This window comes from Streptomyces sp. NPDC049813 (genome assembly GCF_044465085.1).
GTDB lineage: Bacteria > Actinomycetota > Actinomycetes > Streptomycetales > Streptomycetaceae > Streptomyces.
The window spans coordinates 1-44,073 of the sequence record NZ_JBITLI010000027.1 but is presented as its reverse complement, the minus strand read 5'-3'; the positions used below and the strand labels follow the sequence as shown (position 1 = coordinate 44,073).

Annotated in this window: 38 protein-coding genes; 14 read left to right on the top strand and 24 right to left on the bottom strand. The window is 73.8% G+C overall.

The annotated features are described in order from the left end of the window. Positions 1–38 precede the first annotated feature (38 nt). Positions 39–3,158 carry an endo-alpha-N-acetylgalactosaminidase family protein gene (locus tag ACIBW6_RS34380; protein ID WP_399066775.1) on the bottom strand — a complete coding sequence of 1,040 codons (3,120 nt, stop codon included), beginning with the start codon at positions 3,156–3,158 and terminating at the stop codon, positions 39–41. Positions 3,159–3,449: 291 nt separating this feature from the next. Here ACIBW6_RS34380 and ACIBW6_RS34375 point away from each other — a divergent pair, with 291 nt between their 5' ends. After that, positions 3,450–4,355 (top strand): hypothetical protein, encoded by a 906-nt coding sequence (locus ACIBW6_RS34375; protein ID WP_399066773.1) that lies wholly within the window; start codon positions 3,450–3,452, stop codon positions 4,353–4,355. A gap of 194 nt (positions 4,356–4,549) precedes the next feature. Here ACIBW6_RS34375 and ACIBW6_RS34370 read toward each other — a convergent pair whose 3' ends face one another. The 6 genes from ACIBW6_RS34370 to ACIBW6_RS34345 form a co-directional block, all read right to left on the bottom strand. Further along, the gene (locus tag ACIBW6_RS34370) at positions 4,550–5,494 is read right to left on the bottom strand and encodes an SDR family oxidoreductase (protein ID WP_399066771.1); all 945 of its coding nucleotides are present in this window, start codon (positions 5,492–5,494) and stop codon (positions 4,550–4,552) included. A 1-nt stretch (position 5,495) separates the two neighbouring features. After that, positions 5,496–6,230 carry an SDR family oxidoreductase gene (locus tag ACIBW6_RS34365; RefSeq protein ID WP_399066779.1) on the bottom strand — a complete coding sequence of 245 codons (735 nt, stop codon included), beginning with the start codon at positions 6,228–6,230 and terminating at the stop codon, positions 5,496–5,498. Positions 6,231–6,550: 320 nt separating this feature from the next. Next, a complete protein-coding gene (locus ACIBW6_RS34360) occupies positions 6,551–8,164 on the bottom strand; it encodes a DEAD/DEAH box helicase (protein ID WP_399066769.1) in 1,614 nt (537 codons plus the stop codon). A gap of 92 nt (positions 8,165–8,256) precedes the next feature. After that, positions 8,257–8,460, bottom strand: coding sequence for a cold-shock protein (locus tag ACIBW6_RS34355; protein ID WP_005318814.1), 204 nt, complete (start codon positions 8,458–8,460; stop codon positions 8,257–8,259). A gap of 142 nt (positions 8,461–8,602) precedes the next feature. Further along, positions 8,603–9,208, bottom strand: a complete 606-nt coding sequence (locus tag ACIBW6_RS34350) for a TetR/AcrR family transcriptional regulator (RefSeq protein ID WP_399066767.1) — start codon at positions 9,206–9,208, stop codon at positions 8,603–8,605. A gap of 26 nt (positions 9,209–9,234) precedes the next feature. Further along, positions 9,235–9,825 carry a HutD family protein gene (locus ACIBW6_RS34345; protein WP_399066765.1) on the bottom strand — a complete coding sequence of 197 codons (591 nt, stop codon included), beginning with the start codon at positions 9,823–9,825 and terminating at the stop codon, positions 9,235–9,237. Between the two features lie 122 nt (positions 9,826–9,947). Between ACIBW6_RS34345 and ACIBW6_RS34340 the strand changes: the two genes are divergently transcribed. Further along, on the top strand, positions 9,948–10,793 hold the full coding sequence (locus ACIBW6_RS34340) for a chitosanase (protein ID WP_399066763.1): 846 nt from the start codon (positions 9,948–9,950) through the stop codon (positions 10,791–10,793). A gap of 135 nt (positions 10,794–10,928) precedes the next feature. Here ACIBW6_RS34340 and ACIBW6_RS34335 read toward each other — a convergent pair whose 3' ends face one another. Then, positions 10,929–12,389 (bottom strand): glutamate synthase subunit beta, encoded by a 1,461-nt coding sequence (locus ACIBW6_RS34335; protein WP_399066760.1) that lies wholly within the window; start codon positions 12,387–12,389, stop codon positions 10,929–10,931. Continuing rightward, positions 12,382–17,010: a glutamate synthase large subunit gene (gene gltB, locus ACIBW6_RS34330; RefSeq protein WP_399066758.1), complete on the bottom strand. Its 4,629-nt coding sequence runs from the start codon at positions 17,008–17,010 to the stop codon at positions 12,382–12,384. Before gltB ends, ACIBW6_RS34335 begins: the two co-directional genes overlap by 8 nt. Here gltB and ACIBW6_RS34325 point away from each other — a divergent pair. Further along, a complete protein-coding gene (locus ACIBW6_RS34325) occupies positions 16,943–17,092 on the top strand; it encodes a hypothetical protein (protein ID WP_399066781.1) in 150 nt (49 codons plus the stop codon). The two genes, gltB and ACIBW6_RS34325, sit on opposite strands and share 68 nt — an antisense overlap. A 312-nt stretch (positions 17,093–17,404) precedes the next feature. On the opposite strand, the gene ACIBW6_RS34320 is transcribed toward ACIBW6_RS34325, so the two are convergent. Then, complete coding sequence (locus ACIBW6_RS34320; protein ID WP_399066755.1) at positions 17,405–18,136, bottom strand: VIT1/CCC1 transporter family protein; 732 nt, start codon at positions 18,134–18,136, stop codon at positions 17,405–17,407. Between the two features lie 302 nt (positions 18,137–18,438). Between ACIBW6_RS34320 and ACIBW6_RS34315 the strand changes: the two genes are divergently transcribed. The 10 genes from ACIBW6_RS34315 to ACIBW6_RS34270 all read left to right on the top strand — a co-directional run bounded on the left by ACIBW6_RS34315 (position 18,439) and on the right by ACIBW6_RS34270 (position 29,673). Next, positions 18,439–19,494 carry a LacI family DNA-binding transcriptional regulator gene (locus tag ACIBW6_RS34315; protein ID WP_399066753.1) on the top strand — a complete coding sequence of 352 codons (1,056 nt, stop codon included), beginning with the start codon at positions 18,439–18,441 and terminating at the stop codon, positions 19,492–19,494. 19 nt (positions 19,495–19,513) lie between these two features. Then, positions 19,514–20,473, top strand: coding sequence for a carbohydrate ABC transporter permease (locus ACIBW6_RS34310; protein WP_399066751.1), 960 nt, complete (start codon positions 19,514–19,516; stop codon positions 20,471–20,473). Further along, on the top strand, positions 20,470–21,318 hold the full coding sequence (locus tag ACIBW6_RS34305; protein WP_399066750.1) for a carbohydrate ABC transporter permease: 849 nt from the start codon (positions 20,470–20,472) through the stop codon (positions 21,316–21,318). The genes ACIBW6_RS34310 and ACIBW6_RS34305 overlap by 4 nt, the downstream gene beginning before the upstream one ends. Continuing rightward, positions 21,318–22,628, top strand: a complete 1,311-nt coding sequence (locus ACIBW6_RS34300; RefSeq protein WP_399066749.1) for an ABC transporter substrate-binding protein — start codon at positions 21,318–21,320, stop codon at positions 22,626–22,628. The genes ACIBW6_RS34305 and ACIBW6_RS34300 overlap by 1 nt, the downstream gene beginning before the upstream one ends. A gap of 34 nt (positions 22,629–22,662) precedes the next feature. Next, positions 22,663–23,757 (top strand): ADP-ribosylglycohydrolase family protein, encoded by a 1,095-nt coding sequence (locus ACIBW6_RS34295; RefSeq protein WP_399066748.1) that lies wholly within the window; start codon positions 22,663–22,665, stop codon positions 23,755–23,757. A gap of 112 nt (positions 23,758–23,869) precedes the next feature. Further along, complete coding sequence (locus tag ACIBW6_RS34290; RefSeq protein WP_399066747.1) at positions 23,870–25,063, top strand: ADP-ribosylglycohydrolase family protein; 1,194 nt, start codon at positions 23,870–23,872, stop codon at positions 25,061–25,063. Beyond that, on the top strand, positions 25,060–26,220 hold the full coding sequence (locus ACIBW6_RS34285) for an ADP-ribosylglycohydrolase family protein (RefSeq protein WP_399066746.1): 1,161 nt from the start codon (positions 25,060–25,062) through the stop codon (positions 26,218–26,220). Before ACIBW6_RS34290 ends, ACIBW6_RS34285 begins: the two co-directional genes overlap by 4 nt. Before the next feature lie 8 nt (positions 26,221–26,228). Beyond that, complete coding sequence (locus ACIBW6_RS34280) at positions 26,229–27,587, top strand: ADP-ribosylglycohydrolase family protein (RefSeq protein WP_399066744.1); 1,359 nt, start codon at positions 26,229–26,231, stop codon at positions 27,585–27,587. Beyond that, complete coding sequence (locus tag ACIBW6_RS34275) at positions 27,584–28,819, top strand: CaiB/BaiF CoA transferase family protein (protein WP_399066741.1); 1,236 nt, start codon at positions 27,584–27,586, stop codon at positions 28,817–28,819. Before ACIBW6_RS34280 ends, ACIBW6_RS34275 begins: the two co-directional genes overlap by 4 nt. After that, positions 28,816–29,673: an HpcH/HpaI aldolase/citrate lyase family protein gene (locus tag ACIBW6_RS34270; protein WP_399066739.1), complete on the top strand. Its 858-nt coding sequence runs from the start codon at positions 28,816–28,818 to the stop codon at positions 29,671–29,673. Before ACIBW6_RS34275 ends, ACIBW6_RS34270 begins: the two co-directional genes overlap by 4 nt. Before the next feature lie 99 nt (positions 29,674–29,772). On the opposite strand, the gene lgt is transcribed toward ACIBW6_RS34270, so the two are convergent. From lgt to hisI, 11 genes are all read right to left on the bottom strand, one after another. Beyond that, complete coding sequence (gene lgt / locus ACIBW6_RS34265) at positions 29,773–30,807, bottom strand: prolipoprotein diacylglyceryl transferase (RefSeq protein WP_399066737.1); 1,035 nt, start codon at positions 30,805–30,807, stop codon at positions 29,773–29,775. A gap of 85 nt (positions 30,808–30,892) precedes the next feature. Beyond that, positions 30,893–31,660, bottom strand: coding sequence for a DsbA family protein (locus tag ACIBW6_RS34260; protein ID WP_399066736.1), 768 nt, complete (start codon positions 31,658–31,660; stop codon positions 30,893–30,895). Positions 31,661–31,745: 85 nt separating this feature from the next. Next, positions 31,746–32,561 carry a tryptophan synthase subunit alpha gene (gene trpA, locus ACIBW6_RS34255; RefSeq protein WP_399066734.1) on the bottom strand — a complete coding sequence of 272 codons (816 nt, stop codon included), beginning with the start codon at positions 32,559–32,561 and terminating at the stop codon, positions 31,746–31,748. Continuing rightward, complete coding sequence (gene trpB, locus ACIBW6_RS34250; protein ID WP_399066731.1) at positions 32,558–33,847, bottom strand: tryptophan synthase subunit beta; 1,290 nt, start codon at positions 33,845–33,847, stop codon at positions 32,558–32,560. Before trpB ends, trpA begins: the two co-directional genes overlap by 4 nt. Before the next feature lie 176 nt (positions 33,848–34,023). Beyond that, positions 34,024–34,170, bottom strand: a complete 147-nt coding sequence (gene trpM, locus ACIBW6_RS34245; protein WP_399066729.1) for a tryptophan biosynthesis modulator TrpM — start codon at positions 34,168–34,170, stop codon at positions 34,024–34,026. Between the two features lie 8 nt (positions 34,171–34,178). Continuing rightward, entirely contained in the window at positions 34,179–34,988 is an 810-nt protein-coding gene (gene trpC / locus ACIBW6_RS34240; RefSeq protein ID WP_399066727.1) for an indole-3-glycerol phosphate synthase TrpC, read from the bottom strand. 130 nt (positions 34,989–35,118) lie between these two features. Next, positions 35,119–35,547 (bottom strand): DUF2752 domain-containing protein, encoded by a 429-nt coding sequence (locus tag ACIBW6_RS34235; RefSeq protein WP_399066724.1) that lies wholly within the window; start codon positions 35,545–35,547, stop codon positions 35,119–35,121. A 162-nt stretch (positions 35,548–35,709) separates the two neighbouring features. Then, positions 35,710–35,958: an HGxxPAAW family protein gene (locus ACIBW6_RS34230; RefSeq protein ID WP_399066722.1), complete on the bottom strand. Its 249-nt coding sequence runs from the start codon at positions 35,956–35,958 to the stop codon at positions 35,710–35,712. A 127-nt stretch (positions 35,959–36,085) separates the two neighbouring features. Then, positions 36,086–36,736 carry a TIGR02234 family membrane protein gene (locus tag ACIBW6_RS34225; protein ID WP_399066720.1) on the bottom strand — a complete coding sequence of 217 codons (651 nt, stop codon included), beginning with the start codon at positions 36,734–36,736 and terminating at the stop codon, positions 36,086–36,088. Between the two features lie 49 nt (positions 36,737–36,785). Next, positions 36,786–38,282 carry an anthranilate synthase component I gene (locus ACIBW6_RS34220; RefSeq protein WP_399066718.1) on the bottom strand — a complete coding sequence of 499 codons (1,497 nt, stop codon included), beginning with the start codon at positions 38,280–38,282 and terminating at the stop codon, positions 36,786–36,788. Positions 38,283–38,298: 16 nt separating this feature from the next. Further along, positions 38,299–38,673 (bottom strand): phosphoribosyl-AMP cyclohydrolase, encoded by a 375-nt coding sequence (gene hisI, locus ACIBW6_RS34215; protein ID WP_399066716.1) that lies wholly within the window; start codon positions 38,671–38,673, stop codon positions 38,299–38,301. Positions 38,674–38,755: 82 nt separating this feature from the next. Between hisI and ACIBW6_RS34210 the strand changes: the two genes are divergently transcribed. Then, positions 38,756–39,391 carry a TIGR03085 family metal-binding protein gene (locus ACIBW6_RS34210; RefSeq protein WP_399066714.1) on the top strand — a complete coding sequence of 212 codons (636 nt, stop codon included), beginning with the start codon at positions 38,756–38,758 and terminating at the stop codon, positions 39,389–39,391. 33 nt (positions 39,392–39,424) lie between these two features. Here ACIBW6_RS34210 and ACIBW6_RS34205 read toward each other — a convergent pair whose 3' ends face one another. The 3 genes from ACIBW6_RS34205 to ACIBW6_RS34195 all read right to left on the bottom strand — a co-directional run bounded on the left by ACIBW6_RS34205 (position 39,425) and on the right by ACIBW6_RS34195 (position 43,814). After that, positions 39,425–40,654: a PucR family transcriptional regulator gene (locus tag ACIBW6_RS34205; protein ID WP_399066777.1), complete on the bottom strand. Its 1,230-nt coding sequence runs from the start codon at positions 40,652–40,654 to the stop codon at positions 39,425–39,427. 183 nt (positions 40,655–40,837) lie between these two features. Beyond that, the gene (locus ACIBW6_RS34200) at positions 40,838–42,802 is read right to left on the bottom strand and encodes a LuxR C-terminal-related transcriptional regulator (RefSeq protein ID WP_399066712.1); all 1,965 of its coding nucleotides are present in this window, start codon (positions 42,800–42,802) and stop codon (positions 40,838–40,840) included. 136 nt (positions 42,803–42,938) lie between these two features. Then, positions 42,939–43,814: an alpha/beta hydrolase family protein gene (locus tag ACIBW6_RS34195; RefSeq protein ID WP_399066710.1), complete on the bottom strand. Its 876-nt coding sequence runs from the start codon at positions 43,812–43,814 to the stop codon at positions 42,939–42,941. Positions 43,815–44,073: the final 259 nt, after the last annotated feature.

Genomic DNA, 44,073 nt, shown 5'->3' with positions numbered 1-44,073 from the left:
GAAGCCCCACCGGCGGGCAGCCGAACGACCCGCCGATGTCACGTCACATCGACCTCCGTCACTACGAACGCGTCCAGTACGAACTCGGCCGTACCGTCATCCCCCACCTTCCGCAGACCGACCCACGCCTCCCCCTCCCCCGGCGCCTCGAACTCGTAGCTCAGCTCGGTGGGTGCGACGGCGACGGGCAGGGGGACCCGGTCCAGCTCCGCGGGGGCGGGCGCGTCGACCCCGGTGATCCAGGCGTACTGGCCCGCCAGCTCACACTCGTACCGCAGACGGATGCGGTACCGCCGCCCTGGCACGAGGCGGAGCGTGTGCGGGACGGTGCGGTAGACCAGGCCGGTGTTCTCGCCGCGTGACTTCAGGGACTGGGTGCCGTCGATGACGTCGTCGACCGTCTTGCCGTTCCAGCCGCGCTGGGTGAAGGGCGCGTGCCGCTGCGCGATGTGGGTGCGCGGGTCGGTGGCGCCGCCCGCGTCACCCTTCACGAAGGGCCCCCAGCCTTGTGGCACGTGCTCGAAGTCCTCGTGCGCGAGGGTCCCGGAGGGCAGCGCGGGCCGGGTGGCGCGGACGACGCGTACGTTGTCGAAGCGGACGCGGGCCTGCCCGGCGGCGGCACGCAGCGTGAGGGTGGTGGGCCCGCCGCCCTGCGGGACGGTGAAGTACGTGAACATCCGCTGGAAGCGGGTGCCGTGCTTGCGGTCGGCGGCGACCTGGTTGACCGCGGTCGAGGTGTCCGTCCAGTTGGTGGCGGTCACGCCGTCCGGGGTGCGGACCTCCAGGGCGGCCCGGCGGCGCTCGCCGGCCGTGGCACCGACCTCGACCTGGACGGACGCGGCGTAGCTGCCGGGGGCGAGCCGGGCAAGGCGCTGGGTGACGCCGGCGGCGGCGCCGGAGGCGATGACCAGTTCGTGGTCGCCGAGGTCGCTGCGGCGCACGGCGGCCGGCCCGGTGACGGTCCAGGCCGTCAGGGTGCCGGAGTGGAAGCCGGGGTCGCGCAGCGGGGTGCCCTGGCCCCAGGCGGGGTCGCGGTCCAGGTCGGCGCGGCGCCGGTAGAGGACGTAGGGCTGGTCGGCGGCGGCGTCGAGGGTGACCGAGCCGGCGGTGACGGGGACGTGGTCGACGAAGACGCGGCCCTGGTCGGTGAGCCGGTACAGGGCGACGCGGGACAGGCCCGCCCAGCCGCGCGGCAGCCGCCAACTGCTCTGCCCGCCCGCGGGGTTGTAGTGGTAGAGCTTGGCCGGGTCGGTGGCCTTGCGGGGTTCCCAGGGCAGCAGGTAGGTGCCGTCGTCGTAGACGAGCCGGTCGTCGGTGGTGATGCGGCGGGTGCCGGTGGCGTCGCTGACGCTGGTGCGGGTGGCACCGGCGAAGGTGATCTCGTGTTCGTGCCAGGCGGCGACGGGGTGCGCCTGGAGGTACTTGGCGGGCAGCGAGTGGGTCCAGATGAGCCGGTAGAAGGCGGCCCAGTCGGTCTTGCCGGTCCAGCCCTCGTAGTTGCCCATGCGGGCGACGCCGAGGAGGGTGGGCCATTTGTCGGCGAAGACGTCCTTCTGGTGGTGGCGGACGAAGCGGATCAGGCGGGAGTTGATGCCGCGGGAGGTGTCGGGGCCGTAGTCCGTCTCGGTGGCCCAGTGCGACCACAGCGACGACCGTTCGAAGCCGTGGGCCCATTCGGAGGTGACGTTCCAGCCCTGTTCCCGGAAGGTGCGCTGGAGCCGGTCGGAGGTCCAGCCGGACTCGCGGAACACGTCGATGTAGAGGGTGTCGAGGGCCGGGTCGGCGTCCCGGCGCAGCGCGGCGAAGCGGCGGACGATGTCGCCGGAGACGAGGTCGCGGCGCTGGTCGATCCGGTAGCTCTGGTCGAGCCAGTCCCACTGTTCGTCGGTCTTGTCGACGAGGGTCTCGGAGAAGGCGTGGGCGACGGGGTAGGACTCGGTGGCGTTGACGTGCACGGCGAAGTCGCTGTTCCAGCGGGCGCCCTCGCGGACCAGGGTGTTGAGGTCGCCGAGGCCGCCCGCGCGCTCGTTGTAGTTGCCCGCGTAGTCGGGGTGCGCGGAGTCGTGGCCCTCGGACTGGTAGCCCTTGAGCAGGGTGTACTGGCGCAGCCCGTCGGTGGCCAGGTGGATGCGTTTGACCTCGTCGAGCGTGGCCAGGAACGGGTTGGTGGCCTGGGAGGCGAAGTTGAACGGGATGTGCGGGACGACCCGCAGGTGCTGCTCGTCGGCGCCGCGCGGGGTGACGGCGATGGACCGGAAGGCGATCGCGGCGTCCTGCCAGTCGACGGTCCCGTCGCCGTTGCGGTCGCCGGTGACGATGACGGTGGCGTACGGGAGGGGTTCGGTGGCGTCGACGGGGGCGGTGGCGGCGCGGTGCGTCCACTGGCCGGGGGCGAGGCGGACGGCGGTGTGGCCGTCGCCGCGGACGGTCTCGTACCAGAGGCGGCCGTTCTCCCAGCTGCTGGCGGCGTCTGGCTTGTCGTAGACGGTGTTGGTCTCGACGGCGCCGCCGAGACGGTCGTGGGCGACGACGGCGTAGGCGCAGCCGGCGGGCGGTGCGGCGGGGCTGTCGGCCTGCGGGGTGAGGAGGGTGTCGCCGCTCTTGGCCTTGTCGAGCTGCACCTTCGCGGCGAGCAGCGCGGCGCCGGGCTGGTCGCTGCGGACGGACAGCAGGGCGAGGCCGGGGATCTGGAGGGTGCCGACGCGCAGGGCGGGGGTGTCGCGGATGCGGGTGACGCGCCAGTCGACGCGGTCGCCCGCCACGGTGACGCGGACGTCGATGGTGGTCGCGCCCGCCAGGGTGAGCCGGTAGTCGGCGCGGGCGGCGCCGATCCTCGCGCTCACCTCGGGGGTGTGGCTGACGCCGTCGACGAGCAGGGTCGTGACGGGGTCGGGCTGGGCGTGCAGGACGGCGCCGGTGGCGCGGTCGGTGTAGGAGATCACGGTCGGGAAGCCGGTGGCGACGCGGACGTCGAGGTCCGCGGAGCGCAGGACTGCGCTGTCGGCGCCGGCCGGGGCGGCGGCGGTGGCGGGGGCGGCGAGGCCGAGCGTCAGGCTCGTGCCCGCGGCGGCGCCGGCGGCGACGACGGCCCTGCGGCTGGGGCCGGTGGACTGGCTCGGCTGGCCTGTGGTCGGCTTCGGCTGGCCTGTGGGGGGCACGGGGCACTCCTTCTCACGGCGGGTTCGGGGTGTCGATCACGATGCGCCGCGCGGGGTCGCAGAGCCCATGGACAAAGCGGGGACAGGTGTTGGACTAACGGAGGCGCCCCCGGCACCGCTCGCGCACACCGGGCCCCGGATGCGGGCCTCCCCGGCCGCCTCCGCCAGGAGGGTCCGGGCCGGCCCGGCGGACCCTGGCGCCCGGGGTGGGCGGCGGCCTTACTCTGGGAGTGCCGGGCCCGGGGGCGGACCCCGGGGGCAGGCGACCCGGCGGCCCCAGGGGGGTGCGCGGTGGCGAACGGCGGACCGGTGGTGCACGGCTATCCGCATCTGGAGACCGTGCGGTCGGCGGTCACCGCGCTCTACAAGCGCCTCTCGTACGACACGGTGCGCACCTTCGCGACGAGCGTCGCCCCGGCCGACGTGGCCTTCGCCGACCAGGACGACCTGCACCTGGGCGCGCAGCGGGTGGCGCGGGAGCTGGTGCGGCACTACCACCTGCCGGACGCCCGCATGATCGTCGGCTTCCGGGAGATGGAGCACGCGGCGAGCGTCGAACTGGCCGCGGGGCCGGAGTACTTCATCGAGCTGAACGACCGGTTCCGGACGCACCGCAGGGACATCGGCGCCGCGCTGGCCCACGAGATCATGCACGTGTACCTGCACCGGCTGGGCCTGGCGTACCCGGGGACGCGGGACAACGAGATCCTCACCGACACCGCGGCCACCTATCTCGGCGCGGGCTGGCTGCTCCTGGACGCGTACCGGGAGGACGGGGCGTCGTCGCAGAAGCTGGGGTATCTGACGCCGGAGGAGTTCGGGTACGTCCTGGCGAAGCGGTCGCTGGTGTTCGGGGAGGCGCCGGAGACGTGGTTCACCAGCGCGCAGGCGTACACGGCGTACACCAAGGGGCTGGCGCAGGCGCGCCGCGACGAGCAGCAGCCGCCGCTCACCGCGGCGGGCTGGACCGGGCGGCGCCGGTACGCCAAGGACCGCCGGTACGCCCAGGATCACGGCCCGCACGGTCCGGCGCCCGCGGGCCCGTACGCGTTCTCCGGGGAGGGACCGCAGGGGCGGTCCGCGCTGCGGGTGTCGTTCCCCTGTCCGACGTGCCACCAGCGGATCCGGGTGCCGGTGCGCGGGCGGGTGCGGGCGCGGTGCGGGTTGTGCCGCACGGTGCTGGAGTGCGACACGTAGGTCCTGCCGGGGTCGTCGCGGGCCCCGGACACCCCGGACACCCAGGCCGCACCCGGCCCCGGCCGGTCCCGGACACCCGGCCGCACCCTGCCCCGGCCGGTCCCGGACACCCGGCCGCACCCTGCCCCGGTCGGTCCCGGACACCCGGCCACACCCAGCCCCGGCCGGCCCCGGACACCCGGCCCCGGCCGGCCCTACGCCCCGTACACCGGCCGGGACGGCTCCGTCCGGGTCAGTAGGTCGTGGACCGCTCCGCCCACCGCCGCCGGTGTCCAGCGGCCGGCCTTGTCGACGCTCGGGCCGGGCCGCCAGCCCTCCATCACCGTGATGCGGCCACCCTCTGCTTCGAAGACCCGGCCGGTCACACCGGCGCCGGCCGCGCCGGATCCCAGCCAGACCACCAGCGGCGACACGTTCTCCGGCGCCATCGCGTCGAAGCCGCCGGGCGGGGCGGCCATCGTCGCCGCGAACGTGGCCTCGGTCATCCGGGTCCGCGCGGCCGGGGCGACGGCGTTGACCTGCACTCCGTACCGGGCGAGTTCGGCGGCGGCGACCAGGGTGAGGCCGAGGATGCCCGCCTTGGCCGCGCTGTAGTTGCCCTGCCCGACGGAGCCCGCGAGGCCCGCCCCGGACGAGGTGTTGACGACCCGGGCGCTCACCGTGCGGCCCGCTTTCGCCTCCGCCCGCCAGTACGCGGCGGCCTGCCGCAGCGGCAGGAAGTGGCCGGTGAGATGGACCCGCAGGACGGCGTCCCAGTCGTCGTCGGCGAGGTTCACCAGCATGCGGTCGCGCAGGAACCCCGCGTTGTTCACCAGGGTGTCGAGCCGCCCGAAGGCGTCGAGGGCCGTGTCCACGAGCGAGGCCGCGCCCGCCCCGGTGGCGATGTCGCCGCCGTGGGCGACGGCGGTGCCGCCCGCCGCCTCGATCTCCCGTACGACCTGCGCGGCGGGGCTGTCCGCCGCGGGGGAACCGTCGAGGCCCACCCCGAGGTCGTTCACGACGACCCGCGCCCCTTCGGCGGCGTAGGCGAGGGCGTGCGCGCGGCCCAGCCCCCGGCCCGCCCCGGTGACGGCCACCACCCGCCCCGCGCAGAGTCCACCGTCCGGACCGCCGCCGCGCGCTCGTGCCGTCCGCTCCATCTCAGGCCTCCTTGTGGGCCGTCGCCGCGTCCAGGAACGCGGGGCGCTCGCCGCCGCCGTGCACGAGCAGGCTGGCCCCGGTGATGTACGACGCCGCGTCCGAGGCCAGGAACACGGCGGCTTCGCCGGCCTCGCGGGGTTCGGCGAGCCGCCCCAGCGGCACCGTCGCGCCGACCGCCGCGACGCCGGCGGCGTCTCCGTAGTGCCGTGCGGTCAGCTCGGTGCGCACCATGCCGAGCACGAGGGTGTTGACGCGGATGTCCGGCGCCCATTCCACGGCCATGGAGCGGGCCAGGTTCTCCAGGCCTGCCTTGGCGGCGCCGTAGGCGGCCGAGCCCGGTGAGGGCCGGGTCCCGCTGACGCTGCCGATCATCACGATGGAGCCGCGGGCGGCGGCGAGGTGGGCGCGGGCGGCGAGCGAGGCGGTCAGCGGTGCGGTCAAATTCAGTTCGATGACGCGGGCGTGCCGCTCGGCGTCCGTGTCACCGAGCAGCCGGTACGGGGTGCCGCCGGCGTTGTTCACCAGGACGTCCACCCGGTCGAGCCCGGCGAACAGCGCGCGTACGGCTGCCGGGTCGCGGAGGTCGACGGGGACGAACTCGCAGCCGGGCGCGGGCACTTCGGGTGGCCGCCGGGCGCACACCAGGACCCGCGCACCGGCCCGCACGAAGGCGGCCGCGATCCCCGCGCCCACTCCCCTGGTCCCACCCGTGACGACGACGACCCGCCCACGCACCCCGCGCACCCCCTCCCTCTCCACCAAACAAACGTTAGGTGGAAAGGTAGCCGACGACGCCCCGCCTGGCCACAGTCCGGGTCCAATGGGCAGCGACGAAGCCGCGAACCCCTCAGGGGCGCGGGGAACTGCGCGCCCAGCCCCCACCGACGGTCCCCCGGCGACGAGACCCCCACTCCCACGGCCGGGCACCGCACCCGCACCCGCACCCGCACCCGCACCCGCACCACGAAAAAACGGGCCCCGCGCCGGTGACTACCGACGCGGGGCCTGCTGTTCAACTCCGCCCGCTAGGGGACGCCATCCATCCGTGGGGCCGACTAGGCCGCAGCCTGGCGGGGTCCACGCGGCCCCCCGTGACCACGCCGGTTGCCGCCGCCCGCGGCACCGTTCGCCGCACCGGCACCCGAGCGCCGCCGCCCGCCGCCCGTGCCCTGAGCGGCCCGCTGACCACCCTGAGCCGAGCGCTGGCCGCCCTGCGCGGACCGCTGGCCCTCGCCGCCCGCGGAGCGCCCCGCACCACCACTGCCCGAGCCGCTGCCGCGCGAGCGGCGCGAACGCCGCGGCTTCGCGGCGGCGGCCGGAGCGGCCTGCTCGGGCACGGCGATGGTGACGGCCACCCCGGAGGGCTCGCGCGCCCCGGTGATCGTCACCAGTTCCTCGTCGGTGGAGCGGACCTGGGTCGTACGGGGCTGCACCTTGGCGTCCCGCATCAGCCGCTGCACGTCCCGCTTCTGCTCCGGCAGGACGAGCGTGACGACGCTGCCGGACTCGCCGGCGCGGGCGGTGCGGCCGCCGCGGTGCAGGTAGTCCTTGTGCTCGGTGGGCGGGTCGACGTTGACGACCAGGTCGAGGTCGTCGACGTGGATGCCGCGCGCGGCGACGTTCGTCGCGACGAGCGCGGTGACCCGGCCGTCCTTGAACTGTTCCAGGGTGCGGTTGCGCTGCGGCTGGCTGCGGCCGCCGTGCAGGGGCGCGGCGAGCACGCCGCTGGCCAGCAGCCGCTTGGCGAGCCGGTCGGCGGAGCGCTTGGTGTCGACGAAGAGGATGACGCGGCCTTCGCGGGCGGCGATGCGCGCGGTGACGGCCTTCTTGTCGGTCTCGTCGAGGACGTGCAGGACGTGGTGCTCCATCGTGGTGACGGCGCCCGCGGACGGGTCGACGGAGTGCACGACGGGGTCGGTGAGGAACTGCTTGACGAGCCGGTCCACGTTCCGGTCGAGCGTCGCCGAGAAGAGCATGGTCTGACCGCCCGGCGCGACCTGCTTGAGCAGCGCGGTCACCTGCGGCATGAAGCCCATGTCGGCCATCTGGTCGGCCTCGTCGAGGACGGTGATCCGGACCTGGCCGAGGGCGCAGTCGCCGCGCTCGATGAGGTCCTTGAGGCGGCCTGGGGTGGCGACGACGACCTCGGCGCCGCGGCGCAGCTGGCCGGCCTGGCGGGAGATCGACATGCCGCCGACGACGGTGGCCATGCGCAGGTGGAGCGAGGTGGCGTACGGGGTGAGGGCGTCGGTGACCTGCTGGGCGAGCTCGCGCGTGGGGACGAGGACGAGCGCCAGCGGGGTCTTCGGCTCGGCCTTGGCACCGGCGGTGCGGGCGAGCAGCGACAGACCGAACGCGAGGGTCTTGCCGGAGCCGGTGCGGCCGCGGCCGAGCAGGTCGCGTCCGGCGAGCGAGTTGGGCAGCGTCGCGGCCTGGATCGGGAACGGCGCGGTGACGCCCTGTGCGGCCAGGGTCTTCAAGAGGGCCGCGGGCATGTCGAGTTCGTCGAAGGCGTCGACCGGGGGCAGCGCGGGAGTGGTGTTCTCCGGCATGGTGAACTCGCGGGGCGGCGTGGGCTGTTGCCGGCGCTGCTGCTCGGGGGCGCGCCGCGCTCCTGCTGCTGCGGGGCGGGGACTGCGACGGCGGGACGGGCGGGCTGAGCTGGCCATGCGGCATGCCTTCCGGGGACTCCGGGGGGTGGGGACAGCATGAGCCGGGGCCCGCACCGTGAAGGTGCGGACCCCGGCCCGGTGATGCTGGATCAGGCGGGGAGGATGTTCTCCGCCTGGGGGCCCTTCTGGCCCTGCGTGACGTCGAAGGTCACCTTCTGGCCTTCCTGGAGCTCGCGGAAGCCCGAGGTGGCGATGTTCGAGTAGTGGGCGAAGACGTCAGCGCCGCCGCCGTCCTGCTCGATGAAGCCGAAGCCCTTTTCCGAGTTGAACCACTTAACGGTACCGGTGGCCATGTCATTCTCCTTGAACAGGTAGCAGCCCCCCATTCCGAGAACGCCCCGGCAAAACAATAATGCGCCTGAGGATCATTCCCGTCAGGCGCACATAAAGTCTATGGGTACCAAAACTGCAACACGGTGACCTTAGCACGCCTCGTCAGCGGGCCGCGAGTCCGTCCAGGACCATGGTCAGGTACTGGCGCGCGATCTCCTCGGGGCTGTGCTGTCCGCCGGGCCGGTACCAGGAGGCGGCGACCCAGACGGTGTCCCGGACGAAGCGGTAGGCGAGCCGCAGATCGAGGTCGGCGCGGAACGCGTGGTCCGCGACGCCGCGCTCCAGGGTCGTGAGCCATGTCACCTCGAAGCGGCGCTGGGAGTCGGCGAGGAACGCGAACCGCTGCTGCCCGGCGAGACGGCGGGCCTCCCGCTGGTAGATCGCGACGGCGCTGCGGTGCCGGTCGATCTCCCGGAAGGACTCGGTGACGAGGGCCTCCAGGGTCTGCCGGGGGCCGAGTCCGGCGGCGAGCACGGTGTCGTAGCCGGTCCACAGCTCGTCGAGGAAGGTCCGCAGGATCTCCTCCAGCATCGATTCCTTGGAGTCGAAGTGGTAGTAGAGGCTGCCGGCGAGCATGCCCGCCGCGTCGGCGATCGTGCGGACGGTGGTGGCGTCGTACCCCTGGGCGGCGAAGACCTCGGCGGCGGTCGCCAGGATCTCGCGGCGCCGGCCGTCCGGGGCCGCCTGGGGCTTCTTCTTCGTAGGCACGCGCCTATTGTGGTCCGCCCGCTCGCTCACCGGGTGCCCGCCGGTGCGGTGGTGCCGGCGGCCGGCAGTCCGGTGACGACGGCGACGGGGCCGGGGGCGTGCAGGGTGCGGGCCCCGGCCACGAGGGCGGCGTCGTGCCGGCCGAGGGTCAGGCCCGGCAGGCTCGCGCCGTCCGCGGTGAGGGCGACGACGAGGGTGGTGCACGGGGCGAGGGGCAGCCGGCCGCGGACGACGGCGACGGCCGGGGGCGTGGGAAGGGCGTCGCGGCGCCACATCACGTTGAGGTTGACGACGGGGCCACCGAGCAGCCGGCAGCCGGTGGTGACGTCACCGGGGAGGTCCTGGGGCACGTACGGGGCGTCGACGAGGGTGCCGCCCGCGCCGACGGTCAGTTCCATGCCCGCACCCTCGATCATGGTGAGCGTCCGGTCGACGCCGGGGAACGCGGAGAAGGGTCCGTCCGCCGCCACGTCGGCGATGCTGACCCGCCACAGGAAGCCGGCCATGTCGGCGTCCGGCGGCGCGGCGGCGATCTCGCGGGTGACGCCGCCCCCGTTCTTCCAGGCGACGGCGGCGCGGTCGGCGGCGGGCAGGGCGCGGGCGACGGGGTCGATCATGAACGCTGAGCGTACGCGGGCCGGTTCCGCCGCGACCGGGCGGTCCCGCGGGTGGCCGGGGCGACCGGGCGGGGTGGTGCCGTGCCGGGGCGCCGGACGGGGCGCCGCTTACGCTGGCGGGCATGAAACGCGCGGGCTGGCTGGTGCTCTCCTTCGTCGCTGTGGCCTCCCTCGTCCTGGGGGTGGTCCTCGTGCTGTCCCCGGACGGGGAGGGCGACGAGGCGCGGGCCCGCACCGGTGCCCCGGCGGGCGGGCGGCCGCCCGCGCTGGACGACCCGGAGAAGAAGGAGCTGGCGCAGCAGCTCGTCGCCAGCGCGGAGAACTCCACCCTGGACTGGCGCGGCCAGTACGGCTACGTCGAGGACATCGGCGACGGGCAGGGCTACACGGCGGGCATCATCGGCTTCTGCACCGGCACCCACGACCTGCTGGCGCTGGTCGAGCGGTACACGCGGGCCCACCCGGACAACGCCCTGGCCCGCTACCTGCCCGCGCTGCGCCGGGTCGACGGCAGCGACGCGCACACCGGGCTCGACCCGGGGTTCCGGGCGGCCTGGAAGGCGGAGGCGAAGGTGGCCGCCTTCCGTGCGGCGCAGGACGAGGAGCGCGACCGGATCTACTTCGATCCGGCGGTGCGCCTCGCGCAGCGCGACGGGCTCGGCGCCCTCGGCCAGTTCGTCTACTACGACGCGATGGTCATGCACGGCCCCGGCACCGGCCCGAACGGCTTCTACGGCCTGCGCACCCGCGCCCTGAAGGAGGCCGACACCCCGGCCGAGGGCGGCGACGAGAAGGCGTACCTGGACATCTTCCTGGACGGGCGGCGCGCGCTGATGAAGTCCCAGAAGGCCCACCGCGACACGAGCCGCGTCGACACCGCGCAGCGCCGCTTCCTGTACGACGGGAACCTGACGCTGCGGACACCGCTGACGTGGCAGGTGTACGGGGAGACGTACCACGTCGGCTGAGGCGGTCCGCGGCGGCGCGGGCGCCGGGCCCGGACGCACCGCGACGCCCGCCCGGTCGTCCGGTCGGGGACAGTGGGGCAGGCGTCGCGCTCAGTTCCGTACGCCGTTGTACGGGACGTTCTGGGGGTGGGGCGTTCAGACCGTGAGGGAGCGGTCCGTGGGGCGGATCGGGGCCGGCAGTTCGGAGACGCCGGTCAGGAAGCGGTCCACGCCGCGGGCGGCCGAGCGGCCCTCCGCGATGGCCCACACGATCAGGGACTGGCCGCGGCCCGCGTCACCGGCGACGAAGACGCCGGGGACGTTGGTCTGGAAGTCGGCGTCGCGCTCGATGTTGCCGCGGGCGTCGAGGTCCAGGCCGAACTGGGCGACGAGGCCGTTCTCCTGGTCGGTGCCGGTGAAGCCCATGGCCAGGGTGACCAGCTGCGCCGGGATCGTGCGCTCGGTGCCGGGCTTCGGGGTGAGCTTGCCGTCGATGAACTCGACCTCGGTGAGGTGCAGCGCCTGCACGTTGCCGTCCTCGTCGCCCTCGAAGTGGGTGGTGGAGACGGAGTAGACCCGCTCGCCGCCCTCCTCGTGCGCGGAGGTGACCTTGTAGAGCATGGGGAAGGTCGGCCACGGCTGGTTGGGGTTCCGCTCCTCGCCGGGGCGCGGCATGATCTCCAGCTGCGTGACGGAGGCGGCGCCCTGTCGGTGGGCGGTGCCCACGCAGTCGGCGCCGGTGTCGCCGCCGCCGATGACGACGACGTGCTTGCCCTCGGCGGTGATGGGGGGCTGCACGAAGTCGCCCTCCTGCACCTTGTTGGAGAGGGGCAGGTACTCCATGGCGAAGTGCACGCCGTTCAGCTCGCGGCCCGGGACCGGCAGGTCGCGGGAGACGGTGGCGCCGGCGGCGATGACGACGGCGTCGTAGCGCTTGCGGAGCTTGGCGGCGTCGAGGTCGCGGCCGATCTCCACGCCGGTGCGGAACTTGGTGCCCTCCGCGCGCATCTGCTCGATGCGGCGGTTGATGTGCCGCTTCTCCATCTTGAACTCGGGGATGCCGTAGCGGAGCAGGCCGCCGATGCGGTCGGCGCGCTCGTAGACGGCGACCGTGTGGCCGGCCCGGGTCAGCTGCTGGGCGGCGGCGAGACCGGCCGGGCCCGAGCCGATGACCGCGACGGTTTTGCCGGAGAGCCGCTCCGGGGCCTGGGGCGCGACGTCGCCGCGGTCCCACGCCTGGTCGATGATGGAGACCTCGACGTTCTTGATGGTGACGGGCGGCTGGTTGATGCCGAGCACGCACGCCGACTCGCACGGAGCGGGGCACAGGCGGCCGGTGAACTCCGGGAAGTTGTTCGTGGCGTGCAGCCGCTCCTGCGCCGCCGACCAGTCCTCGCGGTAGGCGAAGTCGTTCCACTCGGGGATCAGGTTCCCCAGCGGACAGCCGTTGTGGCAGAAGGGGATGCCGCAGTCCATGCAGCGCGAGGCCTGCTTGCTGATGATCGGCAGCAGGGAACCGGGGACGTAGACCTCGTTCCAGTCCTTGACGCGCTCGCCGACGGGGCGGGTCTCGGCGACCTCGCGCCCGTGGTTGAGAAAGCCCTTGGGATCAGCCATTGGTCGCCGCCTCCATCATCTTCTCGGTGATCGCGGTCTCGGAGAGACCCGCTCGCTCGGCGGCGTCCTTGGCGGCGAGCACTGCCTTGTACGTACTGGGGATGATCTTGCTGAACCGGGCCACGGACGCGTCCCAGTCGGCGAGCAGCTTCCCGGCGACCGTCGAGCCGGTCTCCTCCGCGTGGCGGCGCACGACGTCGTGCAGCCACTGCTTGTCGTCCTCGTCCAGGACGTCGACCGCGGCGACGCTCGTGGCGTTCACGTTGTCGGTGTCCAGGTCGATGACGTACGCGACGCCGCCGGACATGCCGGCCGCGAAGTTGCGGCCCGTCTCGCCGAGGACCACCGCGTGGCCGCCGGTCATGTACTCGCAGCCGTGGTCGCCGACGCCTTCCGAGACGACCGTGGCACCGGAGTTGCGGACGCAGAAGCGTTCGCCGGTGCGGCCGCGCAGGAACAGCTCGCCGCCGGTCGCGCCGTACGCGATCGTGTTGCCGGCGATGGTGGAGAACTCGGCGAGGTGGTCGGCGCCGCGGTCCGGGCGGACGACGATGCGGCCGCCCGAGAGGCCCTTGCCGACGTAGTCGTTGGCGTCGCCCTCCAGGCGCAGGGTCACGCCGCGCGGCACGAACGCGCCGAACGACTGGCCCGCCGAGCCGGTGAAGGTGATGTCGATGGTGTCGTCGGGCAGCCCGGCGCCGCCGAACTTCTTCGTCACCTCGTGGCCGAGCATCGTGCCGACCGTGCGGTTGATGTTGCGGATGGCGACCTGGGCGCGGACCGGCTGGGCCTCGGTCTGGTCGTTCGCGGCGAGGGCGTCGGCGGCGAGCTTGATCAGCTCGTTGTCGAGCGCCTTCTCCAGGCCGTGGTCCTGGGTGGTCAGCTGGTGGCGGACGGCGCCCTCGGGCAGGTCGGGGACGTGGAAGAGGGGGGCCAGGTCCAGGCCCTGCGCCTTCCAGTGGTCCACGGCCCGCTCGGTGTCGAGGAGTTCGGCGTGGCCGACGGCCTCTTCGAGGGTGCGGAAGCCCATCTCGGCGAGGAGTTCGCGGACCTCCTCGGCGATGAACTCGAAGAAGTTGACGATGTACTCGGCCTTGCCGGAGAACCGCTCGCGCAGCGTCGGGTTCTGCGTGGCGATGCCGACCGGGCAGGTGTCCAGGTGGCAGACGCGCATCATGACGCAGCCGGAGACGACGAGCGGCGCGGTCGCGAAACCGAACTCCTCGGCGCCGAGCAGCGCGGCGATGAGCACGTCGCGGCCGGTCTTGAGCTGGCCGTCGGTCTGCACGACGATCCGGTCGCGCAGGCCGTTGAGGAGCAGCGTCTGCTGGGTCTCGGCGAGGCCGAGCTCCCAGGGGCCGCCCGCGTGCTTGAGCGAGGTCAGCGGGGAGGCGCCGGTGCCGCCGTCGTGGCCGGAGATGAGGACGACGTCCGCGTGCGCCTTGGAGACGCCCGCGGCGACCGTGCCGACGCCGACCTCGGAGACCAGCTTCACGTGGATCCGCGCCTGCGGGTTCGCGTTCTTCAGGTCGTGGATCAGCTGGGCCAGGTCTTCGATGGAGTAGATGTCGTGGTGCGGCGGCGGCGAGATGAGGCCGACGCCCGGCGTCGAGTGCCGCGTCTTGGCGACCCACGGGTAGACCTTGTGGCCGGGCAGCTGGCCGCCCTCGCCGGGCTTGGCGCCCTGCGCCATCTTGATCTGGATGTCGTCGGCGTTGACCAGGTACTCGCTGGTCACACCGAAGCGGCCGGAGGCGACCTGCTTGATGGAGGAGCGGCGCGCCGGGTCGTACAGGCGCTCCGGGTCCTCGCCGCCCTCACCGGTGTTGGACTTGCCGCCCAGCTGGTTCATGGCGATGGCGAGGGTCTCGTGGGCCTCGCGCGAGATGGAGCCGTAGGACATGGCGCCGGTCGAGAACCGCTTGACGATCTCGGAGACCGGCTCGACCTCGTCGATGGAGATCGGCTGCCGCTCGCCCGACTTGAAGCCGAACAGGCCGCGCAGCGTCATCAGGCGCTCGGACTGCTCGTTCACCCGGCCCGTGTACTTCTTGAAGATGTCGTAGCGGCGCGAGCGCGTCGCGTGCTGGAGCCGGAAGACGGTGTCGGGGTCAAACAGGTGCGGCTCGCCCTCGCGGCGCCACTGGTACTCGCCGCCGATCTCCAGGGCACGGTGCGCGGGCGCGATGCCGCTGGCCGGGTAGGCCTTGGCGTGCCGGGCGGCGACCTCGTCGGCGATGACGTCGAGGCCGGCGCCGCCGATCTTGGTGGCGGTGCCGTTGAAGTACTTCTCGACGAAGGCCTCGTCGAGGCCGACGGCCTCGAAGACCTGCGCGCCGCGGTAGGAGGCGACGGTGGAGATGCCCATCTTGGACATGACCTTCAGGACGCCCTTGCCGAGCGCGTAGATCAGGTTCCGGATGGCCTCCTCGGGCTCGCCGTTCTCGTCGCCCGCGAGGAAGGTGCCGGCGCGGACCAGGTCCTCGACCGACTCCATCGCCAGGTACGGGTTGACGGCGGCGGCGCCGAAGCCGATGAGCAGCGCGACGTGGTGGACCTCGCGGACGTCGCCCGCCTCGACGAGCAGCCCCACCTGGGTGCGCTGCTTCGTGCGGATGAGGTGGTGGTGGACGGCGGCGGTGAGCAGCAGCGAGGGGATCGGCGCGTGCTCGGCGTCGGAGTGCCGGTCGGAGAGGACGATCAGGCGGGCGCCGGCCTCGATGGCGGCGTCGGCCTCGGTACAGATCTCGTCGATGCGGGCGGCGAGCGCGTCGCCGCCGCCGGAGACCCGGTACAGGCCGGAGAGCGTCGCGGCCTTCATGCCGGGCATGTCGCCGTCGGCGTTGATGTGGATGAGCTTGGCCAGCTCGTCGTTGTCGATCACCGGGAAGGGCAGGGTGACCGAGCGGCAGGAGGCGGCCGTGGGCTCCAGGAGGTTGCCCGCGGGGCCCAGCGAGGAGCGCAGCGAGGTGACGAGCTCCTCGCGGATCGCGTCCAGCGGCGGGTTGGTGACCTGCGCGAAGAGCTGGGTGAAGTAGTCGAAGAGCAGCCGCGGGCGCGCCGAGAGGGCGGCGATCGGGGTGTCGGTGCCCATGGAGCCGATCGGCTCGGCGGCGGTCCTGGCCATCGGCGCGACGAGGACGCGCAGCTCTTCCTCGGTGTAGCCGAAGGTCTGCTGGCGGCGCGTGACGGAGGCGTGCGTGTGCACGATGTGCTCGCGCTCGGGCAGGTCGGAGAGCTCGATCTCGCCGGCTTCCAGCCAGTCCCCGTACGGGTTCTCGGCGGCGAGGCCGGCCTTGATCTCGTCGTCCTCGATGATGCGGTGCTCGGCGGTGTCGACGAGGAACATCCGGCCCGGCTGGAGCCGGCCCTTCTTGACGACCTTGGCCGGGTCGATGTCGAGGACGCCGACCTCGGAGCCGAGGACGACGAGGCCCTCGTCGGTGACCCAGTAGCGGCCGGGGCGCAGACCGTTGCGGTCGAGAACGGCGCCGACCTGGGTGCCGTCGGTGAAGGTGACGCAGGCCGGGCCGTCCCAGGGCTCCATCATCGTGGAGTGGTACTGGTAGAAGGCGCGCCGGTCGGCGTCCATGGAGGCGTGGTTCTCCCAGGCCTCCGGGATCATCATGAGGACGCTGTGCGGCAGCGAACGGCCGCCGAGGTGGAGCAGTTCGAGCACCTCGTCGAAGGACGCGGAGTCGGAGGCGTCCGGCGTACAGACGGGGAAGACGCGCTCCAGCTTCTGCGCGCCGCGGGCGTCGGTGCCGAACAGCTCGGAGGCGAGCTGCGACTCGCGGGCCCGCATCCAGTTGCGGTTGCCCTTGACGGTGTTGATCTCACCGTTGTGGGCGACGAAGCGGTAGGGGTGCGCGAGCGGCCACGACGGGAAGGTGTTCGTGGAGAAGCGCGAGTGGACGAGCGCGATGGCCGAGGCGAAGCGGCGGTCGGACAGGTCCGGGAAGAAGGGCTCCAGCTGGCCGGTGGTCAGCATGCCCTTGTAGACGATGGTGCGGGCGGAGAGCGACGGGAAGTACACGTCGGCCTCGCGCTCGGCGCGCTTGCGCAGCAGGAAGGCCTTGCGGTCGAGCGCCACGTCCTTGTTGACCCCGTCCGCGACGAAGATCTGCCGGAAGGCGGGCATCGTCGAGCGGGCGGTGGCGCCGAGCAGCTGCGGGGCGACGGGCACCTCGCGCCAGCCGAGGACGGTCAGGCCCTCCTCGGCGGCGATCGTCTCGATGTGCGAGACGTACTCCTGGGTGCCCTGCTCGGGCAGGAAGGCGATACCGACGGCGTACGAACCGGCGGCGGGCAGGTCGAAGCCGACCGACTCGCGCAGGAATGCGTCCGGGACCTGGGAGAGGATGCCCGCGCCGTCGCCCGAGTCGGGCTCGGAGCCGGTGGCACCGCGGTGCTCCAGGTTGCGCAGAACCGTGAGCGCCTGTTCGACCAGCGTGTGGCTCGCCTCGCCGGTGAGGGTGGCCACGAAGCCGACGCCGCAGGCGTCGTGCTCGTTGCGCGGGTCGTACATGCCCTGGGCGGCAGGGCGAGCATCCATGTGCGACCAGTTCGTGGTGTCCTGGCCGCTGGTGGAATGCTGGGACGGCTGGCGCGGCGTACGCATCGGCTCTCCCGTCGTCGTCGTGGCATTGGGGTGCCGAGGGACGACGCTGGCCCTCTGCGGGGTACTGCTGAAGTACTGCTGAAAGCGCTGCCCGCAGTACCTCTGACGTACTGCTGGGGTTCAAGCTGCTGCAAAATTTCGTGCAGATTACATGATGGGGTCAATCTCGGAAACTGGATACTTCGTTCCATCATGCGGACACCGCGGTGGCGGTGGGAGGAGACACCGGCGGGCAGATCGATGTCCCGGGGGCCGGTACGCCGTGCGCGTCGCGGGCCTCATTGCCCACAGCGCTTACGGCTCATGCCCCGTGGTCAAGGAGTCGAAACCGTCCGGTAACGACTACTTATGCAAGGCCCTGTATAGCCATCTTCCGGTCGTGACCGGCGAGCCGTCAACCTATTGCAGTACCGAAGAGACTGCCCAGGAGATACGTCACACCCGCCGCGGCACCGCCCAGGACCAGCTGGCGCACCCCGCTGAACCACCACGAACGGGCGGTCACCTTCGCCACCACGGCCCCGCAGGCGAAGAGCCCGATCAGCGCGAGCACCACGGCCGGCCACAGCGCGCTCGCCCCCAGCAGGTACGGCAGCACGGGCAGCAGGGCGCCGAGGGCGAACGAGCCGAACGAGGAGACCGCGGCCACCGCCGGCGAGGGCAGGTCGCCGGGGTCGATGCCCAGCTCCTCGCGCGCGTGGATCTCCAGGGCCTGCTCGGGGTCCTTCGACAGCTGCCGCGCGACCTCGGCGGCCAGGGCGGGCTCGACGCCCCGGGAGACGTACAGCTCGGCGAGCTCGCGCTCCTCGTCGGCCGGGTGCTTGCGCAGCTCCCGCCGCTCGACGGCCAGCTCCGCCTCGACCAGCTCGCGCTGGGAGGCGACGGAGGTGTACTCACCGGCCGCCATGGAGAAGGCGCCGGCGGCGAGCCCGGAGAGACCGGTGATGATCACGGTCTGCTGCGAGACGGCGCCGCCCGCCACGCCCGCCATCAGCGCGAAGTTCGAGACGAGTCCGTCCATCGCACCGAACACCGCCGGGCGCAGCCAGCCGCCGTTGACGTCGCGGTGGGTGTGGTTGTCCCGGTGCGCGTCGTGCAGCGCCGCCTCGGTCTCGATGATGGCCATGCCGTGATCCCCACTCCCCTGAAGTCGTCCTACGCCCCAGAAGCTACGCGCGAAGCCAGGCGACCGCTAGCAAGGAAGGCCGTACTTACCTGCGGTTTTGCACCCTGCGCAACGCGACGCGCACGCGTTGACCGCGCCCTTCCCGCGGCCGTCCGTGAGATGGATCACCCATCGCCTCCGTTGACGGAGAGGGAATGTCGGCCCGAACATCTGTAAACGTTTCCAGCTGCGGGAAACGTTTACAGAGACGTCTCGGAGACGTACACAGAAACCACCCGTCCACGGGCCGAAGGAGACAGAAGATGCCGAGGGCAGCGGCCTCCGTCCAGCGGGGCCAGCCGACGATCGTCTCCATCGCCGAGCGCGCGGGCGTCTCCATCGCCTCCGTCTCCCGCGTCCTGAACGGTCTCGGCGCCCGCCGCGACACCGTCGAGCGGGTGGAGCGGGCCGCCGCCGAGCTCGGGTACGTGCCGAACGCGGTGGCCCGCTCCCTCAAGGACGGCCGCACCCGGCAGCTCACCTTCGCGATGCCCGACATCGGCAACCCGGTCTACGTCGCCATGGTCCGCGCCATCCAGTCGGTGGCGAAGGCGGCCGGCCACCGCCTGCTGCTGCACTCCACGGACGCCGTCGTCGACGACGAGCTGGCCGTCCTGCGCAGCCTCGGCGACCGCACCAGCGACGGTCTGATCATCTGCCCCATCCGCATCACCGACGCCCACATCGAGGCGCTGCGCGCCGCGGCGGGCCCGGTCGTGGTCATCGGCTCCCTGCCCGACGGCGTGCCGGTGGACAGCGTGCGCGCCGACTCCGTCGCGGGCGCCGCGCTCGCCGTGCGCCACCTGTACGACACCGGGCGGCGCCGCATCGCCTTCGTCAACGGCCCCGCCGACACGGTCCCCGGCCGCAACCGGCACGCGGGCTACCGCGCCGCCCTCGCCGAAGTCGGCCTGGCCCACGACCCCGCGCTCGTCGTCCACACCGACTTCGGCATCGAGTCGGGCGCCGAGGCCGCCGCCGCGCTGCTGCACCAGGCACCCGACGCGGTCTTCTGCGCCAACGACCAGCTGGCGCTCGGCGCGGCCCGCGCCCTGCACGCCCGCGGCCTGCGCATACCCGAGGACGTGGCGGTGGCGGGGATGGACGACAGCGTCCTCGCGCAGGCCGGGTGGCCCCCGCTGACCAGCGTCGACCTCGGCTCCACCGAGCGCGGCCGGCGCGCCGCCGAACTGCTCCTGGAGCGCCTGGCCGCTCCCGGATCTCCCGGCTCCCCCAGCTCCCCCGCTCCCCACACCACCACCGCCCCTCCCCGCCTCGTCGTCCGCGCCTCCACGGGCCCGGCGACGCCCGACGCTTGAGAGTCACGAGGTTCGAGCCATGAGTCTCTCCGCCTCCCGGGACAGTGCCGTCCCGGGCAGCCGCGGCACCCCGCCGCCGCGCACCCCCGACCAGCGCAGAAAGGCGCTCGGCCTGGACCGGGGCGCCTGGTTCCTGCTGCTGCCCGCGCTCGTCCCGATCCTGCTGCTCAGCGTCGGTCCCCTGCTGTACGGCCTCTCGCTGGCCTTCACCGACTCCCAGGCGGGCCGCACGTCACCCACCCAGTTCGTCGGCCTGGACAACCTCCTGGACCTGCGCCACGACGGCCTCTTCTGGGAGTCGTTCCGCATCGGGCTGATCTGGGCGGTGTGCGTCACGGCGCTGCAGTTCGTCCTCGCCCTCGGACTTGCGCTGCTGCTCAACCAGAACCTGCGCTTCCGCTGGCTGGCCCGCACCCTCGCACTGGTCCCGTGGGCGATGCCGGAGGTCGTCGTCGGCATCATGTGGCGCCTCGTCTACCACGCGGACGCGGGCATCCTGAACAAGACGCTCACCCAGCTCGGCGTGGTCCACGAGAACGTCGACTGGCTCTCCGACCTCTCCTACGCGCTGCCCGCGGTGATCGTCGTCGGCGTCTGGGCGGGCATGCCGCAAACGACGGTCGTCCTCCTCGCGGGCCTGCAGAACGTGCCGCACGAACTGCGCGAGGCGGCCCAGCTGGACGGCGCGGGACTCTGGCGCCGCTTCACCACCGTGACCTGGCCGGCCCTCAGGCCGGTGGTCCTCTCCATCACCGCCCTGAACTTCATCTGGAACTTCAACTCCTTCGGCCTGGTGTACGTGCTGACGCAGGGCGGCCCGGGCGGCAAGACCCGGCTGCCGATGCTGTTCGCCTACGAAGAGGCCTTCAAGTACGGGCAGTTCGGCTACGCGGCCGCGATGGGCCTCGTCATGATCGCGGTGATCGCGGTCCTGCTCACCCTGTTCCTGCGCAAGCGGCTGAAGGAGGACGCGGCATGAGCGCGCACCGCACACTGACCCGCGCGGCGGGCCGGACGGGCCAGTACGCGTCCCTCCTGTGCTACCTCGTCTTCCTGGCCTTCCCGCTGCTGTGGCTGCTGTCGACATCGTTCAAGTCCCCGCGCGAGCTGGGCTCGATCGACCCGACGTGGCTCCCGCAGCACCCGAGCCTGGACAACTACCGGGCCGCGTTCGACGCGCAGCCCCTACTGCACTCCGCGCTGAACAGCCTGATCGTCGCGGTCAGCGCGTCCCTGATCTCGGTGGCGATCGCCGTCCCGGCCGCGTACGTGATGGTCCGGTACCGGTCGCGCGTCAGCCAGGCGGGCACCGCGTGGATCCTGGTCAGCCAGATGTTCCCGTTCGTCCTGGTGATCATCCCGCTGTTCCTCGTGCTGAAGAACCTGCACATGATCGACAGCATCGCGGGCCTGATCATCGTCTACGTCGTCTGGAACCTGCCCTTCTCGCTCTGGATGCTCCAGGGCTACGTGAAGGCGGTGCCGACCTCGCTGGAGGAGGCGGCGGCGGTGGACGGCGCGAGCCGGCTGCGCACGCTCGTCAGCGTGGTGCTGCCGCTGCTGGCCCCCGGCCTGGTGGCCACGCTGATGTTCAGCTTCGTGACCGCCTGGAACGAGTTCTTCTTCGCCCTCGTGCTCCTCAAGTCCCCGGAGAACCAGACCATGTCGGTCATCCTCACCCGCTTCCTCGGCGCCGAGGGCGTCGCGGACCTCGGCCCGCTGGCGGCGGCCTCGGTCCTCGCCACCATCCCCAGCCTCGTCTTCTTCGCCCTGCTCCAGCGCCGCCTGGTGGGCGGCATGCTCAGCGGGGCGGTGAAGGGCTGATGCGCACCCGGCGGATCGCCGCGCCGGCCGCGGCGGCGCTGTGCCTGTCCCTCCTCGCCGGCTGCGGCGGCGGCGACGACTCGGCGGACGGCACGGTCACCCTCGAATTCCTCAGCCTGGCCTGGCAGAAGGAGTCCGTCGACGCCAACAAGGCCCTCGTGAAGCAGTGGAACGACACCCACGCCCACGTCAAGGTCAAGTACGTGCAGGGCAGTTGGGACAACGTCCACGACCAGCTCCTCACCTCCTTCGAGGGCGGCGAGGCGCCGGACATCTTCCACGACGACGCCTCCGACCTCACGGACTTCGCCAACGGCGGCTACCTGGCCGACCTGACCCCGTACCTGCCCGCGTCCCTGCGCAAGGACATCCCGCGGGCGTCCTGGGACACGACCACCTACCAGCACGCCACGTACGGCGTCCCCTTCCTCCAGGAACCCCGCGTCCTCATCGCCAACACCAAGCTGCTGAAGCAGTCCGGGGTCCGGGTCCCCACGGCCGCGCACCCCTGGAGCTGGGACGAGTTCGAGGCCGCGTCGCGCAGGCTCACCCGCGACACGGACCACGACGGCACGCCCGAGCGCTACGGCGTCGCCTGGTCCATGAAGGAGCCGGTCAGCCAGTCGGTCAACCTCTCCCTGTCCACCGGCGGCCAGATCTTCTACAAGGACGAGGACGGCAAGAACGAGATCCGCTACGACGCCGCGGACTCGGCCGTGGCCCAGCTCATCAACCGGCAGGTCAACAAGGACCGCACAGCGCCCAAGACGGGCCTGGGCATGTCGGGTTCGGACACCCTGCCCGGCTTCTTCGCGGGCCGCTACGCCATGCTCCCGCTCAACTTCTCCTACCGCCAGCAGGTCCAGCAGCAGGCTCCCAAGGGCTTCGACTGGACGGTGCTGCCCATGCCCTCCGACGCCGGCGGCCTGGCGCAGGGCACCGCCCCGCAGACCCTCTCCGTCTCTCAGGACAGCCGGCACAAGCAGGCGGCGACCGACTTCATCGCCTTCCTCACCCAGGCCCGCAACCAGGTCCGCCTCGCCCGCGGGGACTGGCTGCTGCCGACGAGCACCCAGGCGCTCAAGGACCCGGCCCTCACCACGGACACGTACGGCTGGCGGACCGGCGCCGACATCGCCACCGCCCTGCGCCCCTCCCCGGTCCTCGGGGTGCGCGGCTACGCGGAGTGGAAGGACAAGGTCGCCACCCCCGCCTACCAGGAGTACTACAACGGCGCGTTCGGCATCGACGAGCTGCGCTCGCGCCTGGCCACCGACGGCAACCGCATCCTCGACCGCTACCAGCGCTGAACCGAGCACGACCCCAGAAAAGAGCACGAACACCATGAGCGTCAGCGTCGACCCGGACCCTCCCGCGGACGGCACCGCGCGCGCCCGCCGGCTGCGCACCGTCCCGCACCCCCCGCCGCCGGGCGCGATCCTCCCCCGGGACCGGGCCAGGGGCGCGCTCCTCGGCCTCGCCGTCGGCGACGCGCTCGGGGCGCCCGCGGAGAACATGAAGCCCTCCCAGATCCGCGAACGCTGGGGCCGCATCGAGGGCTTCGTCGCCGAGAACCCGGCCGGGACGGACGACACGGAGTACGCGATCTTCTCCGGGCTGCTCCTCGCCGAGCACGGGGCGGCCCTGACCATCGCGGACGTCGAAGCGGCCTGGCACACGTGGATCGCGGACCGGGACGAGGGCCCCTTCAAGGGCGCCGGTTTCAGCGAACGCGGCACCCTGGAGAACCTGCGCCGGGGCCTCGCGGCACCCATCTCGGCGCAGCACCGGCACGCCTGGAGCGACGGCCTGGCGATGCGGGCCGCCCCCTTCGGCGTCTACGCGGCGGGCCGGCCCGCCGAGGCGGCCCGGCTCGTCTCCATCGACGGCACGGTGTCGCACGACGGCGAGGGCATCCTCGGCGGCCGGGCCGTCGCCGCGGGGGTGGCCGCCGCCATGGTCAGCCACAACCCGGACGCCGTGGTCCAGGCGGCGCTCTCCGTGGTCCCCGAGGACTCCTGGACGGCGCGCTCCCTGCACCGCGCGGTGCAGGCGGCGCGCCGGGCCCGCCGCGACCCGGACGCCACGCAGCTGTCGATGGAGCGGGCCGTGCGCAAGGCCGTCGTCATCGGCGGCTATCCGTGGACGGACCTGGCGCCGGAGGCGGTCGGCCTGGCGTTCGGGGCGTTCGCGGTGGCCCGCGGGGAGTTCCGCGAGTCCGTCCTGACGGCCGTCAACATGGGCCGGGACGCGGACACCACGGCGGCGGTGGCCGGGGCGCTCGCCGGGGCGCTGCGCGGGGAGGTCTCGATCCCGCCGCCCTGGTCGACGGCGATCGGCCCGGTCCGCGGCAGCTGCCTGCCCTCCATGGCGGGCCGCCACATCCTGGACGTGGCGGACCGCCTGACCCCGCCCCCGCCGGAAGGAGCGGCGGCGTGACCAGGGCCGGGCACGGGGCGTCTCCCGCCGAGCCCGAGCGCGGCCCCCTGACCGCCTCAGACGCCACCCGCATCACCGCACCACCCGCACCACCGAAAGGCCAGGCCCCCTCATGACCCCAGCCCCGGCGGACACCACGTCTCGGATCGAGGGCCTGCTCCTGGGCATCGCCGCGGGAGACGCGGCCGGCTGGCCCTCCGGGCGCCACCGCGCGGCCCGGCTCCCCGACTGGACCCGGCGCCTGACCCGCGAACTCGACACGTTCGCGGAGCAGAACGCCACGACCACCCTCCCCGTCCCGATCGCCCTGAACCAGCCTCCCGAGCCGCTGCGCCTCGGCCCGTCGGACGACGCCGAGTGGGCGGCCTTCACCGCGCTCGCCGTCCTCGACGCCTACGCGGACGGGCTCGGCGACCTCCCCGCCGACCACCGGGTGCGCTCCGCGCTCGGCCTGGCCTGGAACACGCTCGCCGACGAGATCGCCGCGGCGGCGGCCCGGGCCGACGAGATCGAGTCGGCGCAGATCCCGCTGCGGGCCCGGATCTCCGTCCGGGCGGGCCTCGGCAACCTCGCGGCCGGGCTCCGCCCGCCCGCCACCGGCCACGACAACCCGCACTACTTCGACGACGCCGCCTGCGTCCGCGCGACCGTCCTCGCCGTCGTCCACCCGGGCGATCCCGAACGCGCCGCGGACCTCGCGGAGTTCGACGCCCGGTACACCCAGGACGGCGACGGCGTGCACGGCGCCCGCGCCATGGCGGCGGCCGTCGCGGCGGCCCTCGGCGGCGCGTCGGTGGAGGTGTGCGTGGCGGCGGCGCTCGCCCAGCTGCCCGAGGGCACCGAGATCCACCGCAACGCGCACCGGGCGGTGGAGCTGGGCCGCACCACGGCCGCCGCCCGCCCGGGCCTGCCCGGCAACGCGTTCGCCCTCGTCCCCGTCCTGGAGCACGAGATCGTCGACCACGTCTACAGCTACGGGATCGCGGCGGCGGAGACCGTCCCCGTCGCACTGGCCGTCGCCACCGCCGCGGCGGGCGCCGTCATCGAGGCGGTGCCGACCACCGCCTGCCTGTCCCGGGTCGCGGACTCGGCCCCCGCCCTGGTGGGCGCCCTGACCGGGGCGCTCGGCGGCGCGGAGGCGCTGCCCGGGACGTGGCGCGACGCCTGCCGCACCCTGGCCGGCTGCGCCCTGCCGCGCCTGGCCGGCACCGACCTCACCGAACTGGCGGCGCGCCTGGCCGCGACCCGCACGAGCCCCGCCACCGGTCACCCCGACCCCGCCACCCCGGAAGGAACTTCGGCATGAGCAGCACCCCCACTCCCCCGTCCCTCGAGGACCGCACCACCGGCGCCCTGGTGGGTGCCGCGGTGGGCGACGCGCTCGGCGGCCCGGTCGAGGGCTGGACCCCGCAGGCCATCGCGGAGCGGCACGGCGGCCGGGTGCGCGGCATCGTGGAGCCGTTCTACAAGGACGACTGGAAGACGGCCCGTCCCATCGCCCCGTACCACAAGGGCGACGGCCACGTCACCGACGACACCTTGATGACGCACGCGCTGATCCGCGTCTACGAGAAGGTCCGCGACCACCTGGACGCCTACGCCGTCGCCGACCACCTGGTCCCGGACCTGATCACCACCCCCCGCTGGATCCCGGAGCTGGAGGCGGAGGCGCTGCCCCTGCAGCGCATCTTCCTCGCGGAGAAGTGGATCGTGGCCCGCATCCACTACGGCCACGTCGACCCGCGCGAGGCGGGCGTCGGCAACATCGTCAACTGCGGTGCGGCGATGTACATGGCGCCGGTGGGCGCGGTCAACGCGGGCGACCCGCTGCGCGCCTACCACGAGGCGCTGGACGTCGCGGGCGCCCACCAGAGTTCGTACGGCCGGGAGGCGGCCGGCGTCTTCGCCGCGGCGGTGGCGGCCGCGTACAAGCCCGGCGCGACCCCCCGGTCCGTGGTCGAGGACGCGCTCGCCCTGGCCAAGGACGGCACCCGCGCCGCGATCGAGGCGGTCTGCGAGGTGGCGGCCCGCCACGACGACTTCGAGGCGGCGCTCGCCCCGCTCCGGGAGGCCGTCGCCCCCTTCGACACGGTCGGCCCGGACTACCGCAAGCCCTCGCTCGGCGCCCGCCGCCCCTCCCGGCTGCACGCGATCGAGGAACTCCCGGTGGCGCTCGGCATGCTGCTGGTCGGCGGCGGCGACTTCCGGCACACGGTGCTGGGCTCGGTCAACTACGGCCGGGACTGCGACTCGATCGCCACGATGAGTGGCGCGATCGTCGGCGCCCTGTACGGGGAGAGCGCGGTGCCCGCGGAGTGGAGCGCCGAGATCGCGCGGGCCAGCAGGCTGGACCTGCACGCCCCGGCCGCCGCCCTGTCCCGGGTCACCCGCGAGGTGCACGCGCGGGACCTGGAGCGGCGCCGCGCCCACGAGTCCGCGTTCGCGGCGATCGCGGGCCGGTGAGGGCCGCGATGCTGCGCCTGACGTGGGTCCAGCCCGAGGACCTGGTCGGCCACGAGCTGCGCCAGGCGGAGCAGGACGGCCGGGACGCGGCGGGGGTCGCCCGGCGCTGGGCGGCGGCGGGCGGTCACCCGGCGCCCGAGCGGGCGGGAGCGTCACCGCTCACCGGCGGCCCGGAGCTGCGCGGCCTGGCCGGCGAGCTGCTGGACGAGCTCGCCGCCCTGCCCGCGCCGCGTGCGGCGCAGGAGCCGACCGGGCTGGACGCGATCAGGTCCCGCTGCCCGGACTGGCCGGCGCGGGCCACCCCTGCCCGGCCCGCCGCGCACCGGGCCCTGCACGCCGCCTGGCTGGGCCGGGCCGCCGGATGCCTGCTGGGCAAGCCGGTGGAGAAGCTGCCGCTGGCCGGCATCCGTGCCCTCGCCCGGTCCACCGGCAACTGGCCCCTGGCCGGCTGGTTCACCGAGGTGGGCCTGGACCCGGCGGTCGCCGCGGCCCACCCGTGGAACCGGCGCAGCGCGCCGACCTCGCTCGCCGAGAACATCGACGGCATGCCGGAGGACGACGACCTCAACTACCCGCTGCTGAACCTGCTGCTGCTCCAGCGCCACGGGACCGGGTTCACCACCGGGGACGTGGCGCGGCTCTGGCTGGACGAGCTGCCCGCGGGCCGCACCTTCACCGCCGAGCGGATCGCGTACCGCAACCTGCTGGACGGCATCGAGCCGCCCGCCACCGCCGCGTACCGCAACCCGTTCCGGGAGTGGATCGGCGCGCAGATCCGCGCGGACGTCTTCGGCTGGACCCAGCCGGGCGACCCGGGGCGCGCCGCGGAGCTGGCGCACCGGGACGCGGTGCTCACGCACACCGCGAACGGCGTGTACGGGGCGATGTTCACCGCCGCGCTCCTCGCGGCGGCGGCCGCCGGCCCGACCGACGTCCACCAGGCCCTCCGGACGGGCCTCACCGTCGTGCCCCCGGGCTCGCGCTATGCGGAAGCGGTCCGCCTGGGCATCGAACTGGCCCGCGCCCACCGGGACTTCGACACGGTCGTGGACGAGCTGCACCGTGTCTACGCCGCCACCCACCACTGGGTGCACGTCCTGCCGAACGCGGCGCTGCTGGCGGCCGCGCTCACCCACGCGGACGGTGACTTCGAGGGCTCCGTCTGCCGCGCCGTGGCGGGCGGCTGGGACACGGACTCCAACGGGGCGACGGCCGGTTCGGTCGCCGGCCTGCTCGCGGGGGAGCCCGGCGCGCTCGGCGCGAAGTGGACGGCGCCGCTGAAGAACCGGCTGGCCACGACGGTCGCGGGCTTCGACGGCAGCGGTTTCGACGAACTGGCCGCACTCACGCTGGAGGCGAGCGCATGACGACCCCGCACGACCCGACCCCCCACCCGGCGTCCGAACCGGCCCCCGCCGGGCCGCTCACCGGCCTGCGCGTCCTGGACCTGGCCACGCTCTTCGCGGGCCCGCTCTGCGCCACCATGCTCGGCGACTTCGGCGCCGAGGTGGTCAAGATCGAGCACCCGCGCAGGCCGGACCCGTCGCGGGGCCACGGCCCGGCGAAGGACGGCGTCGGCCTGTGGTGGAAGCACCTGGGGCGCAACAAGAAGAACCTCACTCTCGACCTCTCCTCCCCCGGCGGCCGCAGCGTCCTGCTCAAGCTGGTCGCCGAGTCCGACGTGGTCATCGAGAACTTCCGCCCCGGCACCCTGGAGAAGTGGCACCTCGGCTGGGACGAGCTGAGCGCCGCCAACCCCCGGCTCGTGCTGGCCCGCGTCACCGGCTTCGGCCAGTTCGGCCCCTACGCGCGCCGCCCCGGGTTCGGCACGCTCGCGGAGGCCATGAGCGGCTTCGCGGCGATCACCGGCCAGCCGGACGGGCCGCCCACCCTGCCGCCGTTCGGCCTCGCCGACTCCATCGCCGCGCTCGCCACCTCGTACGCGGTGATGGCGGCGCTGCGCGGCCGGGACTCCACGGGCCGCGGCCAGGTCGTCGACATGGCGATCATCGAGCCGATGCTGGCGATCCTCGGCCCGCAGGCCACCTGGTACGACCAGCTCGGTTACGTCCAGCCACGCACCGGCAACCGCTCCTCGAACAACGCGCCGCGCAACACCTACCGCACCAGCGACGGCAGCTGGGTCGCCGTGTCGACCTCCGCGCAGTCCGTCGCGGAGCGCGTGATGCGGCTGGTGGGCCGGGCGGAGCTGATCGACGAGGAGTGGTTCGCGACGGGTTCCGGCCGGGCCGGGCACGCCGACGAACTCGACGAGGCGGTCGGCGGCTGGATCGCGGCCCACACGCGCGCCGAGGTGGTGGCCGCCTTCGAGCGGGCCGAGGCGGCGATCGCCCCGGTCTACGACGTCCGCGACGTGCTGGCGGACCCGCAGTACGAGGCGCTCGGCACCATCACCGAGCTCCCCGACCCGGAGCTGGGCACGGTCAAGATGCAGAACGTCCTCTTCCGCCTCTCCGAGACGCCGGGCGCCGTCCGGTGGCCGGGCCGCCCGCACGGCGCCGACACCGACGAACTGCTCGGCGGCCTCGGCCTGTCGCAGGCGCAGATCGCCGCGTTGCGCGAGGCTGGTGCGGTATGAGCGGCATGAGCGGGACGCGCCCCGGCGCGGTGTACCTGACCTGGCTGTACGTACCCGGGGACCGGCCCGACGTGGTCGCGAAGGCGCTCGGCTGCGGCGCCGACGTGGTCCTGGTCGACCTGGAGGACGCCGTCGCCCCCGACCGCAAGGCGTACGCCCTGGACGCGACGGCGGAGCTGCTCGCCGACCGGCACCGGGTGCCGGTGCACGTCCGGGTGAACGCGCTGGACGGGCCGCTCGCCGAGCGGGAGGTCCGGCGCCTGGCCCCGCTGCCCGGCCTGGACGCGCTGCGCCTGCCGAAGGTGCGCGCCGCCGCGGAGCTGGACCGGGTCGCCGACTGGGCCCCCGACGTCCCGCCGCTGTACGCCCTGCTGGAGTCCGCGCTCGGCGTCGAGCACGCCTACGGCATCGCCGCCCATCCCGCGGTGCGGGGCATCGCGCTCGGCGAGGCGGACCTGCGGGCCGAGCTGGGCATCACGGACGCGGCGGGTCTTTCGTGGGTGCGCGGCCGGGCGGTGGTGGCGGCCCGCGCCGCCCGTCTGCCGCCCCCGCCGCAGTCCGTCCACCCGGACGTCCGCGACCTGGAGGGGCTGGCCCGCTCGTGCGCCGAGGGCCGGGCGCTCGGCTTCTTCGGGCGCACCGCGATCCACCCGCGCCAGCTGCCGGTGATCGAGGAGGCGTTCCGGCCGACGGCGGAGGAGGTCGCGGCGGCCGAGGAGATCGTCCGGGCGGCGGCCACCGACGCCGGGGCCCTCGCCCTGCCGGACGGGCGGTTCGTGGACGCGGCGGTGGTGGCGGGGGCGCAGCGCACCCTGGCCCTGGCGGGCCGCGGGACGAGCCGGTCCGGCGTGTGAGGACGGGCCCCCTCGGACCTCGTCCGGCGCGGCCCCGCACGCCGGAGGGCGCCGGACCTCGTGGTCCGGCGCCCTCGTTGACGAACCCGCCGCGTCCGCTCAGGCCTTCTTGACCTCGGCGTCGGTGTCGGCGTCCGCGGCGCCATCGGCATCGGCGTCGTCCTTGGCCGCGGTCTTCTCCCCGGCCGCCGTCCCGCTCGCCGTCGCGCTCGGGTCCTCGGCCTCGGTGTCGCGCGCGTCCTCGGTCGCGTCCGCGGTCCCGGCGTCACCCGTGGCGTCGGCCTCGTCCTTGGCGTCGGCCGTCGCCTCGCTCCCGGGGGCCTGCGGCTCGACGATCTCCTCGCGGCCCGGCCGCTTCTTCGAGGACACCACGAGGTAGGCGACGGCCAGCAGGAAGACGAAGATCGCCGTCCAGTTGTTGAGGCGCATCCCCAGGATGTGGTGCGCGTCGTCGACCCGCATGTACTCGATCCAGAACCGGCCGGCGCAGTACGCGGCGACGTACAGCGCGAACGCCCGGCCGTGGCCCAGCTTGAACTTGCGGTCGGCCCAGATGACGAGCAGCGCGACGCCGACGCACCACAGCGACTCGTACAGGAACGTCGGGTGGTAGGTGCCCGGCACCCGGCCGTCCGTGTCCGAGGTGATCTTCAGGGCCCACGGCAGGTCGGTGGCCCGGCCGTACAGCTCCTGGTTGAACCAGTTGCCCCAGCGGCCGATGGCCTGCGCGAGGACGATGCCGGGCGCGAGGGCGTCGGCCCACGCCGGGAGCGGGATGCCACGGCGGCGGCAGCCGATCCAGGCGCCGACCGCGCCGAGCGCGATGGCGCCCCAGATGCCGAGGCCGCCCTCCCAGATCTTGAAGGCGTCCACCCAGTCACGGCCCTCGCTGAAGTACAGCTCGTAGTCCGTGATCACGTGGTAGAGGCGCCCGCCGACCAGGCCGAAGGGCACCGCCCAGACCGCGATGTCGGCGACCGTGCCGGGCTGCCCGCCGCGGGCGATCCAGCGCTTGTTGCCGAGCCAGACGGCCACGAAGACGCCGATGATGATGCAGAACGCGTAGCCGCGCAGCGGGATGGGCCCGAGGTGGACCACGCCCTGCGACGGACTGGGGATGTAGGCAAGTTCCATGGCAGGGTCGACGCTACCGTGCCGGGCCGTGGAGACGTCCGGCAGCCCGGCTACGTCTCCATAACAAGCCCCGCACGGCACCGCGCTACTTGTTGGCGTCCTGCACCGTCTGCTTCAGCTTGGCGGGGGTCATGGTCTGGTCGTCCATGAGGTTCTTGCCGTCGAGCAGCACCGTCGGGGTGCCCTTGTGGCCGGCGTCCTGGAACGCCTTGTAGGACTTGGCGATCCAGCCGTCGTGCTTGCCGTCGTTCACACAGGACTTGAACGAGTCGGTGACGAGTCCGTCGACCTTGCCGGCCAGGTCGATCAGCTTGCCGTTGTCCGAGAAGGTGTCCTCGGTCTCCTTCGGCTGGTTCTCGTACAGCACGTCGTGGTACTCGGTGAACTTCCCCGCGTCCTGCGCGCACGCCGCCGCGTTCCCCGCGCGCAGCGAGCCGCTGCCGCCCATGTTCGAGTCGATGAGCGTGACCGTGTGGTACTCGGCCTTCAGCTGTCCCGCATCGGTCAGCTCATGGATGGTCGAACGGAAGCCGTCCTCGAAGGACTTGCAGGCGGGGCAGCGGAAGTCCTCCCACACCGTGAGCGTCGACTTGGCGCTGTCCTTGCCCACCGGGATGGCCAGACCGTCCTTGCCGGCGGCCCCCTTCGGTGCGGCCGCGGACGTGGAGCCGGAGCTGTCGTCGCCCGAGTTCGCGGCGACCACCCCGATCACGGCGGCCAGCCCGAGCACGCAGACGACGGCGGCGCCCACGATCAACGTGCGGCGGCGCTTCTCCGCGCTTCGCTGCTTCTCTCGCTCCGCGGCCAGCCGGTCCCGGGCCACGCGCTTTCCCTCACGGTTCTTCTCGCTCACACCTGCGCCAACGAACCGGGGAGGCACGAGCGTGCCTCCCCGGTCCACTTCCACCCAGATGGGTGACCTTGCTCGGTGGTGCCCCTTACGCGGTGCCCCGCACGCCCGCCGCGAGTTCACCGGCGAGGGCGCGGACGGCGGCGACGCCCGCGGCCTGGTCGTCCGCGTCGAGCAGCCGCTTCACGAACGCCGAGCCGACGATGACGCCGTCGGCGAAGGCCGCGACCTCCTTGGCCTGCCGGGCGTCGGAGACACCGAGGCCGACGCAGACGGGCAGGTCGGTGGTGGCCTTGGTACGGCGTACGAGGTCCTGGGCCTGGTTGCCGACGGACTCGCGGGTACCGGTGACGCCCATCAGCGAGGCGGCGTAGACGAAGCCCGAACCGGCGGCCGTGATGGTGGCGAGCCGCTCGTCCTTGCTGCTGGGCGCGACGACGAAGACGGTCCCGAGGCCGTGCTTGTCGGCGTGCTCGCGCCAGGTCGCCGACTCCTGCACGGGCAGGTCGGGCAGGATGCAGCCGGCGCCGCCCGCCTCGGCGAGCTCGGCGGTGAACCGCTCGACGCCGTAGCGGTCGATGGGGTTCCAGTACGTCATGACGAGGACCGGCTTGCCGGTGGCCTCGTGGGCCTCGCGGACCGTGCGCATGACGTCCTTGATCTTCAGGCCGCCGCGCAGCGCGATGTCGTCGGCGGTCTGGATGACCGGCCCGTCGAGCACCGGGTCGGAGTGGGGCAGGCCCACCTCCACCACGTCGGCGCCGCCGTCGAAGGCGGCCTTGACGGCCTCGATGCCGCCGTCGACCGTCGGGAACCCGGCGGGCAGGTAGGCGATCAGGGCGGCGCGGCCCTCGTTCCTGGCGGCCGCCAGGGTGTCGGAAAGGAGTTGGATGTTCCCGCTCACTTGGCGTCCCCCTCGATCTCTGCGGTCTGCGCGGCGTCGGCCGCGACCTCGGCGTCGGCACCCTCGTCGTACAGGCCGAAGTAGCGGGCGGCGGTGTCCATGTCCTTGTCGCCGCGGCCCGACAGGTTGACGACGATCAGCCCGTCCGGGCCCAGCTCCTTGCCGACCTCCAGGGCGCCGGCGAGGGCGTGCGCGGACTCGATGGCCGGGATGATGCCCTCGGTGCGCGAGAGCAGGCGCAGTGCCTGCATCGCGGCGTCGTCGGTGACGGCGCGGTACTCGCCGCGCCCGCTGTCCTTGAGGTAGGCGTGCTCGGGGCCGATGCCCGGGTAGTCGAGGCCCGCCGAGATCGAGTACGGCTCGGTGATCTGGCCCTCCTCGTCCTGGAGGACGTAGGAGCGCGAGCCGTGCAGGATGCCGGGTTCGCCCGCGGTCAGGGTCGCCGCGTGCTCACCGGTCTCGATGCCGTGGCCCGCGGGCTCGCAGCCGACGAGGCGGACGCCGGCGTCCGGGATGAAGGCGTGGAAGAGGCCGATGGCGTTCGAGCCGCCGCCGACGCAGGCGATCGCGGCGTCGGGCAGCCGGCCCGCGCGCTCCAGGATCTGGCGGCGGGCCTCGACGCCGATGACGCGGTGGAAGTCGCGGACCATGGCCGGGAAGGGGTGCGGGCCCGCGACGGTGCCGAAGAGGTAGTGCGTGCGGTCGACGTTGGCGACCCAGTCGCGGAACGCCTCGTTGATGGCGTCCTTGAGGGTGCGGCTGCCGGACTTCACGGCGATGACCTCGGCGCCGAGCATGCGCATGCGGGCCACGTTCAGGGCCTGGCGCTGGGTGTCGATCTCGCCCATGTAGATGGTGCATTCGAGGCCGAAGAGCGCGCAGGCGGTGGCCGTCGCGACGCCGTGCTGGCCCGCGCCGGTCTCGGCGATGACGCGGGTCTTGCCCATGCGCTTGGTGAGCAGCGCCTGGCCCAGCACGTTGTTGATCTTGTGGGAGCCGGTGTGGTTCAGGTCCTCGCGCTTGAGGAAGACGCGGGCGCCGCCGGCGTGCTCGGCGAACCGGGGCACCTCGGTCAGGCTGCTGGGGCGGCCGGTGTAGTGGACCATCAGGTCGTCGAGCTCGCGGGCGAACTCGGGGTCGTTCTTGGCCTTGTCGTACTCGACGGCGACCTCGTCCACGGCGGCGACCAGCGCCTCCGGGATGAACGTGCCGCCGAACGCGCCGAAGTACCCCTCGGCGCTGGGGACCTGACCCTCCGGGTCGGGGTGGAAGTACTCGCTGGGCATGCCTTTACCTCGCGTGGCGTGACTGGGTGATCATGGGACACGATCAACCCCGCCAGGGGCGCGGGGAACTGCGCGAGCAACCCCCCGCCGGGGTGAGGACGGCTACGCGCCGTTGATGGCAGACGATTCGTCCGACTGTCGCGACGTCGTGGCTCGTCGCGCAGTTCCCCGCGCCCCTAGCGGGGCGCCGGCCATCGCATGCCGTTGACCTGGCCCGGCTCGTCGCCGATGACATACCGCACCCGGCGGCCCCGCACGCGCCGCGCAGGCGCCCGGCAGCCGCGCGGGCGGCAGCCGGGTGCCAGGCGGGCGGCGATGCGCATCGTGCGGGTCAGCCCCGTCCGTGGCGGAGGGCCGGGTGCGCGCCGGCGGCGACCAGGTCGGAGACGGCCGAGCGCGGGTCGCGGCCGGTCACCAGGGACTCGCCCACGAGGACGGCGTCCGCCCCCGCGTTCGCGTACGCGATCAGGTCGTGCGGGCCGCGCACGCCGGACTCGGCCACCTTGACGATGTGGTCCGGGATGTCCGGGGCGACGCGCTCGAAGGTGCCCCGGTCGACCGTGAGGTCCTTGAGGTTGCGGGTGTTGATGCCGATGATCTTCGCCCCGGCGTCGACGGCCCGCTCCACCTCGTCCTCGTCGTGCGCCTCGACGAGCGGGGTGAGACCGATGGACTCGGCCCGCTCGATCAGGGACTCCAGGGCGGGCTGGTCGAGCGCGGCGACGATCAGCAGGGCCAGGTCGGCTCCGTAAGCGCGGGCCTCCCACAGCTGGTAGGAGGTGACGATGAAGTCCTTGCGCAGGACCGGGATGTCGACCTTGGCGCGGACCGCTTCGAGGTCGGCGAGGGAGCCGCCGAAGCGCCGCTGTTCGGTGAGGACGGAGATGACGGCGGCGCCGCCCGCCTCGTAGTCGGCGGCGAGGGCGGCCGGGTCGGCGATCGCGGCGAGCGCGCCCTTGGAGGGGCTGGACCGCTTGACCTCACAGATGACCTTGACACCGTCGCCGCGCAGGGCGGCGACCCCGTCCTTGGCCGCGGGAGCCTGCGCCGCGCGCTCCTTGAGCTCGTCGAGGCTGACGCGCGCCTGCCGTTCCGCGAGGTCGGCACGGACTCCGTCGATGATCTCGTCGAGCACACTCACGCGAGCGGACTTCCTTTCTTGCGATTCGGTTCACAGAGCAACCGAGTGGTCACTGCGATGGTATCCGCAGGAGGCCGAAGCCCCTGCATCCGGTTGTTCGTGGTCCCACTACCTGGACAGATGGTGCTGATCAAGGGTGTAGGAAGCCACCGAGCGGCAGGTTCCGGACAACGGTGAAGGCCAGCACCACGGCGCCCAGCGTCCACAGGTGGACACGGCCCAGGGAGAGGCCGAACGGGCGACCCCGTACCGCCCGGCCGGCCCAGACGGCCCACACCACGGCGAAGAGCGCGTATCCGGCCACCGCGAGGGCGTTGGCGCCCAGGGCGGCCCCGAGGTCGCCGTGGACGAGCGCGTGGGCGCTGCGCAGGCCGCCGCAGCCAGGGCAGTAGACGCCGGTGGCGCTGAGCAGCGGGCAGGCGGGGTAGTGCCCCGTCTCGTTCGGGTCGACCGCGCCGACGTAGGCGAAGGCGGCGGCGACCCCGGCGAGGATCCCCAGCGGGACCGCGGCGCGGCGCAGCGGTCCTGCGGGGGCGGTGCGGGTCGTCTCGGCGGTCACCCCGGAATTCTCCCCCGGTGCGACGCGCTCCGCCCCTCAGGAACCGCCGGTTTCCCGAGCGAACGGCGCGAGACGCGACAGGGGCGGTACGGCGGGAGACGCGACAGGGGCGGTACGGCCTTCGCGCCGTCCCGCCCCTGTTCGTACGCCGTACCGGAGGTGTCAGGCCTCCGAGCCCGCGGCGTGCCCGGACTTGGCCGGCAGCACCAGCTCGGCGCGCTTGGGCTTGCCCAGGCCCGCCATGCTCATCACACCGCCCACGATCGGGGCGATGACCAGCAGCGCCATGCCGACCCAGAAGCCGACGGGCTTCACCATCACCATGAAGGCGCCCGCGACGATGAACCCGATGAAGGCGATGATGACACCGGTCCAGGCGGCCGGGGTGTGTCCGTGGCTGCTGTCCGCCATGGCTTGCTCCTCGTTGCTTATGGCCTGTGCGGCAGCGCCCGCTCCCCGCCGGGGACGACGGGTCCTGCCGCGAATACGTCGTGCGGTTCCATTGTCCCGTACCTGCGCGTACGGGACGAACGCGGGGTCAGGCCGTGCCCGTCGGGTCCTCGCCGCGGTCGAGGGCCTTCCACAGTTCCTCGGGGCGGTCGGGGTCGACCGGCTTCGTCCGGCGGGCGCGCGGAGAGCCGTCGCGCTCGTAGCGGCCGCCCATGGAGGGCCAGGCGGCGCCGTAGACGACGGCGAGGATCCCGGCGATCAGCAGGAGGGCGCCGCCGGCGGCCGCCACGTAGGGCCAGGCGGTGTGGCTGAGGGCGTCGACGGTGGAGTTCGTCGTGCCGGCCGCCTCTGCGGCCTTCTCGTCGAGCGCGGAGCGGTCGTCGGCGCCGAGCACGGCGGCGGCGACGGCACCCGCGCCGCTGAGCGCGAGCAGCGCGGCGACCAGGACGCGGCCCGCGCGGCGCACCGCGAACACGGCGACGAGGGCGGCGAGTCCCACGATGGCGAGGGAGGCCGGGACGCCCGTGACGTCGCTCCCCCGGGCGGTCAGCGGCAGCTTGCCGCCGGCGACGGCGGCGACGCCCGAGCACCACTCCTGCCGGGAGGCGAGCAGCGCGACCGCGGCGCCCGCGGCACCGAAGAGCAGGGCGACGCCCAGACTGCGCCGGCCGTATCTGCTCGGCCCGGCGGTGTCGGGAGCTTCGGTTCGGGGGTGCGGTACGGCAGTCACGTACTCCACTATCGCCTGTCCGCACAGGTGTGTGTGCGCCGGGGGCGCGAGGCGTGGGTCACTTCACACCGGGACCGGCGGCGCCGAGCCGGTTCGCGGTGTGGACGGCGCGCAGCACGGCGGCGGCCTTGTTGCGGCACTCGGTGTCCTCGGCGACGGGGTCCGAGTCGGCGACGACCCCCGCGCCCGCCTGCACGTACGCGGTGCCGTCGCGCAGCAGCGCGGTACGGATCGCGATGGCGGTGTCGGAGTCGCCGGCGAAGTCCAGGTAGCCGACGCAGCCGCCGTACAGGCCGCGCCGGGACGGCTCCAGTTCGTCGATGATCTGCATCGCGCGGGGCTTGGGGGCGCCGGAGAGGGTGCCGGCCGGGAAGCAGGCGGTGAGCACGTCGAAGGCGGTCCGGTCGCCGGTGACCCGGCCGGTGACGGTCGAGACGATGTGCATGACGTGCGAGTACCGCTCGATGGACATGAAGTCGACGACCTCGACGGAGCCGGGTTCGCAGACCCGGCCCAGGTCGTTGCGGCCGAGGTCGACGAGCATGAGGTGCTCGGCGCGCTCCTTGGGGTCGGCGAGCAGCTCGTCGGCGAGCGCCTGGTCGGCCTGCGGGGTGGCGCCGCGCGGCCGGGTGCCGGCGATGGGGTGGACCATGGCGCGGCCGTCCTCGACCTTGACCAGGGCCTCCGGGGACGAGCCGACGACGTCGAACCCGTCGAAGCGGAAGAGGTACATGTACGGCGACGGGTTGGTGGCCCGCAGTACGCGGTAGACGTCCAACGCACTGGCCGTGCACGGGGTTTCGAACCGCTGGGAGGGAACGACCTGGAAGGCCTCGCCCGCCCGGATCCGCTCCTTGATGTCCTCGACGGCCTCCTGGTACTGCTCGCCGCCCCACAGCGCGGTGAAGTCGGGCAGCTCGGAGGGGGGCAGGGCGGCCGGGGCGGTGTGCGCCGGCTCGGCGAGGTCGGCCTCCATGGCGTCGAGCCGGGCCACGGCGTCGGCGTAGGCCTCGTCGACACCGGTGTCGAGGTCGTTGTGGTTGATGGCGTTGGCGATCAGCAGGACGGAGCCGTCCCAGTGGTCGAGCACGGCGAGGTCGCTGGTGAGCAGCATCGTCAGCTCGGGCAGGTTCAGGTCGTCCCGGTCGCCGGGGCCGATCTTCTCCAGGCGGCGCACGATGTCGTAGCCGAGGTAGCCGACCATGCCGCCGGTGAACGGCGGCAGGCCTTCGTAGCGCGGGGTGTGCAGGGCCTCGATGGTGGCGCGCAGCGCGGCGAGCGGATCGCCGTCGACGGGGACGCCGACCGGCGGGGTGCCCAGCCAGTGGGCCTGGCCGTCGCGGGAGGTCAGCGTGCCGGCGGAGTGCACGCCGACGAAGGAGTAACGGGACCAGGAGCGCCCGTTCTCCGCGGACTCCAGGAGGAACGTGCCGGGCCGCTCGGCGGCGAGCTTGCGATAGAGGCCGACGGGCGTGTCACCGTCCGCGAGGAGCTTGCGGCTGACGGGGATCACTCGGCGGTCGGTCGCGAGCTTGCGGAAGGTCTCGAGATCCATGGGAGGAGCTTAGATCTTAGAGGGCCGGGGCCGTGACCGGCAGCGGGTCGGCGTCGAAGCAGGTCCTGGCGCCGGTGTGGCAGGCGGCGCCGACCTGGTCGACCTTGACGAGGAGCGTGTCGGCGTCGCAGTCGAGCGCGACGGACTTCACGTGCTGGACGTGGCCCGAGGTGTCGCCCTTGACCCAGTACTCGCGGCGGCTGCGCGACCAGTACGTGCAGCGGCCCGTGGTCAGGGTGCGGTGCAGCGCCTCGTCGTCCATCCAGCCGAGCATCAGCACCTCGCCGGTGTCGTACTGCTGGGCGATGGCGGGGACCAGGCCGTCGGCGCTGCGCTTGAGGCGGGCGGCGACGGCCGGGTCGAGGTCACTGGGCGGGGGCGTGCTGCTCATGAGGCCATTGTGCCGCGCCCGGATCGCGATCCGGGCGGGAGTCCACTGTCCGGACGGTGCGGGCGGCCGTAGGCTTGCGGGCATGTCGACCCATGCCAAGCGTGAACGACTTCTCCTCGCCGATCTGTTGGAGGCGGCGGGCCCGGAGGCCCCCACTCTGTGCGAGGGCTGGACCGCCCGGGACCTGGCGGCGCACGTCGTGGTGCGCGAGCGCCGCCCCGACGCCGCCGGCGGCACCCTCGTCAAGCAGCTCGCCGCCCGCCTGGAGCGGGTGCAGGGCGAGTTCGCGGAGAAGCCCTACGAAGAACTGATCCAGCTGATCCGGACGGGGCCGCCACGGTTCTCGCCGTTCGCCCTCAAGCAGCTCGACGAGGCGGCGAACGTGGTCGAGTTCTACATCCACGCCGAGGACGTGCGCCGTGCGCAGGCGGACTGGTCGCCGCGCGAGCTCGACCCGGTCTTCAACGAGGTGCTGTGGTCGCGCCTGGAGCGGATGGCCCGGGTGATGGGCCGCAAGGCGCCCGTCGGCCTGGTGCTGCGCCGCCCCGACGGCCGGACGGCGGTCGCCCACCGCGGCACGCCGGTGGTGACGGTCACCGGTGAGCCCTCGGAGCTGCTGATGTACGCCTTCGGCCGCCAGGCCGCCGCGGACGTGGAGCTGGACGGGGAGAAGACGGCCATCACCCAGCTGAGCGAGACCAAGGCGCTCGGCCTGTAGAGGGCGCGGTGCCGCGCGGCTCCCCGCGGGGTCTCAGCCCCGCGGGCGCAGCCGGTACGCGGTCAGGGCCAGGGCCAGTTCCACCAGGTCGGCGGGGCGGGTCAGGCTGCGTCCGGTGAGCTGTTCGCAGCGGCGCAGCCGGTTGAGGACCGTGTTGCGGTGACAGTAGAGGCGGGCGGCGGCGCGCTGCGCGGAGCCGTCGCAGTCCAGCCAGGCGGTCAGGGTGTCGAGCAGCAGCGCCCCGTCGGCGGGCGGCAGCGCGCGCAGCGGCCCGAGCACCCGGTCGGCGAGGAGGCCGCCGAGTGCGGGGGCGCCCGCCACGAGGGCGGCGGGCAGTTCGTCGTCGAGCAGGACGGTACCGCCGTCCGGCGGGCAGATGCGCAGCGCGGTCCCGGCGAGGCGCAGGGCGCTGCCGACACCGGCGAGGCCCTCGACGGCGGAGCTGATGCCGACGCGCAGCCCGGCCGCGCGGTCGGCCCGCGCGCGCCAGTGGGCGGCGAGCCCCCGTACGTCGCACTCGCCCAGGGCGACGATGCCGCGCTCGGCGTCGGGGCCCGGGTGCCACACCGCGCGGGTCCCGGCGGGAGCGGGCCCGGCGCCCCGGCCGCCGGCGACCAGGACCACCGCGTAGCGGCCGCGCTCGGGCAGGCCGAGCGCGGCGGCGGCGTCGGGCAGGTCGGCGATGCGGGTGGTGCCGTCGAGGAGGGCGGCGGCCATCAGGCGGCGCCGGTTCTCGCGGCGCCAGGTCAGTTCGTGCTCGGCCCGGTGGTAGGCCTCGGCGACGCAGGCGCAGTGGTCGTCGACGTACTCGCGCACGTCGGCGGCGAGGTGGACGAGCAGGTGGGCGTCGCGGGGGTGGTGCCGGGTCACCTCGTCGACGAGGGCCTGCCAGATCAGCGCGCCGCCGAGCCGGAAGGCGGCCAGCAGGGCGTGGAGCGGCAGGCCGCGGGCCGCGCGCTCGGCGCCGATCCGCGCGGAGCAGGCGCGGGCGGCCTCGCGGGAGCGGCCCGGGTCGAGCAGTGAGCCGACGCTGTGCCGCAGCGAGCGCTGTATCTCGCGCCGGATGTCGCCGGGGTCGGCGTCGATGGCGGCGCGGTAGGCGGGTTCCGTGGCGTGCAGGTCCGCCATGAGCCGGTCGGTGAGTGCGGGGAGCCGGCTCATGAGGGGCAGCGCGGCGCGGCGCAGCACGGCGACCGCGTCGGACCCGGCGGGGGCGGCTGCGGTCCGGGTGCGGGGGCGGGGACGTACGAGGTGCGCGGGCATCACGGTCACGGTCCTCCTCGGCTCGGCTCGTGCCGGGGCGTGCCGGAGCCGCCCTGGGCCCGCAGAATGACATACCGTCTGGTCGGTCTCCAGCCCTCAGGGGATAACGACACCGTGCTGCGCACAAACCGTGATGTGGGCCCGGTGGCGACAGGAAGTCCGGGCACGCGGCGCCGGGTGCGGTCAGGAACGGGCCGCCGGGTGCTCCGCCCGGTCGACCAGGCGGGCCAGTTCGACGCGGGAGCGGACGCCGAGCTGCGCGAAGACGTTGCGCAGGTGGTGGTCGACGGTGCGCGGGCTCACCGACAGGCGTGAGGCCACCTCGCGGTTGGTGGCGCCCTCGGCGACGCAGTGCGCGATCCGCAGCTGTTGCGGCGTCAGTTCGGCCAGCCGGCCCGGGGGTTCCTCGTGGCCGGGGGCGTCTCCGGTGGCGCGCAGTTCGGCGGCCGTACGGGCGGCCCAGACCGTGGCGCCGCACCGCTCGAACGCGACCAGGGCGTCGCGCAGCAGGATCCGGGCGCGGGCCGGGCGGCGGGCGCGGCGGAGCCATTCGCCGTGCAGCTCGGCGGTGCGGGCCCGTTCGAAGTCGCCGCCGCTGCGCTCGTGCCAGGCCAGCGCCTCGGTGAACCGGGCCTCCGCGCGGACCGGGTCACCGGCGGCCAACAGCGCCTGACAGCGGGCGAGTTGACCCTCGGCCTGCCGGTCGTAACCGCGCTCGGCCCAGACCGTGAACTCCGCGACGGCCGCCCGGGCCCCCGCCAGGTCCCCGGCCGCCACCGCCGCCTCCACGAAACAGGGCACGGCGAGCATCCGGACGGCGAAGTGCCCGCGGCGCGGCCCTGGCCGCACGAGCGGCCCGAGCCGGGCCGCCGCCTCGGCCGCGCGGCCCCGGGCCAGATCGGCCCTGGCCAGGGCCCACTGGGCGAGGGTGGCGGCCTGGACGAGGCCGTGCCGGGCGGCGATGTCCTGCGCGGCGCCCGCGTGCCGGGCGACGGTGACGGCATCGCTGTCGAGGGAGGCGACCAGGGCGAGGATCGCGTGCTGGTGGGCGAGGACGTTGCGCTGCCCGGTCAGGCGGGCGGCCCGCAGCCCTTCCTCGGCGTGGGCCCGGGCGCGGGCGTGCCGTCCGGCGCGCAGCTCGCCGTAGGCGAGCAGTTCCAGGGCGCGGGGCACCTCCGGCCCCGCGTCGAGGGCGCGGGCCGCGGCCAGGGCCAGGCTGCCCAGCCGGCAGGCGGCCTCCACGTCCCCGGCGACCAGTGCGGCGGCGCCGGCCCGCAGCAGGGCGTCCGGATCGCCGGCGTCGGCCGCTTCCGCGACGAACCGGCGCAAGGCCGCCCGGCCCGCCGCGTAGCGTTCGTCGAGGGCGGCGGCCATCGCGAGCCCGTAGGAGCGGGCGGTGACGGCTTCCGCCCGTGGCTCCCCGGCCATGCCGCGGTAGGCCTCCGCGTCGCCGAGCGCCCAGGCGGCCTCCGCGGCGGCGAGCCGGGCCTCCCCCGTCCGGCCACGGGGGCGCAGCCGGGCGGCCAGCAGCAGCGAGGCGCGGGCGTCGGCGACGGGGCCGTCCCGCAGCGCGAGCAGGCCGCGCACCAGCGCGGCGCTCCCCCGCACCTCGTCCTGGCAGGTCAGCAGGGCGGCCCGGGCGAGCAGGTCGCGGGCGCGGTGCGGGCGGCCCGCGAGCCGGGCCTGGTCGGCGGCGGCGACCAGCCGCTCCGCCCGGACGCCCGGCTCGGCGGCGAGGGCCGCCGCGTGGGTGAGGGCGGTGGCCCGCTCGCCGCGCGTGGGGCCCGGCAGCCGGGCCGCGGCGGCCAGGGCGTCGCCCGCCGCGCGGTCCGGGTACGGCGCCGCGAGCGCCCGGTGCAGCAGCTCCGCCGTCCGGCGCCGCTCCCCCGCGGCGGCCTCGGCCAGCAGCAGGTGGGCGGCTCTGCGGTGCGCGGGCCGCGCCGCCTCGTACACGGCGCGGCGGCCGGGCAGCCGCAGCCGGCCGTCCGGGCCCCGTTCGAGCCCGGCGCGCTCGGCGGCGTCCAGGGCCTGGGCGCCGAGCCCGGCGGCCGCGGCGGCCCGCAGCACGAGGCCGCCGTCCACGCGCGGCCCCTCGGGGTCGCTCTCGTAGGCGGCCGCGGTCAGCAACAGGACACGTCTGGCGCTCACTTACGTCACCGTACGGACGAACCGCCGCACGCGCGACGCCGGTTGGGAGGGGACCCAACCGGCGCCGGTCGACTCTGTGCCCCCGCACAGCGCGTCGGCACCCGCGCCGCGCCGGAGCACGTACGGCCTCGGAACGTCAGGACGTGTGCGGGCAGTTGCCGCGGTACTCGGCGATCGTCAGGCTCGCCGAGGGCAGCGGGCACAGGAACTGCTCGTAGCGGGTGTCGTTGTCGATGAACCGCTTCAGCCACGAGATGCTGTACTTCGCGATCGTGGTGTTGGAGGAGTTCGGAGTGAAGTGCGTGGCGCCGCGCAGCTCCAGGTACGCCTTGTCGAGCGAGCTGGGCAGGTTCCGGTAGAACGGCTCGGAGTGGGTGGCCACCGGCGCGATGGTGTCGCCGTCCGCGCCCACGACCAGCGTGGGCGTCCTGACCTCGGGCCAGGTCGTGTCGAGGTTCCAGCCGGTGAGCGGGATCGCCGCCTGCAGCGAGGGCCTGCTCTTGGCGGCTTCCAGGGTGCCGCCGCCGCCCATCGAGTGCCCCATGACGCCGAGCCTGCTGGTGTCGATGCGGGTGCGCACCGAGCTTCTCTCCGTCAGGTAGTCGAGCGCGGACAGGAGTTGGCGGCCCCGGCTGTCGGGCTGGTCGAGCGTCGTGTTCGTGTCGATGGTGAAGACGACGAACCCCTGCGAGGCCAGGCGCGGGCCCAGCCAGGCGATGGACGACTGGTACGCGGTGAAGCCCGGGGAGATCGCGATGGCGCCGAACGTGCCGTCGGACGTGGACGACGGGTAGTAGATCGTGCCGCCGCCGAACCCGGTGACGCTCAGCGAGGACACGGAGGTCTGCGAGACGGAGTACGGGCCGCGCAGCGCCTCGATGCTGGAGGTGGTGGGGGCGGGGCCGCGCTCGTAGGGGTTGTCGGCGGCCTGTGCGGTGACGGCCTGGGAGGTGGCCAGGCCGCCCAGGGCCAGCAGGGTGGCAAGTCCCGTACGGATCATGCGGGTGCGCATCTTCTGCACGATGCGGTCCTCTCGGGGGGAGGGTGGCTCCCGTCCCGGGGGGCCACCGTGGTCTCGGACTGCGACCACGGTGGGGGGTGAGCGGTGAGCTGTGCATCGGCGAAACCACCGGCCCCGGGATGTCGGGGGCGCCGCGCCCCCGGCGTCCCGTCCGGCCGCGGCCCCGGTGGGGGTTGAGCGCGCCGTTCCCCGCGCCCCTGAAAGGCGCACTGCGTGCGCCCCATTCGTCTGCCGCCCCGGTGGGGGCTGG

What these genes read in the sequence shown, in the direction of transcription:
- ACIBW6_RS34370 (WP_399066771.1), bottom strand. Translation starts at nt 5,494, where the DNA reads ATGGAGCGGACGGCACGAGCGCGCGGCGGCGGTCCGGACGGTGGACTC.
- ACIBW6_RS34360 (WP_399066769.1), bottom strand. Translation starts at nt 8,164, where the DNA reads ATGGCCAGCTCAGCCCGCCCGTCCCGCCGTCGCAGTCCCCGCCCCGCA.
- ACIBW6_RS34355 (WP_005318814.1), bottom strand. Translation starts at nt 8,460, where the DNA reads ATGGCCACCGGTACCGTTAAGTGGTTCAACTCGGAAAAGGGCTTCGGC.
- ACIBW6_RS34345 (WP_399066765.1), bottom strand. Translation starts at nt 9,825, where the DNA reads ATGATCGACCCCGTCGCCCGCGCCCTGCCCGCCGCCGACCGCGCCGCC.
- ACIBW6_RS34340 (WP_399066763.1), top strand. Translation starts at nt 9,948, where the DNA reads ATGAAACGCGCGGGCTGGCTGGTGCTCTCCTTCGTCGCTGTGGCCTCC.
- ACIBW6_RS34335 (WP_399066760.1), bottom strand. Translation starts at nt 12,389, where the DNA reads ATGGCTGATCCCAAGGGCTTTCTCAACCACGGGCGCGAGGTCGCCGAG.
- ACIBW6_RS34325 (WP_399066781.1), top strand. Translation starts at nt 16,943, where the DNA reads ATGTGCGACCAGTTCGTGGTGTCCTGGCCGCTGGTGGAATGCTGGGAC.
- gltB (WP_399066758.1), bottom strand. Translation starts at nt 17,010, where the DNA reads ATGCGTACGCCGCGCCAGCCGTCCCAGCATTCCACCAGCGGCCAGGAC.
- ACIBW6_RS34320 (WP_399066755.1), bottom strand. Translation starts at nt 18,136, where the DNA reads ATGGCCATCATCGAGACCGAGGCGGCGCTGCACGACGCGCACCGGGAC.
- ACIBW6_RS34315 (WP_399066753.1), top strand. Translation starts at nt 18,439, where the DNA reads ATGCCGAGGGCAGCGGCCTCCGTCCAGCGGGGCCAGCCGACGATCGTC.
- ACIBW6_RS34310 (WP_399066751.1), top strand. Translation starts at nt 19,514, where the DNA reads ATGAGTCTCTCCGCCTCCCGGGACAGTGCCGTCCCGGGCAGCCGCGGC.
- ACIBW6_RS34305 (WP_399066750.1), top strand. Translation starts at nt 20,470, where the DNA reads ATGAGCGCGCACCGCACACTGACCCGCGCGGCGGGCCGGACGGGCCAG.
- ACIBW6_RS34300 (WP_399066749.1), top strand. Translation starts at nt 21,318, where the DNA reads ATGCGCACCCGGCGGATCGCCGCGCCGGCCGCGGCGGCGCTGTGCCTG.
- ACIBW6_RS34295 (WP_399066748.1), top strand. Translation starts at nt 22,663, where the DNA reads ATGAGCGTCAGCGTCGACCCGGACCCTCCCGCGGACGGCACCGCGCGC.
- ACIBW6_RS34290 (WP_399066747.1), top strand. Translation starts at nt 23,870, where the DNA reads ATGACCCCAGCCCCGGCGGACACCACGTCTCGGATCGAGGGCCTGCTC.
- ACIBW6_RS34285 (WP_399066746.1), top strand. Translation starts at nt 25,060, where the DNA reads ATGAGCAGCACCCCCACTCCCCCGTCCCTCGAGGACCGCACCACCGGC.
- ACIBW6_RS34280 (WP_399066744.1), top strand. Translation starts at nt 26,229, where the DNA reads ATGCTGCGCCTGACGTGGGTCCAGCCCGAGGACCTGGTCGGCCACGAG.
- ACIBW6_RS34275 (WP_399066741.1), top strand. Translation starts at nt 27,584, where the DNA reads ATGACGACCCCGCACGACCCGACCCCCCACCCGGCGTCCGAACCGGCC.
- ACIBW6_RS34270 (WP_399066739.1), top strand. Translation starts at nt 28,816, where the DNA reads ATGAGCGGCATGAGCGGGACGCGCCCCGGCGCGGTGTACCTGACCTGG.
- lgt (WP_399066737.1), bottom strand. Translation starts at nt 30,807, where the DNA reads ATGGAACTTGCCTACATCCCCAGTCCGTCGCAGGGCGTGGTCCACCTC.
- trpB (WP_399066731.1), bottom strand. Translation starts at nt 33,847, where the DNA reads ATGCCCAGCGAGTACTTCCACCCCGACCCGGAGGGTCAGGTCCCCAGC.
- trpM (WP_399066729.1), bottom strand. Translation starts at nt 34,170, where the DNA reads ATGCGCATCGCCGCCCGCCTGGCACCCGGCTGCCGCCCGCGCGGCTGC.
- ACIBW6_RS34230 (WP_399066722.1), bottom strand. Translation starts at nt 35,958, where the DNA reads ATGGCGGACAGCAGCCACGGACACACCCCGGCCGCCTGGACCGGTGTC.
- ACIBW6_RS34220 (WP_399066718.1), bottom strand. Translation starts at nt 38,282, where the DNA reads ATGGATCTCGAGACCTTCCGCAAGCTCGCGACCGACCGCCGAGTGATC.
- hisI (WP_399066716.1), bottom strand. Translation starts at nt 38,673, where the DNA reads ATGAGCAGCACGCCCCCGCCCAGTGACCTCGACCCGGCCGTCGCCGCC.
- ACIBW6_RS34210 (WP_399066714.1), top strand. Translation starts at nt 38,756, where the DNA reads ATGTCGACCCATGCCAAGCGTGAACGACTTCTCCTCGCCGATCTGTTG.
- ACIBW6_RS34205 (WP_399066777.1), bottom strand. Translation starts at nt 40,654, where the DNA reads ATGCCCGCGCACCTCGTACGTCCCCGCCCCCGCACCCGGACCGCAGCC.
- ACIBW6_RS34195 (WP_399066710.1), bottom strand. Translation starts at nt 43,814, where the DNA reads ATGCGCACCCGCATGATCCGTACGGGACTTGCCACCCTGCTGGCCCTG.